Annotated in this window: 54 protein-coding genes, 2 tRNA genes and 3 rRNA genes (2 of these 59 running past the window's edge); 30 read left to right on the top strand and 29 right to left on the bottom strand. The window is 54.9% G+C overall.

What is annotated here, in order from left to right; genetic code table 11:
- On the top strand, nucleotides 1-496 hold the end of the coding sequence (locus tag MBOO_RS11490) for a sensor histidine kinase (protein ID WP_157677700.1). 551 nt of this gene lie to the left of the window's left edge; 496 of the gene's 1,047 nt are visible here — the last part of the coding sequence; its start codon lies off the left edge, out of view; its stop codon occupies nucleotides 494-496.
- 12 nt (nucleotides 497-508) lie between these two features.
- On the opposite strand, the gene MBOO_RS11485 is transcribed toward MBOO_RS11490, so the two are convergent.
- On the bottom strand, nucleotides 509-988 hold the full coding sequence (locus MBOO_RS11485) for a GyrI-like domain-containing protein (RefSeq protein ID WP_012107773.1): 480 nt from the start codon (nucleotides 986-988) through the stop codon (nucleotides 509-511).
- A 105-nt stretch (nucleotides 989-1,093) separates the two neighbouring features.
- Between MBOO_RS11485 and cofC the strand changes: the two genes are divergently transcribed.
- From cofC to MBOO_RS11465, 4 genes are all read left to right on the top strand, one after another.
- The gene (gene cofC / locus MBOO_RS11480; protein WP_012107772.1) at nucleotides 1,094-1,738 is read left to right on the top strand and encodes a 2-phospho-L-lactate guanylyltransferase; all 645 of its coding nucleotides are present in this window, start codon (nucleotides 1,094-1,096) and stop codon (nucleotides 1,736-1,738) included.
- Nucleotides 1,739-1,898: 160 nt separating this feature from the next.
- Complete coding sequence (locus MBOO_RS11475) at nucleotides 1,899-3,689, top strand: MFS transporter (protein ID WP_012107771.1); 1,791 nt, start codon at nucleotides 1,899-1,901, stop codon at nucleotides 3,687-3,689.
- Nucleotides 3,690-3,716: 27 nt separating this feature from the next.
- Entirely contained in the window at nucleotides 3,717-4,148 is a 432-nt protein-coding gene (locus tag MBOO_RS11470; protein WP_012107770.1) for a universal stress protein, read from the top strand.
- Between the two features lie 62 nt (nucleotides 4,149-4,210).
- On the top strand, nucleotides 4,211-4,471 hold the full coding sequence (locus tag MBOO_RS11465) for a hypothetical protein (RefSeq protein WP_012107769.1): 261 nt from the start codon (nucleotides 4,211-4,213) through the stop codon (nucleotides 4,469-4,471).
- A 48-nt stretch (nucleotides 4,472-4,519) separates the two neighbouring features.
- Here the strand turns inward: MBOO_RS11465 and MBOO_RS11460 are convergent, their stop codons facing one another.
- The gene (locus tag MBOO_RS11460; RefSeq protein WP_012107768.1) at nucleotides 4,520-5,173 is read right to left on the bottom strand and encodes a DUF5591 domain-containing protein; all 654 of its coding nucleotides are present in this window, start codon (nucleotides 5,171-5,173) and stop codon (nucleotides 4,520-4,522) included.
- Between the two features lie 335 nt (nucleotides 5,174-5,508).
- On the opposite strand from MBOO_RS11460, the gene MBOO_RS11450 reads away from it, so the two are divergent.
- From MBOO_RS11450 to MBOO_RS11440, 3 genes are all read left to right on the top strand, one after another.
- A complete protein-coding gene (locus tag MBOO_RS11450; RefSeq protein ID WP_095206360.1) occupies nucleotides 5,509-5,907 on the top strand; it encodes a hypothetical protein in 399 nt (132 codons plus the stop codon).
- Entirely contained in the window at nucleotides 5,904-6,743 is an 840-nt protein-coding gene (locus tag MBOO_RS11445) for a class I SAM-dependent methyltransferase (RefSeq protein WP_012107766.1), read from the top strand. Before MBOO_RS11450 ends, MBOO_RS11445 begins: the two co-directional genes overlap by 4 nt.
- Before the next feature lie 97 nt (nucleotides 6,744-6,840).
- Nucleotides 6,841-7,224, top strand: coding sequence for a hypothetical protein (locus MBOO_RS11440; protein WP_012107765.1), 384 nt, complete (start codon nucleotides 6,841-6,843; stop codon nucleotides 7,222-7,224).
- A gap of 50 nt (nucleotides 7,225-7,274) precedes the next feature.
- Here MBOO_RS11440 and cofE read toward each other — a convergent pair whose 3' ends face one another.
- The 4 genes from cofE to glyA are packed head-to-tail and all read right to left on the bottom strand — an operon-like array spanning nucleotide 7,275 to nucleotide 10,975.
- Entirely contained in the window at nucleotides 7,275-8,045 is a 771-nt protein-coding gene (gene cofE / locus MBOO_RS11435; protein ID WP_012107764.1) for a coenzyme F420-0:L-glutamate ligase, read from the bottom strand.
- On the bottom strand, nucleotides 8,042-8,854 hold the full coding sequence (folP, locus tag MBOO_RS11430; RefSeq protein ID WP_012107763.1) for a dihydropteroate synthase: 813 nt from the start codon (nucleotides 8,852-8,854) through the stop codon (nucleotides 8,042-8,044). Before folP ends, cofE begins: the two co-directional genes overlap by 4 nt.
- Nucleotides 8,851-9,687: a bifunctional methylenetetrahydrofolate dehydrogenase/methenyltetrahydrofolate cyclohydrolase FolD gene (gene folD, locus MBOO_RS11425; protein WP_012107762.1), complete on the bottom strand. Its 837-nt coding sequence runs from the start codon at nucleotides 9,685-9,687 to the stop codon at nucleotides 8,851-8,853. The genes folP and folD overlap by 4 nt, the downstream gene beginning before the upstream one ends.
- Nucleotides 9,688-9,733: 46 nt before the next feature.
- Entirely contained in the window at nucleotides 9,734-10,975 is a 1,242-nt protein-coding gene (gene glyA / locus MBOO_RS11420) for a serine hydroxymethyltransferase (protein WP_048068466.1), read from the bottom strand.
- Between the two features lie 282 nt (nucleotides 10,976-11,257).
- Between glyA and MBOO_RS11415 the strand changes: the two genes are divergently transcribed.
- The 3 genes from MBOO_RS11415 to MBOO_RS11405 are packed head-to-tail and all read left to right on the top strand — an operon-like array spanning nucleotide 11,258 to nucleotide 16,193.
- Nucleotides 11,258-11,818, top strand: a complete 561-nt coding sequence (locus MBOO_RS11415) for a tol-pal system YbgF family protein (RefSeq protein WP_012107760.1) — start codon at nucleotides 11,258-11,260, stop codon at nucleotides 11,816-11,818.
- Between the two features lie 21 nt (nucleotides 11,819-11,839).
- On the top strand, nucleotides 11,840-15,280 hold the full coding sequence (gene smc, locus MBOO_RS11410; RefSeq protein WP_012107759.1) for a chromosome segregation protein SMC: 3,441 nt from the start codon (nucleotides 11,840-11,842) through the stop codon (nucleotides 15,278-15,280).
- Entirely contained in the window at nucleotides 15,273-16,193 is a 921-nt protein-coding gene (locus tag MBOO_RS11405; protein WP_083756209.1) for a segregation/condensation protein A, read from the top strand. Before smc ends, MBOO_RS11405 begins: the two co-directional genes overlap by 8 nt.
- Before the next feature lie 40 nt (nucleotides 16,194-16,233).
- Here the strand turns inward: MBOO_RS11405 and MBOO_RS11400 are convergent, their stop codons facing one another.
- The 4 genes from MBOO_RS11400 to MBOO_RS11385 form a co-directional block, all read right to left on the bottom strand.
- Nucleotides 16,234-16,824 (bottom strand): DUF3159 domain-containing protein, encoded by a 591-nt coding sequence (locus MBOO_RS11400; RefSeq protein WP_012107757.1) that lies wholly within the window; start codon nucleotides 16,822-16,824, stop codon nucleotides 16,234-16,236.
- Nucleotide 16,825: 1 nt separating this feature from the next.
- Nucleotides 16,826-18,196 (bottom strand): NAD(P)H-dependent oxidoreductase, encoded by a 1,371-nt coding sequence (locus MBOO_RS11395; RefSeq protein WP_012107756.1) that lies wholly within the window; start codon nucleotides 18,194-18,196, stop codon nucleotides 16,826-16,828.
- A gap of 17 nt (nucleotides 18,197-18,213) precedes the next feature.
- Nucleotides 18,214-18,492 carry an AbrB/MazE/SpoVT family DNA-binding domain-containing protein gene (locus tag MBOO_RS11390; protein ID WP_012107755.1) on the bottom strand — a complete coding sequence of 93 codons (279 nt, stop codon included), beginning with the start codon at nucleotides 18,490-18,492 and terminating at the stop codon, nucleotides 18,214-18,216.
- A 76-nt stretch (nucleotides 18,493-18,568) separates the two neighbouring features.
- Complete coding sequence (locus MBOO_RS11385) at nucleotides 18,569-19,582, bottom strand: glycosyl hydrolase family 18 protein (RefSeq protein WP_012107753.1); 1,014 nt, start codon at nucleotides 19,580-19,582, stop codon at nucleotides 18,569-18,571.
- Between the two features lie 276 nt (nucleotides 19,583-19,858).
- Between MBOO_RS11385 and MBOO_RS11375 the strand changes: the two genes are divergently transcribed.
- Nucleotides 19,859-20,830 carry a PEGA domain-containing protein gene (locus MBOO_RS11375; protein WP_012107751.1) on the top strand — a complete coding sequence of 324 codons (972 nt, stop codon included), beginning with the start codon at nucleotides 19,859-19,861 and terminating at the stop codon, nucleotides 20,828-20,830.
- A 23-nt stretch (nucleotides 20,831-20,853) separates the two neighbouring features.
- On the opposite strand, the gene MBOO_RS11370 is transcribed toward MBOO_RS11375, so the two are convergent.
- The gene (locus MBOO_RS11370; protein ID WP_012107750.1) at nucleotides 20,854-21,381 is read right to left on the bottom strand and encodes a hypothetical protein; all 528 of its coding nucleotides are present in this window, start codon (nucleotides 21,379-21,381) and stop codon (nucleotides 20,854-20,856) included.
- A 426-nt stretch (nucleotides 21,382-21,807) separates the two neighbouring features.
- Between MBOO_RS11370 and MBOO_RS11365 the strand changes: the two genes are divergently transcribed.
- The 5 genes from MBOO_RS11365 (at nucleotide 21,808) to rrf (ending at nucleotide 28,534) form a co-directional block, all read left to right on the top strand.
- Nucleotides 21,808-22,608: a DUF4013 domain-containing protein gene (locus tag MBOO_RS11365; protein WP_048068464.1), complete on the top strand. Its 801-nt coding sequence runs from the start codon at nucleotides 21,808-21,810 to the stop codon at nucleotides 22,606-22,608.
- A gap of 933 nt (nucleotides 22,609-23,541) precedes the next feature.
- Nucleotides 23,542-25,009: ribosomal RNA gene (locus MBOO_RS11360) — 16S ribosomal RNA — on the top strand.
- 232 nt (nucleotides 25,010-25,241) lie between these two features.
- A 23S ribosomal RNA gene (locus MBOO_RS11355) occupies nucleotides 25,242-28,165 on the top strand.
- Nucleotides 28,166-28,249: 84 nt separating this feature from the next.
- Nucleotides 28,250-28,321 (top strand) — tRNA-Cys (locus tag MBOO_RS11350).
- Nucleotides 28,322-28,412: 91 nt separating this feature from the next.
- A 5S ribosomal RNA gene (gene rrf / locus MBOO_RS11345) occupies nucleotides 28,413-28,534 on the top strand.
- Together the 16S, 23S and 5S rRNA genes with 1 tRNA gene alongside form the textbook arrangement of a ribosomal RNA operon.
- A 124-nt stretch (nucleotides 28,535-28,658) precedes the next feature.
- Here the strand turns inward: rrf and MBOO_RS11340 are convergent.
- Entirely contained in the window at nucleotides 28,659-29,297 is a 639-nt protein-coding gene (locus tag MBOO_RS11340) for a DUF2115 domain-containing protein (protein WP_012107748.1), read from the bottom strand.
- Nucleotides 29,298-29,405: 108 nt separating this feature from the next.
- Between MBOO_RS11340 and MBOO_RS11335 the strand changes: the two genes are divergently transcribed.
- Nucleotides 29,406-30,077 carry a hypothetical protein gene (locus MBOO_RS11335; RefSeq protein ID WP_012107747.1) on the top strand — a complete coding sequence of 224 codons (672 nt, stop codon included), beginning with the start codon at nucleotides 29,406-29,408 and terminating at the stop codon, nucleotides 30,075-30,077.
- Nucleotides 30,078-30,103: 26 nt separating this feature from the next.
- Here the strand turns inward: MBOO_RS11335 and MBOO_RS11330 are convergent, their stop codons facing one another.
- Complete coding sequence (locus tag MBOO_RS11330; protein WP_012107746.1) at nucleotides 30,104-31,405, bottom strand: MFS transporter; 1,302 nt, start codon at nucleotides 31,403-31,405, stop codon at nucleotides 30,104-30,106.
- A 143-nt stretch (nucleotides 31,406-31,548) separates the two neighbouring features.
- On the opposite strand from MBOO_RS11330, the gene MBOO_RS11325 reads away from it, so the two are divergent.
- The 3 genes from MBOO_RS11325 to MBOO_RS11315 all read left to right on the top strand — a co-directional run bounded on the left by MBOO_RS11325 (nucleotide 31,549) and on the right by MBOO_RS11315 (nucleotide 33,214).
- A complete protein-coding gene (locus tag MBOO_RS11325) occupies nucleotides 31,549-32,004 on the top strand; it encodes a hypothetical protein (RefSeq protein WP_012107745.1) in 456 nt (151 codons plus the stop codon).
- 54 nt (nucleotides 32,005-32,058) lie between these two features.
- Nucleotides 32,059-32,418 (top strand): hypothetical protein, encoded by a 360-nt coding sequence (locus tag MBOO_RS11320; RefSeq protein WP_012107744.1) that lies wholly within the window; start codon nucleotides 32,059-32,061, stop codon nucleotides 32,416-32,418.
- A gap of 154 nt (nucleotides 32,419-32,572) precedes the next feature.
- Nucleotides 32,573-33,214 carry a TylF/MycF/NovP-related O-methyltransferase gene (locus MBOO_RS11315; RefSeq protein WP_012107743.1) on the top strand — a complete coding sequence of 214 codons (642 nt, stop codon included), beginning with the start codon at nucleotides 32,573-32,575 and terminating at the stop codon, nucleotides 33,212-33,214.
- Nucleotides 33,215-33,293: 79 nt separating this feature from the next.
- Here the strand turns inward: MBOO_RS11315 and MBOO_RS11310 are convergent, their stop codons facing one another.
- The 6 genes from MBOO_RS11310 to ppsA all read right to left on the bottom strand — a co-directional run bounded on the left by MBOO_RS11310 (nucleotide 33,294) and on the right by ppsA (nucleotide 38,985).
- Complete coding sequence (locus tag MBOO_RS11310) at nucleotides 33,294-33,473, bottom strand: hypothetical protein (RefSeq protein ID WP_012107742.1); 180 nt, start codon at nucleotides 33,471-33,473, stop codon at nucleotides 33,294-33,296.
- A 62-nt stretch (nucleotides 33,474-33,535) separates the two neighbouring features.
- Entirely contained in the window at nucleotides 33,536-34,144 is a 609-nt protein-coding gene (locus MBOO_RS11305; RefSeq protein ID WP_012107741.1) for an METTL5 family protein, read from the bottom strand.
- Nucleotides 34,141-35,094: a diphthamide biosynthesis enzyme Dph2 gene (gene dph2, locus MBOO_RS11300; protein WP_012107740.1), complete on the bottom strand. Its 954-nt coding sequence runs from the start codon at nucleotides 35,092-35,094 to the stop codon at nucleotides 34,141-34,143. Before dph2 ends, MBOO_RS11305 begins: the two co-directional genes overlap by 4 nt.
- Complete coding sequence (hpt, locus tag MBOO_RS11295) at nucleotides 35,072-35,620, bottom strand: hypoxanthine/guanine phosphoribosyltransferase (protein ID WP_012107739.1); 549 nt, start codon at nucleotides 35,618-35,620, stop codon at nucleotides 35,072-35,074. The genes dph2 and hpt overlap by 23 nt, the downstream gene beginning before the upstream one ends.
- A complete protein-coding gene (gene mfnA / locus MBOO_RS11290; protein WP_012107738.1) occupies nucleotides 35,613-36,710 on the bottom strand; it encodes a tyrosine decarboxylase MfnA in 1,098 nt (365 codons plus the stop codon). The genes hpt and mfnA overlap by 8 nt, the downstream gene beginning before the upstream one ends.
- Nucleotides 36,700-38,985 carry a phosphoenolpyruvate synthase gene (gene ppsA, locus MBOO_RS11285; protein WP_012107737.1) on the bottom strand — a complete coding sequence of 762 codons (2,286 nt, stop codon included), beginning with the start codon at nucleotides 38,983-38,985 and terminating at the stop codon, nucleotides 36,700-36,702. Before ppsA ends, mfnA begins: the two co-directional genes overlap by 11 nt.
- A gap of 143 nt (nucleotides 38,986-39,128) precedes the next feature.
- Here ppsA and serA point away from each other — a divergent pair, with 143 nt between their 5' ends.
- Complete coding sequence (gene serA, locus MBOO_RS11280) at nucleotides 39,129-40,733, top strand: phosphoglycerate dehydrogenase (RefSeq protein ID WP_012107736.1); 1,605 nt, start codon at nucleotides 39,129-39,131, stop codon at nucleotides 40,731-40,733.
- Between the two features lie 81 nt (nucleotides 40,734-40,814).
- Here serA and MBOO_RS11275 read toward each other — a convergent pair whose 3' ends face one another.
- Nucleotides 40,815-41,147: a DUF4389 domain-containing protein gene (locus MBOO_RS11275; RefSeq protein ID WP_012107735.1), complete on the bottom strand. Its 333-nt coding sequence runs from the start codon at nucleotides 41,145-41,147 to the stop codon at nucleotides 40,815-40,817.
- A 171-nt stretch (nucleotides 41,148-41,318) separates the two neighbouring features.
- Between MBOO_RS11275 and MBOO_RS11270 the strand changes: the two genes are divergently transcribed.
- Nucleotides 41,319-41,392: transfer RNA gene (locus MBOO_RS11270), tRNA-Val, on the top strand.
- Nucleotides 41,393-41,511: 119 nt separating this feature from the next.
- Here MBOO_RS11270 and MBOO_RS11265 read toward each other — a convergent pair.
- The 3 genes from MBOO_RS11265 to msrA all read right to left on the bottom strand — a co-directional run bounded on the left by MBOO_RS11265 (nucleotide 41,512) and on the right by msrA (nucleotide 43,689).
- Entirely contained in the window at nucleotides 41,512-41,781 is a 270-nt protein-coding gene (locus MBOO_RS11265) for a hypothetical protein (protein ID WP_012107734.1), read from the bottom strand.
- Nucleotides 41,782-41,857: 76 nt separating this feature from the next.
- On the bottom strand, nucleotides 41,858-43,162 hold the full coding sequence (locus tag MBOO_RS11260; RefSeq protein ID WP_157677698.1) for a LamG domain-containing protein: 1,305 nt from the start codon (nucleotides 43,160-43,162) through the stop codon (nucleotides 41,858-41,860).
- Nucleotides 43,163-43,197: 35 nt separating this feature from the next.
- Entirely contained in the window at nucleotides 43,198-43,689 is a 492-nt protein-coding gene (gene msrA, locus MBOO_RS11255; protein ID WP_012107732.1) for a peptide-methionine (S)-S-oxide reductase MsrA, read from the bottom strand.
- A gap of 233 nt (nucleotides 43,690-43,922) precedes the next feature.
- On the opposite strand from msrA, the gene MBOO_RS11250 reads away from it, so the two are divergent.
- The 3 genes from MBOO_RS11250 (at nucleotide 43,923) to MBOO_RS11240 (ending at nucleotide 46,554) form a co-directional block, all read left to right on the top strand.
- On the top strand, nucleotides 43,923-45,056 hold the full coding sequence (locus tag MBOO_RS11250) for a glycosyltransferase family protein (RefSeq protein ID WP_012107731.1): 1,134 nt from the start codon (nucleotides 43,923-43,925) through the stop codon (nucleotides 45,054-45,056).
- A gap of 12 nt (nucleotides 45,057-45,068) precedes the next feature.
- A complete protein-coding gene (locus MBOO_RS11245) occupies nucleotides 45,069-45,338 on the top strand; it encodes a hypothetical protein (RefSeq protein ID WP_012107730.1) in 270 nt (89 codons plus the stop codon).
- A 73-nt stretch (nucleotides 45,339-45,411) separates the two neighbouring features.
- The gene (locus MBOO_RS11240; RefSeq protein WP_012107729.1) at nucleotides 45,412-46,554 is read left to right on the top strand and encodes an Nre family DNA repair protein; all 1,143 of its coding nucleotides are present in this window, start codon (nucleotides 45,412-45,414) and stop codon (nucleotides 46,552-46,554) included.
- Nucleotides 46,555-46,558: 4 nt separating this feature from the next.
- On the opposite strand, the gene MBOO_RS11235 is transcribed toward MBOO_RS11240, so the two are convergent.
- Nucleotides 46,559-48,211: an ATP-dependent DNA ligase gene (locus MBOO_RS11235; protein ID WP_012107728.1), complete on the bottom strand. Its 1,653-nt coding sequence runs from the start codon at nucleotides 48,209-48,211 to the stop codon at nucleotides 46,559-46,561.
- 168 nt (nucleotides 48,212-48,379) lie between these two features.
- Here MBOO_RS11235 and MBOO_RS11230 point away from each other — a divergent pair, with 168 nt between their 5' ends.
- Together MBOO_RS11230 and MBOO_RS13230 are read left to right on the top strand one after the other, a co-directional pair.
- Nucleotides 48,380-49,573, top strand: coding sequence for a hypothetical protein (locus MBOO_RS11230; RefSeq protein WP_012107727.1), 1,194 nt, complete (start codon nucleotides 48,380-48,382; stop codon nucleotides 49,571-49,573).
- Nucleotides 49,574-49,643: 70 nt separating this feature from the next.
- On the top strand, nucleotides 49,644-50,702 hold the full coding sequence (locus tag MBOO_RS13230; protein WP_157677696.1) for a response regulator: 1,059 nt from the start codon (nucleotides 49,644-49,646) through the stop codon (nucleotides 50,700-50,702).
- Here the strand turns inward: MBOO_RS13230 and MBOO_RS11220 are convergent, their stop codons facing one another.
- From MBOO_RS11220 to MBOO_RS11210, 3 genes are all read right to left on the bottom strand, one after another.
- Nucleotides 50,703-51,491 (bottom strand): MBL fold metallo-hydrolase, encoded by a 789-nt coding sequence (locus MBOO_RS11220; RefSeq protein ID WP_012107725.1) that lies wholly within the window; start codon nucleotides 51,489-51,491, stop codon nucleotides 50,703-50,705. It lies immediately after the preceding gene.
- A 79-nt stretch (nucleotides 51,492-51,570) separates the two neighbouring features.
- Entirely contained in the window at nucleotides 51,571-51,756 is a 186-nt protein-coding gene (locus MBOO_RS11215; RefSeq protein ID WP_012107724.1) for a hypothetical protein, read from the bottom strand.
- A gap of 16 nt (nucleotides 51,757-51,772) precedes the next feature.
- Nucleotides 51,773-51,961 carry a hypothetical protein gene (locus MBOO_RS11210; protein WP_012107723.1) on the bottom strand — a complete coding sequence of 63 codons (189 nt, stop codon included), beginning with the start codon at nucleotides 51,959-51,961 and terminating at the stop codon, nucleotides 51,773-51,775.
- 186 nt (nucleotides 51,962-52,147) lie between these two features.
- Between MBOO_RS11210 and MBOO_RS11205 the strand changes: the two genes are divergently transcribed.
- Complete coding sequence (locus MBOO_RS11205) at nucleotides 52,148-53,287, top strand: putative sulfate/molybdate transporter (RefSeq protein ID WP_012107722.1); 1,140 nt, start codon at nucleotides 52,148-52,150, stop codon at nucleotides 53,285-53,287.
- Between the two features lie 503 nt (nucleotides 53,288-53,790).
- Nucleotides 53,791-55,071: a histidinol dehydrogenase gene (gene hisD / locus MBOO_RS11200; RefSeq protein WP_012107721.1), complete on the top strand. Its 1,281-nt coding sequence runs from the start codon at nucleotides 53,791-53,793 to the stop codon at nucleotides 55,069-55,071.
- A 47-nt stretch (nucleotides 55,072-55,118) separates the two neighbouring features.
- Here hisD and MBOO_RS11195 read toward each other — a convergent pair whose 3' ends face one another.
- Together MBOO_RS11195 and brxD are read right to left on the bottom strand one after the other, a co-directional pair.
- Nucleotides 55,119-55,649, bottom strand: coding sequence for a hypothetical protein (locus MBOO_RS11195; RefSeq protein WP_012107720.1), 531 nt, complete (start codon nucleotides 55,647-55,649; stop codon nucleotides 55,119-55,121).
- Nucleotides 55,650-55,707: 58 nt separating this feature from the next.
- On the bottom strand, nucleotides 55,708-55,811 hold the final stretch of the coding sequence (gene brxD / locus MBOO_RS11190; protein ID WP_012107719.1) for a BREX system ATP-binding protein BrxD. Its footprint extends 1,204 nt past the window's final position; 104 of the gene's 1,308 nt are visible here — the last part of the coding sequence; the start codon falls outside the window, past its right edge — the gene reads right to left on this strand; the stop codon is at nucleotides 55,708-55,710.

Below are 55,811 nucleotides of genomic sequence, written 5' to 3'. Positions count from 1 at the left end.
TCGAAGGCAGTTCCAGTTTGCCAAGGATTACCAGATTCTTGGGACCGAGCAGCCGGTCTGGCAGCCTCTTTCCTCCGTGATCCGCCGTGCCGGTGATCTCGTGACGGTAAAGGGCATCACGGTTACCGATAACTGCGGGACTGCTGCAGTCCTGGCCGACATTGGCCTTGAAAAGGCCGTAGCCCAGATGCTGGACAATGTTGTCCGCCATGGGAAAACGGCCACGGAGCTTCGCATATCTGCCCGGGAGGAAGGCGAAGGCGGTCTCGTTATTTTCGAGGATAATGGCGCCGGTATCCCGGATGCAGACAAGGAGCGGATCTTCGAGCGCGGATTTGGCAAATATACCGGCTGGGGACTTTTTCTGGTGCATGAGATGCTCTCCCTCACCGGCATGACCATTGTTGAGACGGGAGTACCCGGCAAAGGTGCGCGATTTGAGATCCATGTCCCCCCGGAATCCTACCGAAAGGAAGGTAAACCGAAAGTCACCTGAAATCTCCCCTTGTTACGGGTCCCGGATTGCTACGTAGATATCCACCTGTGGGGTCTTTTTATCCGTAAACCGGCGGTCATACACTTCAAAATCGCAGGTATAGGTCCTGGGCAGGTCTGTTCCCCAGATCCCACCCCAGATGCCGACAACGGCGTCCGGCATCTGCCCGCATGCAGGAAAAAAGGCATAGGTCTGGGCCGGGATATGGCGGACAGAGAGGCCTTTAGGGAGTACCCCGGCTTTTGAGACACCACATCCGAGAAGATAGCTATACTCACCGGTCCAGTCGGATGCATAATCGGAATAGACTGCATACATCACCGGCGGGGTGACCCGGTGAGGGATGCGTGCTGCCGCATTTGTAGAGAGAAACTCTTTCCAGCAGGCCGGGATATCAGCGAGACTCCTGCAATCCGCATTGCAGGTCCGGCGCTCTATTCCAACAACCGTTCGTTCAGGGAGCCTGACCCTGGAATAGGGAGGTGGATCCATATTCTGTACTCTTGCCGGTGGAGGATGTTAAAATCTGTACAACGGCGAACCAGCCCGGGATATATCAGTATCTTTTTTTGGTCGTCCCGCATATGAGCGTATCACATGTGTCCCCATGCACTGATTCCCTTCAAACCGGCCGGTCCCAAGAGCCGGCTCTCCGGGATCCTCTCACCGGAGGAGCGGGAAGCCTTTGCCCGTGCAATGCTTGAAGATGTTATAGCTGCTGCAAGGGATGCAAACTGCAGCCCGGTGATTGTCGCAACCGAGCTCTTTGATTCCGAGGATGTCCAGATCACTATTGCTGATAAAGACCTGAGCGGGACGCTCAATGAGGTACTTTCCCAGGCTGCAGGACCGGTCCTGATCCTCATGGCCGATCTTCCACTCGCCACCGGTCCGGCAATAAAACGGGTGGCATCTACCACAAGCGACATAGGGATTGTGCCCGGGCGTGGCGGAGGAACCAATGCGATCTTTGTGCGGGAACCGGCAAAGTTCCATGTGGATTATTACGGCATGAGTTTCTTAAAGCACATCCGGATTGCACAGGAGGCCGGCCTCTCCTGCGAGGTTATTGACTCATTCCTGCTTCATACAGATATCGATGAGGAGGATGACCTGGTGGAGCTCTTAACCCACGGGAGTGGCAAAAGCCGGAAGTACCTTGAAGATCTGGGTTTTGTCCTTTCCGCCGAAAACGGCAGAGTGGGCGTGAAACGCCCCGTGCAGCCTGCACCCGCTACGTGATTATCTCTAAAATCCGGTCCCGCACAAACTCCCTGACAACGGGGAGTTCCCGTTATAAAGCAGTATACCCGGTGATACTATCTGCACATGTGCATAGTGCACCTTATTCATGGTATGCCCGCCCAAATATTCAGGATATATGCCGGATCAGGTAAAATCTGTGGATACAGCAGCGCCCTCCCCGTCAGGATCGCCCCTTCCGGCCGGTGAACCGGGTGCAGTTGCCCGGGACCCGAATTACAAGTGGATTGCACTCTCGAATACAACGATCGCCATGTTCATGGCCGCGGTGAACGGGAGCATCATCCTGATCTCCCTGCCTGCTATTTTTAACGGAATCAATATCAACCCGCTCACTTCCTTCCAGTACCTGCTCTGGATCCTGATGGGCTACGGGATTGTCACCGCTACCCTCCTTCTCAGTTTCGGGCGGCTTTCGGATATGTACGGGAGGGTGAGACTCTACAATATCGGGTTTGCCATTTTTACGGTAGGTTCTATCCTACTCTTCCTGACCCCGGATACCGGCGATGCCGGGGCTATTGAACTCATCGTCTTCCGTGTCGTCCAGGCCGTGGGTGCGGCGTTTATCTTCTCCAACAGCGCGGCGATCCTCACGGATGCCTTCCCTCCCGATGAGCGGGGAAAGGCGCTGGGCCTCAACCAGGTGGCGGCACTCTCGGGGCAGTTTGTCGGACTTCTGATCGGCGGCATCCTTGCGGTTTTCCATTGGCGGTATGTCTTTTTGATCAGTGTGCCGTTCGGTGTCGTCGGCACGATCTGGGCATTCCTCAAGCTCAAGGAGCCGGCCTATGGGAAACGCTCCCAGAAGATCGATATCTGGGGGAATCTTTCCTTTATCGGAGGCCTGACGATCTTTTTGGTCGGTATCACCTATGCCCTTCTCCCGTATGGCAGCGATTCCATGGGCTGGAGAGATCCGTGGGTTGTCGCTGCACTCCTGTGCGGCGTCCTGCTGCTCTTTGCATTTCCCATCATCGAGACCCGGGTCGAAGACCCGATGTTCCGGATGGACCTTTTCCGGATCCGCAACTTTGCATTCGGGAATGCCGCCGGATTTATGTCAGCCCTTGCCCGCGGCGGGGTCATGATTATCCTCATCATCCTGCTCCAGGGGATCTGGCTGCCCCTGCACGGGTACAGTTTTGAGTCCACGCCGTTCTGGGCCGGGGTCTATATGCTGCCGCTCACTATCGGGTTTGTTATTATGGGCCCGCTCTCCGGCAGCCTCTCCGACAAATACGGGGCCCGGTGGCTCAGCACGCTGGGCATGGTACTGGTCGGGATCTCGTTTTTGATTCTTGCGATCCTGCCGTACAACTTCGATTACCTGCCCTTTGCCATCGCTCTCATGATTATGGGGATAGGAAACGGCATGTTTTCCTCGCCCAATGCCGCAGCGATTATGAATTCCGTACCCCCTGATGAGCGCGGGGTTACTTCCGGGATGATGTCAACGCTGATGAACTCGGGCTTTGTCCTCTCTATGGGGATGTTTTTTACCATCATTGTGGTGGGACTTACGGGTGCGTTCCCAACGGCACTCGCGGGAGCCCTCACTGCGGCCAATGCAAGCCCGCTCATCCCTTCAATGAGCGCCATTCCCCCGACCGGTGCACTATTTGCCGCATTCCTCGGGTACAACCCGGTCCAGATGATCCTTGGCGGCCTGTCTCCGGCCCTGATTGCGACAATTGCCCCGGCAACCCTTGCCACCCTTACCGGGGCAGTCTGGTTCCCGACAACGCTTGCCGGGGCTTTTATGCCCTCCCTGGCGCTTTCGTTCTATATCGGGGCTGGCATATCCTTTGTGGCAGCTCTGCTCTGCGCGATGAGGGGGGAAAAATATATTGACGAGTCGGATGGTGCAGTCCCGATCAATGCTTCTGATACCGATCCGCAAGAGGTATCAGGGGATAATGTACAGTAGGACATATCATATGATGGGGCACATCCGATGACAGAACACTTCCTCAGCAGTATCCTGATCGCAACCGACGGCTCGGAGAAGAATCGTGCGGCTCTTGAAGAAGGAATAAAAGTTGCCCGCCTCTGCGGGGCAACACTCTATGCGGTGTACGTGATTGATACCGGAACCTTCTCAACCATGTCCGGGGATATCCCGCTCGGGGACACCTACCGTGTTTTCCAGGCCGAGGCTGAGCAGGCTTTTGCCCGGATGCGCTCCCTGGCCGGCGATCTTAAGGTTGAGACCGCGATCCTTGAAGGCCGCCCTGCCCCCGAGGTTGTCAAGTTTGCGACCCGGAAAAAGATCGATCTGATCGTGATTGGCACTCAGGGGAAGCGGGGGCTGGAACGTCTCCTCCTGGGGAGCGTGGCCGAAGAGATCATCCGTTCCGCGCCCTGCAAAGTGCTTGTGGTGAAATAGGGAATCCTGTTTTTTTATCGGCCCGGTACACTCATTACCTGCCGGCACCCACCTGTACCTCAATGACCCTTCCTGCGTGGGTAACGCCGATCCTGATAGGTATCGATGTGCTGATATTCCTTTATGGGATCCGCATGGCCGTGATCGGGAAAAAGACCTACGGGTGGTTCCTTGCGCTGGCGTTTCTGCTATTCTGCCTCAAGGAAGCGCTTCCCTATAACGGGATGGCCCTGTCCACTACCGTAGCGCTGGTTCTTACCATTGCCGGCCTTGCCTCTGCACTGTTCGCATTTTACCTGATTGCAAAGTCTCTTCCCTCCTAAAAAAGGAAATGGCCCGGTACAAGGGAAAACGCTACGCGGCGTATCCGGTCATTCTTTTTTTGCCAGATCCGGGTGTGTATTCCGGAACCGGAGAAGTTCATCGCAGAACTCCCCGAGGTAATCGTCCATAGAGAGGCTCCCTTCCTGGAACCGGCACTCCTCTTCCTCGATTACCCGGTTGATGCGATCCCTTGTCGGAAGGATACGATCGATCTTCACCCCGGATTTCTCCGATCCCCAGAGAAGGGCTTCACGGAAGAGTCCGATACAATAGGCAATCCGGTATTTGTAGAGATGCCGGGTCTTTTCCAGGTATCCGGCTACCCGGTCGGCTTCTATCCTGAGAAAATCTGCCTTGATCTTCTCATCGCTTACCTTCCCGAGCATGTACTTGTAGTGCGCGTACGGGTACATGGTCTCGAGCTCGGCCGGTACGATCCCACAGGTGCCAAAGATGACGATATGGTACTGCGATTCATCGAAAACCTGAGAGATGATCATCCGGATAAGCTGATGACTCGGGCTCGTGCTGTAGGGTTTTCTCACCGCGCAGGGCATAAAAATGGCAATATCTCTGGGCCGGACCTCGTACTCATCGATAATATAACGATATGACTGTTCGAATTCCTCCAGATAAAAGGGAGGATCGGTAAGAACCGGTTTTTCCGTACCGTCCCGGGATCCGGCCGGAGGTGTTCCCATGGCTTGTCCTTACAGAATCGGCTCCGCAGGAGATGAAATAACCGCTTATATCAAGAAGGCTCTTTTCCCGGGGGAACGAATTATTATTGTTTGTTTAAATATGCTCACTTGTCTATGTATCGTAACCTGGATCCCGACCAGAAACGACATGCCCTGTATTTTCCGGGGGGTTTTGTTGCGGTCTCGGCCGGTTTTGCGGTACTGCTCGCAGGCTTTTTTGCTGGCAGTGAAGTAATACTGTACACGGGTGCGGGTTTCATGTGTTGTGCTGCAATAATGCAAAACCTTCTTTTACTCCCCCGGTACCGGACTGCCTAGGAAAAACGGATCTGCGTATGAGTTCGCCTGCCTCATCAAAGTCTTGGATCCAGTATGCCGATCGCCTGGTTTTCATCACAGGAGACCGTATCACACTTGCAGCGTACTCGTTTCCCTTTGCTGGGAGCCGGAAGATCCCCTTTGCGGATATCGAACAGATCCAGGTCCTGGAACCGTCTTTAGCAAACGGCCGGTGGCGGATCTGGGGGTCCGGTGACCTGCGGACATGGTTCCCCCTCGACATTCACCGGCCCTCGCGCGACCGGATCTTTGTTGCCCGCTTAAAGACCGGGCGTACCCGGATCGGGTTTACCGTTGAAGATTCCGCCCGTGTCATCACGGTTCTCGAAAACTTAAGAGTGCCGGTCACCATATCAGAAAGCTGCGCAGGCCGTTTCACCGGGGTATCGCCGTGACTGCGCCGCCGGGAAATCCCCTGTCTGCCCCGAAAAAAAGCAGTTTTTTTCGCGGGAAGGCCGGTTACTATGCCAGGTACCGCAAGGGGTATCCGGCCGCAGTTTTTGATGCACTTGTCTCCCGTTTTTCACTTTCACCGGCATCCGGAATTCTCGATCTCGGCTGCGGTACCGGCAATGTTGCGATTCCTCTTGCAAAGCGGGGTTTTCACGTTTATGCTGTTGATCCTGATCCGGAGATGCGCAATGAAGGATGCCGGAGGGCAGCATCGGGTCATATCACTGGTATCTCATGGCTTGACGGGGCAGATTCAACACTCGGTGTACTGGGACTGCCTCCGCTCCGGCTCTGCATCATGGGGCTCTCGTTCCACTGGATGGATCGCCCCCGGGTCCTTTTGACCCTTGATACCCTGATTGAACCCGAAGGGGGGATCGCCTGCATCAGCCGGAACGACAGTTTCTTCTCACATCTCAAGAGGGGCTGGGGTGGAGCGGTAAAAGAGGTACTCCAGGAGATGCTCGGTGATGCCTGGGACTATTCAGGGCGCCTGAAGAAAAAAGCGGACAACCATGACGATCGGCACGAAGAGGTATTTTTGCAGTCCCCGTTCTCTCAGCTTGAAACGGTTACGTTTCCGGTACGGGAAATCCTTACTATTGATGAGATCATCGGCTATCAGCTCAGCACGTCCTATATCGATCCCGTGATCATCGGGGAACGGAATGCCGAGTTCCGCGCCCGGCTCACTAACAGCCTGCTTGCCATGGAGCCATCGGCGCGATTCCCCGATGAGTCAACGATCGAGCTGATCATCGCACGCCGGCCGCAATAACCACCAAACCCGGTGCGTGGTGCGATCCAGCCGCTTGCTTTTTGGGGAAGGAATGTAAAATGGATTATACATCATCCGGTGACAACAGAGGTCAAAAATGATAAAAAACCGGTACTGGATCCTGATCGTGGTTGCGGCATTCCTTCTTGCTGCAGGCTGCACATCCTCCCGTATCACCAATACGGCGATCACGGTTATGAGTGGCGATCTGGATTCATTTACTCCGGTAAACACCGGTTCGGTGGATTTCTACTCTGCGGATTTCCAGGTGGAGAACCCCACCAATACTACTTTCGAAAACGTCGAAGTCCAGATCAGCATGATGCCGATCACCGCGTACTGCCATTCGCAATCATCGACCTTTGATATTCCCTCCCTGCTCCCTCACCAGAAACTCAAGGAGACGTTCTCATTCTCGGAATTTGCGGATCTGGACTGCGCTTATAATTACACCTCTTATGTGTCATCAGACCAGCCTTAGGATTGTCGGAACGAAACACCTTACGGATCCAAAAAGAAGGGCGCCGGCGGTTATCTTTGGTTGTTGCGGAAGACGCCCATGAACAGGCATTCATCCGCATCAATGGTGTCGACCCCGGTCTGATCCCCGACGGGCATCCCGAGGCCCCGGACGAGTGCAGCCGGTGTGCATTCGTCTGCTTCGCCCATCACCAGTTCGGCGGCTGAGGCAATATTATCCGCGACCGCCCTCTTGGTCACTTCCAGTTTCCTGCCGAACAGATCGCTTCTGCCCCGGTCATCGATAACCGAAGTGATCCCGGCACAACCGATGGCAACCCCGGAGCATCCGAGGCGCATGGCATGTGTGCGGCTGTCGGCGACAATGACTCCGACTCGCGTATGGCACCGGTGGGCAATCTCCTCTTTTATCCGGACGGCGCTTTGATTGGGATCTTTTGGGAGGGGTACAAGACACCCCGGTGGGGCATTTGAGGCATCCACACCGGCATTGGGGAGGAGGGTGCCCTGCTTCATGCAGAGCAAAAAGCCCGGGATACCTCCGACAATCGAATCGCTCTCTGACAGGACCACCTCAACAGTACGGGGGTCCATGTGATAGCGTTTGGCCAGCTCGTGAGCACGTGGGGTGGGTGTGACGGTATCCAGCCGGATCACATTTCCTTCCGCGGTCGCTACCGCAGTCTCGGCAAGAACGAGAATGTCGCCGTCAGCAAATCCCCCGCAGGCTGATATGGCCGCCGTTATAATCCGGTCAGTGAACGGATCGCCGGGCCGGATGATGCCGGTTGAAAGACCGGTGATGGAGAACGAGGGGTTCATGCCCTCTTCACCATCTGTTCGTACACCCGGATTATATCCCGTGTGGCTGCCACATCGTGGGTCCTGACAATTGACGCTCCTTTTTCGAGCAGTGTCATGGTGACTGCAAGGGTGCCCGGTAGCCGGTCTTCCGGTTCGCGATTCAGGAGCATCCCAATGAAGGTCTTGCGTGATACTGCTGCCAGCAAAGGATGGTCAAAACGCTGGAAGGTCTCGAACTGCCGGCAGAGTTCCCAGTCATCCGCAACCGAGCGGTGCGGTGTCCAGATGCCGATACCCGGATCGAGCACGTACTCCTTTACGCCCGATGCCTCGCACCGCTTTATCACTCCTTCGAGAGAGGCAAGGGTAGCATCTACTCCGATCGGATCGCCCGGGTTCTGGTTTGCCGCCATAACAAACGTCGGCAGGCCGGCATCTGCAACCTTCTTTGCATATGCCGGTGAGACAAAACCGCTGATATCGTTTGCCGCGTGGATCTCGTGCTTGAGACAGATGTCGAGCACGCCCGGGTGCATCGTATCCACAGACAGAGTGATCCCGCTCCCGTCCAGTTCCTTAAGGGCTGCGTCAACCCGTTCTGCCTCTTCCCTCCCGCTGATAGGCTGGGTGTTGGGGGCCGTGCTCCGGGCACCGATATCGATCATATCCGCACCCTGCTCGACCATGGCTACCGCAGTTTCGTGGACCTTGTCGATGGGGATGTACGATGCCTGGTAGAATGATTCACCGCTGCAGTTGATGACTCCCATAATGCGGGGCGGGGCATCCCCACCAATATCGAGTTTGTTGACCCGGCATGATTTCATGGCATCCTCATCGCGGCAGCGGCAAAGGTATTCTCCATGAGCGTGGCAATCGTCATCGGGCCCACGCCACCGGGAACCGGGGTGATAGCCGAAGCGACCTCTTTTACCGCTTCGAAGTCCACATCCCCCACGAGTTTCCCGTTGAGCTGATTGATACCGACATCGATGACTACCGCACCGGGTTTAACCATCTCCGGGGTGATGAAATGTGCCTTTCCCACCGCTGACACAAGGATATCCGCCTGCCTGAGCTCTGCGGGAAGGTCACGTGTCCTGCTGTGGCAGATGGTCACGGTTGCATCAGCGTTGGTGAGAAGTGCCGCCATGGGTCTCCCGACATCGATACTCCGCCCGGCAACGACCGCTCGTGCTCCGGCAACGGTGATGTGGTATTCTGCCAGAAGGTTCATGATCCCCTTGGGGGTGCAGGGGGCAAAGCGGGGTCTCCCGCTCATGAGGAGCCCAAGGCTTGTAGGATGGAATCCGTCCACATCCTTTTCCGTGTTTACTGCGGCGATCACCCGCTCCGTGTCAACCCTTTTCGGGAGCGGGAGCTGGATGAGAATACCATTGATGTCCGTATCCCGGTTCAGGCGTGTAACGGATTCGAGTACGTTCTGTGTGGTGGCATCACCGGGGATCTCTATACCCACAGAGCCGATGCCCACCCGTTCGCATGCCCGGTGCTTCATGCGCACGTACATCTGTGAAGCCGGGTCGCTCCCTACGATCACGGTGGCAAGCCGCGGGTACAGCCCGGATTCGCTGATCGTTTCCTTGAGAAGTTCGAGCCGTTTTTCCGATACCGCTTTTCCATCCAGGATGGTGACCATTGCCAAAATCCCCCTTTGTAAATAGTAAAAATGAGAAAAGGAGTTATTATACTGTCGGGTAGATCGGGAACTTCTGCGCCATTGCAGTGACTTCCCGGTTGACCTGTGCAATCAGTGTCTCGTTCTTGATATCCTTGACAACTGACGCAATCCAGTGCCCAATCTGGCGCATCTCTGCCTCTTTCATCCCCCGTGAAGTGACTGCCGGGGTGCCGACGCGAAGACCGCTTGTCACAAACGGGCTCTTGGTCTCGTTCGGGATCGTATTCTTGTTGACCGTGATGCCTGCCTTACCTAGTGCAACCTCCGCCTCAAGACCGGTCAGGTGCTGGTTGGTCAGGTCAATGAGCATGAGGTGGTTGTCGGTACCTCCAGAGACAAGCCGGATGCCGCTGTTTATCAGCGTCTCGGCAAGCACTTTAGCATTCTTCACGATCTGCTTGTTGTATTCCGTAAACGAGGGCCTGAGTGCCTCCTCGAAACAGACCGCCTTTGCACTGATAACGTTCATCAGGGGGCCACCCTGCATGCCCGGGAAGACTGCCTTGTCGATCGCCTGAGCGTATTCCTCGTTGCACATGATGGCACCGCCACGGGGGCCGCGAAGAGTCTTATGGGTTGTAGTGGTGGTGAAGTTCACGACACCGACTGATGTCGGGTGCTGTTTTGTTGCAACAAGGCCTGCGATGTGGGCGATATCTGCCATGCAGTAAGCACCGACATCATCGGCAATCTCCTGGAACGCCTTGAAGTCAATGATTCTCGGATAAGCAGAGGCGCCACAAACGATGATCTGGGGCTTTTCCTTCTTTGCCATCTCGCCGACCGCACCGTAATCAAGGGTCTCGGTCTTGGGGTCTACCCCGTACTGGGCAACCTGGTAAAACTTTCCGGTGAAACTTACCGGGGCGCCGTGAGAAAGGTGGCCGCCCTGATTGAGTTTCATGCTTAAGATCTTCTCTCCCAGTTTCATGTACGCAAAATAGACCGCCATGTTTGCCTGGGTGCCCGAGTGGGGCTGGACATTTGCATGCTGTGCGCCAAAGAGTTTTTTCAACCGGTCGCGGGCAAGGTTCTCGGCCTGATCGTGGAATTCGCAGCCGCCGTAGTATCGCTTCCCCGGGTAGCCTTCGGCGTACTTGTTGGTCATGATCGAGCCCATGGCCTCGAGCACTGCACAGCTGACAATATTCTCGGAGGCGATCAGCTCCAGCCCGTTTGTCTGGCGGAGCCGCTCCTTTTCTATGATATCTGCTATTTCTGGATCGGTTTGGGACAGATACGACATATGGTTACACATTTGTTTGGATCAGGTAATACCTTTTCTTAAGGAGTGGAGCGCGAGAAAGAGCGTGATATTTGATGTGCCGTCGTATTTCGCTGATTTTTCTCTAGGAATCTCCCGGCCCAAAAAGGCGCGTCGGGCCCGGATCTGGCGGTTATCTGGGTGGCTGCCCCTCTTTTTGGGGGAAAAAGAAGCACAAACCTTTTTTTCTCATCAGCAGATCACTACTATTATTAATAAGGAGTGCGCCGCACCAGTATATGTCAGAACATATACAGGTATCGCATGGTGCAATCCGATGCAAAGATCAGGTATCTTGAGTTCGAACTTGATGAAAAGGAGCAAATGATCAAAATGATGGAAAGTTCAGGAAGCGGTGCAGGTGAGGACCGCGTTGCCGCGCTCGAAAAGAAGGTCAACGAGATGGAAGCACTGGTCAAGGGGCTTACCCAGGAACTCCTCGACCTCAAGTCCATCGCTATGAAGATGTCCAAGCAGACCGAGGAACGCAGCCGCCAGGAACTCAAACGCGTGCAGCCCATCGTCCAGGGTGCACCGGCTGCCTCTCCCACCGGTGGCGTAGGGGCGCCTCAGGCAGCCGGCAGCACGGTAGTCTTCCGCAAGGGAGCTCGCCAGGATGCCGAGCCGGCAGCCCCGGCAGAACCTGCAATGGACATGATCATGCAGCCGGACGGTACCATGAAACTTGAGCCCCGGCGCGGTGACAAGAACTATATTGTCGCCTCTGCAGGATACGGGCGGAACAAGAAGGGGGTTTCCGCCAAGCCCAAGCAGAGCGACCTTATCTATGCTGTCGAAGAAGACAAGGATGCAGCAAAGAAGTAAGGACGACCGGGAGCCGGATCTTTGCACATCACAGAGCTCGAGATAGATAATTTCAAGTCTTTTTCAAAAAAGACAAAAATTCCCTTTTTAGAGGGTTTCACCGTCATATCCGGTCCGAACGGCTCGGGTAAGAGCAATATCATAGACTCTATCCTCTTTGTGCTTGCCCTGTCGAGTTCCCGCAACCTGCGCGCCGAGAAGCTCACCGATCTGATCAACCTCAATTCTGGGAAAAATATTGCCGAGGTAGCCATTGCTTTCTCGGATGGGACGAAGATCCGGCGCCGGATAAAAAGGACCGGGAACGGCTACTATAGCTACAACTACCTCAACGACCGGCTCTGCAAGCAGAGCGATATCGTTGACCACCTCTCAAAGTTCGGGATCATCCCGCACGGGTACAATGTCGTGATGCAGGGTGATGTGACCCGGATTATGGAGATGAGCGACTTCGAGCGGCGGAAGATTATCGACGAGATTGCCGGGGTCTCCGAATTCGATACCAAGAAACAGCAGGCCCTCTCCGAGCTCGATGTGGTCAGAGAGCGTATCGAGCGCGAGGAGCTCCTGCTCATCGAGCTCACGAAAAGGGCACACGAGCTCAAAAAAGAGCGGGAGCACGCCCTTGAGTACCAGAAGTGGCAAAAAGAGCTTGCCTTTTTCCAGGGGTGCCGGTCTGCCGCCCAGATCCATGACAAGGAGAAGGAGCGGGCAACTCTCTTATCCTCTGCCGAAGAGCAGAAGATCAGGATTTCCCGGCTTGAGGCCGACCGGAGCATTGAGGAGAACGAGCTCGCCTACCTTAAGGCTGATCTCGCAGACGTGGACGAGCTTATCAACCAGAAAAGCGGGCCAGACTACCTGAAACTGATCGCGGATCTTGAAGAAGCCAAGAGCGGGATCAAGCTTGCGGAGCAAACGATTGGCCGGCTCAAAAAGGATAAGGAGGCCAATCTCGAAGGGATCAACCGGGTCTTTGCGGATACGAAAAGGGCCGAGGCCCGGGTTGCCGAGCTTTCCGACCAGATACGGACTCTCTCCATCGACCGGACCAATATCGCCATGGAAGTGGCGACCTCAAAAGCGCAGGTCGAAAAGATCGAGACCGAGATCCGCCAGTACTCCTCGGATACGGAGGAGGCACGGCAGCAGCTCTTTGCCCTGATGGAGGAGGCGGAGGCAAAGAAAGGGGACCGTTCCGCCATCCTCCGCCAGCAGGATATCCTTATCGAAAAGAGCCGGATGCGGACGAGCGAACTCGAACGCCTGACTGTGCTCCAGAAGCAGCTTGACGAGGAGTATGCGGATAAGCAGGCGCAGCTTGCAGAGAATGAGAGGACTGTTGCCGATCTTACTGGCCGGAAAAAAGAGCTTGACCGGAATCTTTCCGAGATTGAGAGTACCCTTTTTGCCCAGCGTTCGTCCCTTGAACGGCTCCGCGGCGAGATCCGGGATGCCGAGCAGGATGCATTCCGGCTGGAGGCTGCCCAGCAGGCCCGGGGTGAGTCTGGCGGGAAGGCGATTGAAGCGGTAAAGGCCATTGAGGGTGTCCACGGCACCATCATGGAGCTGGGTCGGGCTCCCCCGGAGTACGCGACCGCCCTCAACGTTGCTGCAGGAAACAAGATTCAGTTCGTTGTCTGCGATACTGACCAGATTGCAACCGATGCGATACGGTACTTAAAAGACGAGCGGCTCGGGCGGGTTACGTTTCTCCCCTTAAACAAGCTCAAACCCCCGCAGCTGCCTCCTATAAAAGAGCCGGGTATTATTGACTATGCGGTCAACCTGCTCGACTACGATCCCGTGTACGACAAGGCCTTTGCCATTGCGCTCGGATCGACCGTGGTGGTTGATACCCTTGACCGGGCAAGGAAACTGATCGGTAAGTACCGGATGGTCACCCTTGAAGGGGAACTGCTGGAGAAGAGCGGGGCGATGACCGGCGGTTCGGCAAAGAAGCCGGCCAGGGGTTTTGGTGCTGCCGTTGACGATGAGATCATCCGGATCCGCTCGCACCTTGCCGAACTTTCCGGTGAGGCGACAACGCTTGAGGCGGCAATAAAGAGGATGACCGAGGAGGTAGACGGCAAACGGGCAACCCGGGGCGGGATCGACCAGGATTTGGCCCGGGCCGGTGCGGTCACCGAGGAATATACCCGGCGGTTTGAGGCGATCACGATCGAGAAGCAGACAATAGAGGCGGCGGTCGCCAGACAGCGGGAAGAAACCAGCACCAGCGCTGCCGAACTGTCTGTACTTGAGGGAGATCTCTTCAAGGTCACTGAAGGGATCAATGCGATAACGGCGAAAATTGACGGCATAAAGAAGAAACTTGACGATACCAACATCCCTGCCCTTACCGACCAGATGGAGAAGAAGAAAAAGGAGATCGAAGAGGCGGAACGGCGCCTCAGGAACAAGGAGGCGGACATGAACGACGCCTCCCGCGAACGCCAGCACTTCACTGCCCGTATCGGCGAACTCACCGAGGAAAGGGCACGGTTTGACGAGCGCAACAAACAGATCGATGCGGAAGTAGCTGCATCCAATGACCAGATCACCTCTCTCAAATCTGTGATTGTCGGGCTTGAAGAGAAACAGAAGCAGTTCTCCGGGGAACTTGATGAGCTGCGCAAGAAACGGGCCGGGATCTCCGACAGCATCCATGCCTCGGAAACAAAACTGATCAAGTTTGATTCCGACAAGGAGCGCTTCACTATCCAGCTATCAGCCCTTGAGGAGCGGGCAACAGCGCTCGCAAATGAGATCGCCTCCCTCAAGGCCATTGTGGGAGAAGTAAGCACCGATCTCACCCTTACCGAGATCGAGGGAAAGATTGCCGATGCCGAGCTTGCGCTCCATAAGATTGGCGCCGTCAACATGCTCGCCATCGAGGAGTACGAGAAGATAGAACGGCAGGTGCAGGAAAGAACGGAGCGCAAGGACACCCTCTCCAAGGAGCGGGAGACCTTAATCGAGCGGATCGAGAAGTACGAGCAGATGAAGTTCGAGGCGTTCATGACCGCATTCAAAGCCATTGACACGAACTTCCGTGAGATCTTTGCCCGTCTTACAAGCGGGAGCGGGAACCTGGTGCTGGAGAACGAAGAGGATCCCTTCACCGGTGGACTCACATTTGCGGTCAAGCCCCGGGACAAGAAAGTTCACCTCCTCTCGTCCCTCTCGGGAGGGGAGAAGTCGCTGACCACATTGGCGTTTATCTTCTCCATCCAGCACCACATTCCGGCCCCCTTCTACGCTTTTGACGAGGTGGATATGTCGCTTGACGGCGCGAACGTGGAACGGATTGCGGCCATGATCCAGGAACTTGCCCCCTCGTCCCAGTTTGTCATTGTCTCCCTGCGTAAGCCCATGATCGAGGCAGCACAGCGGATCATGGGCGTTACGATCCGGCCGGACAAGAGCACGCTCGTTACCGGGGTAAAGGTGAATGGCTGAGCACAAGAAGAGCTCGCGGCGGCCAAACCCGGCCCCTGATGCAGGGGGCACGGGCCGGTTGCCTGAGGCTGTTTTTCCGGAAGGGGCGCGGTCCGTGACCGTTTCCGGGGAACCCACATTATCTCCCTCCCCTGCAGAACCCCCGGTGCCGGTTGATACTCCTGCTCCCGGTGATGTCCCGGTAGCAACGGAGCCCCCTAATCTCGAAGACCCGGTCGAGATCCTTGTCGGGCTTGCCGAACGGGGCGAGATCGACCCATGGAACATCGATATCATCGAGGTTACCGATCGGTTCCTCTCTGAACTGGAGAAATGCCGGCAGCTTAATCTCCAGATCTCGGGACGCACCCTCTTTTACGCCGCAACGCTCCTGCGGATGAAATCCGAACAACTGGACATTGCCCCGGACGAGGAAGATGGCACAGGAGACGAGGGCGAGGATTTCGAGGCTGGCGAAAGCGATGATTTCGAGGATGAAGGCCGGTTTGGTCCCATCGAGCGTTTGGAACGGGAGATCCAGCGTCGGCTCGATCGAAAGAGCCTGCGGAAAAGCCCTGTCACCCTCTTTGAGCTGATCATCGAGCTCAAGAACCTGGAAAAAGAGGAGCGGAGGCGCCGTCGCATGCCCCCGGCAGATGACGACTACCTTATCGAGGCCGATGACGTGGTGAGTATCGCCCATGAAGAAGGCTACCAGGACTCGGCCCGTCAGGTGATTGAGGAGTGCCTGGCAAACGCCGACCCGGCAACCGAGATCACGCTTGCCGAGCTCTGCAGGGACCTCGGGTGGGGAATTCCCGAGGTGTACCTCCCTCTGCTTTTTTTAGCCCTTGACGGGCAGTGCGCCCTGCGGCAGGAGGAGTTCTTCGGGGATATCTATATCCACGTGGTAAAGGCGGATGAGGAGTCCTGACCAGATCCTGCGACTAAAAAAAAGCCGGCGGCAAGCCGGCTTATTGACTGCCCGGCGAAGTTCTGGCGTATTTCTTCTGAATATGAGCCGGATACCAAAAGGTGAACACGATCCCGGCGGCAAGGGTACCATAGGTAATCAGGGAGGCGGCCTGCCCTGTTGGACCCGGGAAAACCAGAGCAAGGCAATCCAGCAGGGCGTTGACCCCAAAGATACCGCTCCATACCCCGGTCATCAGGATGTTGACCTTGAGAAAGACCGGGTGTTCGTGGCGGGACGGATCTACCATCTCCCGGGCATACTGCAGGGTAAACGGGACGCCGGCCAGGATCGAGCCAAGCGCTACGGCCGCAAGCACCGCGTAGATCAGGACCCCGCTCCAGATGAGGATCCCGGTCAGGGAAAACCCGACCGTGGCGATCAGGAGTCCTCCGAACAGGACAAGGCTTATCCAGCTCAGGATCCTGCCTTTTTTAAGATCCCCAAAGCCAACCACTACCGTTACCAACGTTGACGCACTCAGTGCCAGGATCTTACTTTGGATGGAAGACCCCGCAAGGATCCCATAGACAATCAGGGGGACAAACCCGAACAGGATTCCCACCCTGCTGCCCGCTCCCGGAGAGCCCATATTAATCGTCCCTGAGCACTGGTGCAAACGGCGCAATCATATGGTGCCTGCTATCGCCGTACACTTTTTCCCGGACCGTTTTGCTCTTTGTTAAGAGCATCATGACCGCATTCGTGAGCCGGGTCTTAAGATCTGACTGTGGGAAATCGAACATCTTATGTTCGCGGTAGTACCGGTAATCTGCCTGGAAGACAAACCTCATACCCCCGTAAATATTATCCCGGAAGATCTTGTGGCCGCCGACTGCATAGAAAAGGTGTGGCGGGGTATATCCCACTTCTGCGCCCTGTACCAGCCTTCCGGCCATTGCATCGAGCAGCGCATCGAGTTCCCCGGAGGTGGCAGCCTCATCGGTCACGAACCGGGCAGTGCACCTGCCGCTGTCCGCCCACATGACAAGTGCCTCTTTTAAGCAGGGGATCTGGTTCAGGGAGCCGGCGATTGCAAAGCCGATCTGTTTCCCGCCAAGGCCGGGGGTGTGACCCTTGAAGAAACTCCGGTCAAAGAACTGTTTCCACTTCGATGAGAGGTACCGGTCGCGGACCGCGCCGGCAAAGATGAGGATATCAGCAGTGGCAAGCCGGTCCCTGTAGAAATCCACGTACCCGTCGGTATAGACACAGGTGTTGTCATAGGCGCACCGGCAGCACCCGAGGCAGGGGCCTTTGATATCGATATCGTGGAGGTTGATGACCTCGGCCTTGGCCGAGAATGCTGCGGTGAGCCGTGCAACCATTGCCGTGAGGTTGTTGGAGCTGCCGTCATCGTCCGTGAGGATGACAACCTTCTTTTTCCCGGGCTGGACTGCTGCCTGCCCGTTTCCCGGGACATAAGCAAGGGACGGCGGGACGAGCGGGGAAGTCTCGCGCTGGACCGGGATCATCTTTTCCACACCCGCGAAGGTAAGGGCTGCGAATGTTACCAGCCGCTCCCGTTCGCCGGCATCAAGGAGGTCATGCATTTCCGCGGAGTACGCACCCAGGTACTTCATCCCGAGATCGTCGCTTACTGCGTGGATGTAGTCGTGGGCGATCATATCGGCATAATGGATCGAGGTGGAGAGCGATGCAGCGTATTTCCCGGCAAAGGCATCCTGTGCCCCTCGTTCGAAAACGAGCTCGATAAACCGCTTGTACTGAGCGCAGACAAGCAGGTAGTAGAGCGGGAATGCCCAGAGGACGAGATCTGCGGACCGGATCCTGTCAAGAATGGCTGCAAAACACACGGAGTCTTTCTCAATCTTCTCTATTTCGTGCGCCACATTTACCGTTTCAAAGGAGTGCTCCGGGAATTTCTTTTTGAGGTACGCCACGTACTGCATCGTGACGCTGATATCGCCTTTGGGGCTGCCGTTGAGGACAACGATCTTCATTAAGGTCACCTCACGGATCATTCGTCGGAAGGATGGCTGGATGTCTCCAGGATCTTGCGTGCAAACTCCTGCAGGGTATCGGCCTTCACAAGGGCTATACCCCGCTCCACATCGCCAAGCACAAGAAGGATGTCCCCGGGCACGATTCCGAAGATTTCGCGGGCCTCTTTGGGGATCACGACCTGCCCCCGCTCTCCTACCTTCACGCTGCCGAAGAGGTGCTTTGTCTTCTCCTTCCTTGGAGCCACCATCTCGTCGACCAGATTCTCCTGCTGTTTTCTTTTCATATTTTTCATACTTTTCTAATTTGTTCGATTGATCATATAATTCTTTGGTCGCAGCAGGTCCCGGTGCACAAGAAGAAAAGAGAGGTTATTGTGACAGGCAGTCCGACATCCAGCCTGTCACCTGGTACGTGGGAGCCCCGTTGTCGGGCCGCATGTCGTTGTCCATCCGCCACTCAAAGAGGCCGGCAAGGTTGTGCTCTTTGACATAGGCGCACTTGGCGGCAACCGACTCCTGCGTATCCGGTCCGCCGTTCTCGGAATACCCGGCTTCGCTTTCCATGCCCCCGATCATCTTCCCATACGGAACCCCGGCTGCCGCATAGGAGTCTGCATAGGACGCAAGATCATACCCCTCGCCCGGGCCGTACGTCATAAGGTTGATCTGGTCTACGCTGTCCTGGGTGGAGGCAACGGTCTGGGCCGATTCGACTCCCGGCCAGACCGTGTACGTAAGAGTATACGGATGGCCGTGTGGATTGTTCCCTGCCGCAGCGAACGTGGCATGGCAGGTGGAAAGGAGCGTGGTGAGCTGCGGGGCGTAATCATCGATCTGGTGGCTCTCCCAATCCATATCGTAACCGTCGAGATCGTACTCTTTGAGGTAGGCAAGGACACTGTCGGCAAATTTCTGTGGATCCTGTGCGGCCAGCAGGTACTGGGGGTCCAGTTCCTTCTCGTCGAAATTGGAGGTGATGAAGATCTCTGCATCAGGGTTGTTTTCATGGCAGAGTGCCACGATGGTGTGGATTTTCTGTGCAGTTGTCTCTCTCTGTGCCAGATCATCCGCGGTACTGCCGGCAGGCAGGTCAGTCAGCATACCATCTTTGAGCGTTGCAAATGCGATGTAAATCCGGTTGACTTTCTTCCACGGGATCTGGTCCGGTGAGGCAAGTGCCGCTGTGGATGCATCATCAAAGATGTAGAAGTACGCGGCGATCACTCTGCCGCCGGTTACGGGCGCCGGTGTCGGAGTACTTGCCGCCGTCATGGTACCTTCCGCCGGGGCGGAAGGTACCTGGCTGCAGCCCATAGTGAGCAGGAATGCACAAATGAGGATCACTGCAATGGCAGATTTCCCGAGGAGGAATACTGATTTCACAAGGAGATGTATAGTCCGCCACTGCTCTTTAAACCGGCGCTGCGGAACCGGGGCCCGCAGCCGGGGGTGTTCGAGCCCTTACTTCTCAAAGAATTCAGCTACATCCCCGAGCGGTATCGGGATGGGGAGATCCTGCGATAACTTCCCCTCGCATTCCCCGCATTGCGTAAAGGGAGAGGTGCCCTCTAGGTGATCCGCATTGGATTTTTTGGAGAAAAAGTATAGATCCTTTTTCATACTAAAAGGAAAAGAATAGTTGCTAGGGAGGAACCTTCCATGACGACAAATAAGGTAAAAATTCTGATTCTCTGCGCTGTTATCCTGGCGATGCTTGTCCCGGCCGCCCTGGCCGATAACACGATTGGCGGTGCCGAAGGCTGGTACCAGGTAAACTGCAATGTTGATGGTGCGACAGTGTATTTCGACAACCAGTACATGGGCACCATAACCGGCGGTTCGCTGACCGTCCCGGTCTATTCGACCGGCACACCTTACCAGACCTTCTCGGTGAGCGCAAGCGGGTATACGACCTATACCGGCCAGATCACCGCGTATCCTTCGAAAGGGGGAACGGTAAATCTTTATGCGACCTTAACTGCGGTTGTCCCGACCACGACTGCCTCCGTCATTGGCGGGGCCCAGGGCTGGTACCAGGTGTACTGCAATGTCAACGGTGCTTCCGTGTATTTTAACGGCCAGTACATGGGCGTCATAAGCGGTGGCTCGCTCACGGTCCCGGTCTACGCGACCGGTACACCCTATACCACCTATTCAGTGAGCGAAAGCGGGTATACCACTTATACCGGGCAGATCACAGGTTATCCCTCAAAAGGGGAGACCGTTGACCTCTATGCGACCTTAAACGCCGCTGTCCCGACAACGACGGCGGCACCTATTGGCGGCGGACAGGGCTGGTACAAGGTTAACTGCAATGTGGACGGTGCGCAGGTTACGTTTGACAACCAGATCATGGGTACTATCAGCCAGGGCTCGCTCACGGTCCCGGTGTACGTCACCGGCACACCTTACCAGACCTACTCGGTATCTGCCCCGGGTTATGTCACGTACACCTCGACCCTTACGCAGTTCCCTACCGTCGGCCAGACCGTGGCCCTCTATGCCACCTTAAACCCCCAGGCCACTACGGTTCCGACCACAACCTATGCACCGCTGACGCCCGGGCTTGCAGGTGCTGCGATCCTGATTGCGGGCCTTGGGTTTGTATTCTCCCGCAGAAAGGACAATTAAATCCTTTTTTCCATCGGCAGGCTCTACGGGGCCGGTTCGGGTCTTTGCTCTTCGGTTCCCAGTGTCACATCTGCCCAGGCAGCAACCTTCTTCCGGATCGCTTCATCCCTATAGGAAGATACTGTGATGCGGTTCCGGGCAAGGCTGACAAAATAGATCCCGTCGTTTGGGTCATTGCATTTCAGGATTGCCGAATAGAGGTCCACATCCTTCCGGTGCCGGATCTTTCCCCGGTGGGCGGAGATGTTTGCCACATTCGAGATCATGGCAGCGACCCCGGTCTCATACCCTTCCACGGAGTCGTAGACCTCAGAGCTGGTCCCGATACGTTTTCCCGCAGGGTTCGTGTACGCAAACTTCGCAGTGTACATCTCACGGACAACCGTAACCGGAGGATAATTCTTCCTTATGGAGAAGTAAGGGGTGCAACCGAGCGGGTTTGACCGGACAAGCTTCCTGACAAGAGAATCAAAGGTGGCAATATCGGGGATAGGGTGTTTTAAGGTCCGGCTGGCGCTCTTGGATCCGGGTCGGGGGATAAAGACCGGCATATACCGCGGTACTTTTTTTGGGATACTAAAAAGCCTTGGTGGTCGTGTGGGGGGTCACATGGTGCAAAACTGTTTTTGGCCGGCCTGTAGCTCGCTGCCGCCCTGCCTCTTAAAAACGCAGGATTAAGGACGTGAAAAAGGGAACTATTTGTACGTTCTCCTGAGTTTTTGAGAAACAGACCCGAGCTCAAAAACAAAAATGGATCGTGTGATCCCCTACACAGGAATCGCATTTTGTCCAGGTAAGGAGGACAAAATATCCCTTTTTTCAGAAGAAAATTCCGATACCCCTCAGTCAGAAACTGCACCGTTTCCCTTATAGGGGGTCACGCATACCAAAAGTGTTTTCTGGGTGATCCGGGGCAAGTGTCAGCCAGCCCGGGCCCTCCCGCTATTATTATCATCTGTCGCCCGGCATCGTATACTATGGATTACGGAGCTATTGTCTCAGAGGCGGTCGGATACACAAAAACCGCCCTGGTAAAAAACCCGGTCACGTGGCTTATCTTCATCATCTGCAGCCTGCCGTTTGCCTTGGTCAGGTTTGTGTGCGATCCGAAAACCCTCGTTACCGGGACGCATGTCCACTGGGAACTTATCCCGTGGCCCCAGATCATCCTGCTCTGCCTTGCCGGGCTGGTTCTCGGGATCCTCCTTACGGGGTACATCGTCCGGATCTACCGGGGGATAACACCTCCCCCCTCATTTAATGCGTGGGGCACGCTCTTCCTTGACGGGCTTAAACTGGTGATCGTTGAGATCCTTTGGTTTGTCCCGGCCATCGTAGTTGTTACCGCAGCCCTGGCCCTGCTCATTATGGGGTCAGTCTCTGGCACTATCCATGGGAATCCAATGATAAGTGCCGCCATGATCCTCCTTCTTATCGGGATTATTATCCTGGTGATCACCATCCTGTATGCGATCCTTGGCAGCGTGCGTTTTGCCCGTACCGGGAGCATCAGGGAGGGGATCCGGTTCTCCGCGATCACCACCACCATCCAGGCAATCGGCTGGGGCACGTACATCCTCGCGCTCATTATCGTGCTGGTCCTTGTCATCCTTTTCAGCCTGGTAATCTCCCTGTTCGGCCTCATCCCGCTTGTCGGGTGGGTGATCGTGCTTGTCCTCAATCCGCTCGTCCAGGTATTCATGGCGCGGTACATCAGCCGGGTCTATGACCACAGCGTCCCGGAGGCCGAAGCACCAGCGCCGGCTCCGGAATCGTAAATCCTTTTTTTCCGGGTACCGTGTCTGGTACAGGCCCGTCCTTTCATATATTCGGCTATGTGACGAGATGGGGAAGACGCCCGGATCCGGGGATAAGGGCCGGCGGGCACCGTTCGCGCTCCCCAGGTTATTTCTCTGGTAACCGGCAATACGGGTTTTTGTTGCTCTTACAGCGCGGGGGAGGCCTGAGTACGGGAATTATCCGCGCGATGGTTCCCTGCCCGGGGGTCAGAACATACCGGCCCTGAGGGAAATATGTAAAATACAGGGATTATTTCGGAAAAAACCCCTTTTTTGAGGAGTTCTTGGGAAACGTCACGCAGGCATTCTGGCTCCTATGCGTGGGTATTGGTCGGAATCATCAGGATCAGGCCCGGAATCCGGTTCCTGCGGACCGGGAGCAGTATTTGACCCGTCCACTCATGCCAGGGGACCGGGCCGGGAAGGGAAAAACAGGATGTTCATGGGGTAATGTTTAAATGGTAATCTGTGGAATAATGTGATCCACAATTCTGATGAAGACCCGAAGAAAACCCCGGAAAACGGGGTGTCGGTTCTGAAGATCGGCAAGGAATGCAGGTAACAAGGTATATATACCGAAAAAACCTACATTATGAGCCCGTGTTTAAACTAAAAACACGACGAAAAACGTGTGGTGAAGAGCCAACAACGACCGGTAAATCCGGGGCTTGGTTCCGAACACAAAACAATGCAGGCAACAAGGTATAAATACCGAGAAAACCTACATTATGAGCCCGTGTTCAAGTGACAATCACGACGAACACACGCAAACTTTGATGGAGATCCAACAATACCCGGCATGACCGGAGTTGGTTCTGACGTTGATACTGGCAATGCGGATATTTGTTTAGTAACCGCTAATTCCTCGAATTAAGGTTCAGATATTAGTGTGCGTACGTATGTACAATTTGAATTCTGGTTGATCCTGCCAGAGGCCACTGCTATCGGAGTTCGATTAAGCCATGCGAGTCGAGAGGTGTAAGACCTCGGCATACTGCTCAGTAACACGTGGACAACCTACCCTGAAGAGGGGGATAACCCCGGGAAACTGGGGATAATACCCCATAGGCTATGGATGCTGGAATGCTCTGTAGTTGAAAGGTCCGCCGCTTCAGGATGGGTCTGCGGCCGATTAGGTTGTTGTTGGGGTAACGGCCCAACAAGCCTGTAATCGGTACGGGTTGTGGGAGCAAGAGCCCGGAGATGGATTCTGAGACACGAATCCAGGCCCTACGGGGCGCAGCAGGCGCGAAAACTTTGCAATGCGAGAAATCGTGACAAGGGAACTCCGAGTGCCTGTAAAATCAGGCTGTCCGTCAGTGTAAATAACTGGCGAAGAAAGGGCCGGGCAAGACCGGTGCCAGCCGCCGCGGTAATACCGGCGGCTCGAGTGGTGGCCACTATTACTGGGCTTAAAGCGTTCGTAGCTGGCTTGTTAAGTCTCTGGGGAAATCTTCCGGCTTAACCGGAAGGCGTCTCAGGGATACTGGCAGGCTAGGGACCGGAAGAGGTGAGAGGTACTCCAGGGGTAGGAGTGAAATCCTGTAATCCTTGGGGGACCACCTGTGGCGAAGGCGTCTCACCAGGACGGCTCCGACAGTGAGGAACGAAAGCTGGGGGAGCAAACCGGATTAGATACCCGGGTAGTCCCAGCTGTAAACGATGCGCGTTAGGTGTATCGGTGACCACGAGTCACCGAGGTGCCGAAGAGAAATCGTGAAACGCGCCGCCTGGGAAGTACGGTCGCAAGGCTGAAACTTAAAGGAATTGGCGGGGGAGCACCACAACGGGTGGAGCCTGCGGTTTAATCGGACTCAACGCCGGGAAACTCACCGGACAAGACAGCTGAATGATAGTCGGGCTGAAGACTCTACTTGACTAGCTGAGAGGAGGTGCATGGCCGTCGTCAGTTCGTACTGTGAAGCATCCTGTTAAGTCAGGCAACGAGCGAGACCCACGCCAACAGTTGCTAGCTCGTCCTCCGGGATGGAGAGGACACTGTTGGGACCGCCTCTGCTAAAGAGGAGGAAGGAATGGGCAACGGTAGGTCAGCATGCCCCGAATTGTCCGGGCTACACGCGGGCTACAATGGGTGGGACAATGGGTATCGACACCGAAAGGTGAAGGCAATCTCCTAAACCCATCCTTAGTTCGGATTGTGGGCTGCAACTCGCCCACATGAAGCTGGAATCCGTAGTAATCGTGTTTCAAAATAGCACGGTGAATATGTCCCTGCTCCTTGCACACACCGCCCGTCAAACCACCCGAGTGAGGTCTTGATGAGGTTGTCGTTTTCTGCGGCGATCGAATCTAGGTTTTGCAAGGGGGGTTAAGTCGTAACAAGGTAGCCGTAGGGGAATCTGCGGCTGGATCACCTCCTAACGAATTTTATTCGGGTTAAAGCGGTTGCTAGACAAACTGTAAAATTGCCGGTGTCGACAAGAGAAGGCTCACGTGTCTGACATGGGGACACACGAGGCTGGGTTCGAATCCCAGGGAGCTGTTTAGATGCACCTCGAGATGTGAATCACGAGGGAAGGGCTGAGAGTCAAACCAATGACTTTGCGAGGCCGTGTAAAGGTTTGCACTCAGGACGTTAAATGGGTTTAGCGGAGCATTAGTCTAAACCTACCAGTGGATGGCTCGGTTCAAGTGCCGAAGAAGGGCGTGCCAAGCTGCGATAAGCTCCGGGTAGACGCAAGGAATCTATGATCCGGAGATGCCCTAATAGGACATCCTGACGCTTTATGCGTCTTTCCGTAAGGAAAGGGAACGCCCCGAATTGAAACATCTCAGTAGGGGCAGGAGAAGAAATCAACCGAGATGTCGTTAGTAGAGGCGATCGAACACGACAGAGCTCAAACCGAATCCCGCAAGGGAGATGTGGTGTTATAAGCCCACCGTACGATGCCGGATGTGAAGCGGAAGTTGCCTGGAAGGGCACACTACAGAGGGTGAAAGTCCCGTACGCAGAAGCAGACGGTGTTAGGTGGTGTCTTGAGTACCGCGGGTTGGAATTCTCGCGGGAATTCAGGGGTCATCAACCCCTAAAGCTAAATACACCTTGAAACCGATAGCGAATTAGTAGCGTGAGCGAAAGCTGAAAAGTAACCCTGAAAAGGTGGTTAAAAGTGCCTGAAATTGGTAGGTGATCGCGGGTTGCGGCATGAAAGGATCTTCCTTATGAAGGAACCCGTCGCGAGGCGGTAGTACGGGTAAGGTTGCCAGTGTCGCAACGTACGTTTTGAAGAACGGGCCAGAGAGTTTATTCTGTTGGCGAAGGTTAACCCACAAGGGGAGCCATAGGGAAACCAACAAGTCCGTAGCAGCAATGCGTGGGACGGCGTATTAAAAGTGCGTGGAGTCAGCAGGATAAGACCCGAAGCCGAGTGATCTATGCGTTGGCAGGTTGAAGCGTGACGAAAGTTGCGTGGAGGACCGCAAGCCGTATTGATATGCAAATCATTGGTGTGACCTACGTATAGGAGTGAAAGATTAATCGAACCCGGCATCAGCTGGTTCCTCCCTAAACATGTCGCAGCATGACCTAACCGGAGATAGTCGGTGAGGTAGAGCACTGATTGGGGGAGCTGGGCGGGAAACTGCTCACCCCCCTGTCAAACTCCAAACTCCCCGACATCCTAGATGGTTGGAAGTCCGCATTACGGGGTAAGCTTGTAATGCGTAAGGGAAACAACCCAGACCGTGGTTAATGTCCCTCAATGTAGGCTCAGTGTCAACACTGAAATTGGTCCTAGGTCAAAGACAACTGGAAGGTGAGCTCAGAAGCAGCTATCCTTTAAAAAGTGCGTAACAGCTTACCAGTCAAGATTTAGGGCGGTGAAAATGGACGGGGCTAAAGCCTACTACAGAGACCACGGAGCACCGAAAGGTGATCTGGTAGGGAGGCGCTCTGCGTGGGTAGAAGCTGGGGCGTGAGTTCCAGTGGACCGCGTAGTGATGAGAATTCTGGCAGTAGTAGAAGCATAGTTGGGTGAGAATCCCAACCGCCGCAGGGGCTAGGTTTCCTCGGCAACGTTCGTCAGCCGAGGGTTAGTCGGTCCTAAGGTGCGTCGTAACTCGAACGTACCGAATGGGAAACAGGTTAATATTCCTGTACCATGTGGTTTTAAGTCGCAAGACCCTGACGCTTTGGGATATGCTCAGCGGGACTGTCATCCCGTCCAAGCACATAAACTGGTGGAGTACCGTAATGGTGAGAATCCGGTGAAAGTGTGATGGGGTAACTAAGCAAATTCCTTGAGCCCATGAAAAGGGAATCACATGTCCGTACCGAGAACCGACACAGGTGCCCCTCGCTGAAGAGGTGTAGGCGTGTCGGATTTAATCGTAGTTAAGGGAACTCGGCAAATTGGCCCCGTAACTTTGGGATAAGGGGTGCCTGCCTGGAGATCAGGCAGGTCGCAGTGACCGGGGCGCACTAACTGTCTAATAACAACATAGGTGACTGCAACTCCGAAAGGACTAGTATAGTCACTGATTCCTGCCCAGTGCGAGTATCTGAATACCGGGTTCAACCGGACGAAGGACTCGTAAACGGCGGGGGTAACTATGACCCTCTTAAGGTAGCGTAGTACCTTGTCGCTTAATTGGCGACTTGCATGAATGGATTAATGAGTGCGCTACTGTCCCTAACACGAATCCGTTGAACCTTTTGTTCTAGTGCAGAGACTAGAGACTCCTGATGGGAAGTGAAGACCCCGTTGAGCTTTACTGCAGCCTGTCGTTGAATTACGATAATTCTTGCGCAGTGTAGATGGGAGGCGTTATATCCATTGCTTTCGGGTAATGGGGAGCCAATGATGAGACACCATCCTAGTTTTGTTGTAGTTCTCACTCTAACGAGGACACCGGTAGGTGGGCAGTTTGGGTGGGGCGCCACACCCTCGAAAAAATATCAAGGGTGCCCCAAGGTCAACTCATGTGAGTCAGAAACTCACAGAAGAGTGTCAAGAGCATAAGTTGGCCTGACGCGATCACGCATAGCAAGTGATCGCGAGAGGAAACTCGGGTCTAACGAACCAATATAGCCTTTTGGTGAGGCTTATTGACTACAGAAAAGCTACCACGGGGATAACAGAGTCGTCGCCGGCAAGAGCACATATCGACCCGGCGGCTTGCTACCTCGATGTCGGTTCTTTCCATCCTGGCTGTGCAGCAGCAGCCAAGGGTGAGGTTGTTCGCCTATTAAAGGGGATCGTGAGCTGGGTTTAGACCGTCGTGAGACAGGTCGGTTACTATCTATCAGGAGTGTTAGAAGTCTGAAGGTAAGAATGAAATAGTACGAGAGGAACTTTCATTCGGCGCCTCTAGTCGATCGGTTGTCTGACAAGGCAGTGCCGAGCAGCCACGCGCCAAGGGATAAAAGCTGAAAGCATCTAAGCTTGAAACCCGGCCTAAAAAGAGACTTCGTTACAGGACATGGGTAAAAGACCCGTTTGATAGGCTTCGGATGTACGCACGAAGGCAACGACGTGTTCAGTCCGGAAGTACTAACGTCCAAACACTAGTGCTCACCACGCTAAACCCAGACGAAATTCTGAGTGCAAACCTTATATCGTATCCTGACCTACAGGATAGGGTATCATTCTACACGGTCGCCAAGGTGGCGGAGCGGCCACGCGGTTGACTGCAGATCAACTACACTCCGGTTCAAATCCGGACCTTGGCTTGGACCGGTTTCCAGTGATGGATTACCGGTCTGACGAAGAATGAGCATCTAACATTCTTCGGCTGCAAACAAAAAAAGCAAATCATGTGGTGATAGCGGCCATAGCTGTCGGGAAACACCTGGTCTCATTCCGAACCCAGCAGTTAAGCTGACACACGTAGTATGCTGTACTTGGGTACGCGAGTCCCTGGGAACCATACCAAGCTGCTATCACCTTTCCTTCTTACACGGTAATACTGTTCTTGTAACGTTTCACTAAAGAGCGTATGCTCTTGTTATGTCATCATCTTGATTCGTGAGGTTCGCGACCTCCTATGACATTTACTAACTTGTGGTATTATTTCGTGTTTTTCCCTGAATATCTGGGGTATTCCCCCTCGTTCTGCTTTGCCGGGCAAAAGTTGCAGATGGAAAAAAACACCTCTTTCTCGCGGTCCCGGATCAGGCAGTAACAGTTGCCATTTCTCTCCTCTACGGTAAATCCTCCCGGGAAGGGCATACCTACGGGATGGCCGGGCCGATCAAGGACAAACATCGTAAACGCGGCCATGAGATAATAGAAGAGCCGGTGACGGGGAGAATAACGGAACGGTGTTCTCTCTGCCTGTTCGTCCCAGGTAAAACAGCCGTCAGGGATCATCGCACAGAATTTATCGAAAGTTTCGCGGTCCCGGATTGGATCCTGATCCTGCCGGAACACACCAGACCGGTACATCAGGAGGAGCCGGTGGTGGGCGCCGAAGATCTGCTCGTGGAAATACGGCCTTACCCGGCTCCGGTACGGTTCGGGCAGGGCATCCACTTCCGCAAAGAGCCTGCCGCCAATCACCTGGAGATCGGCAAGGGTATATTCCCCGGCTGCGCGGGCAAGGTGCACTCCCAGATCCTGTTTTGTACCTGCCGCTGCGAGATCGCGGGCGACCTGTGCAATGTACGCCTTTTCTTCCGGTGACGTATCCTGATGCAGTGTGGTCATTCCGGGCTCCGTATCCTTTATCGTTGTATCCCCGGGCGGGTTTAAGAGTATCCTGCCGCGCACTGGATCGAAATGTTGACGATCTCCAGTATCCTACGATGACATGCTATGATCACCTTGGAATCTCCCCGCATTCTACGGTATATCCTCCTGCTGGTGGCTGTTGGCGTACTCTGTCTGGGTGCAGCGCCCCCGGTCACTGCTACCTTCATTGTCTCGGGGCAATCCTTCCGTCCGGCCCCCCCGGTTACGCCCGGCACATTGGAAAATGCGACCATCACCTATGCGATGATTCCCACAGGTGCGACCACGTTTTCGCGAACCCACTCGCTCCAGATGCAGACCTCCCTTTGGGAGGCGCACTGGATAATCCAGGTTTTTGTCAACGGCATCCCACAGGCTAACCAGACTGCAACAGGGCCCGCTGCATTTATGAGCGGATATCTCCTTTCGTACCCGACCACCGATGATGTGTCATTCAATGTTTTCCTGACAGGGACCATCCCCCTTGGCGAGGGAACGAATGTGACCCTTCTCCAGGTAAACGAGATCGACACCACCGGGGGAACAGCCCCCCTGGGCAGCAGCACGGTGAGCCTGCCCCTTGTTGTGACGTCAACGGCTGGCTCCTCCACACCCCTGCCAGAGACTGCAACAGCATCCCCCGAAGCGCCAGCATCGCCATCACCCACCCAGGCCGGCAGTGATTTTGTATTTATCGGTGTGACAGCTTCGCTTGTTGCGATGGTTGCGTTCGGATATTCCCGTTCCCGGAGATAAGTTTCCCGTCGATTATTTTTTAGATTTCAGGTATGCCTGTCCGGTTTTTGTCCGCTCACGAACACAGCCCCGGCTCCGCCCAGAACAAGGCCGGCACCGATTACGATAAGCCCGGCATTGGTGCTGCCGGTCACTTGTGTCAGGTATCCCATGAGGGTCGGCCCGACAAATCCTCCCAGGTTCCCGATGGAGTTTATGACTGCGATCCCCGCTGCAGCGGTAATCTCTGCAAGGAAAAGCGCGGGAAGCGCCCAGAACGGCCCAAACGCACAGAATATGCCCATTGTGGCAATAATGAGGAGCAAAAATGCCACAGGGGGAGAGACCGCAATTCCCGAGCCGGCAAGGGCAATTCCCCCAATCAGTGGCGGAAGTGCGGTATGCCAGCGCCGCTCCCCGGTCAGGTCCGAATGCCGGGACCAGAGGATCATAGTCACACCTGCGCATGCATACGGAACTGTCATGATCAGGCCAATGGACGTATTGGACAGCCCCGCATGCATCGAACGGATGATCTGTGGCATCCAGAACCCCAGGCCGTACAGGGCGACAACAAGCATACAGTAGATCAGGGCGAGATGCCAGACCCGCAGATCGGTAATAACGGAAACAAGGCCGCTGTGCCCTCCCTGCTTCTGCCGCTGCCTGCTCTCTTTTTTGATCTCCCCGGCAAGCCAGTCCCGCTCCTCCGGATCAAGCCAGGCCGCGTCCTCTGGTCTGTCGGTAAGATACCAGTACGTGACAACACCAAGGATAATTGCCGGCAGTCCTTCCAGGACAAAAAGCCAGCGCCAGCCGGCCATCCCTAACCAGTGGATGGAATCGAGGATCCATGTTGATACCGGTGCCCCGACAATCGTGGAAATGGCAAGTGCCGACATCAGGAGCCCCACGGCTTTTGCCTGTTCGCGTTCGCGGAACCAGTAGGTAAGATAGAGGAGGATGCCCGGGAAGAATCCGGCCTCCATGACCCCGAGAACGAACCGGAGTACGGCCAGCTGTACCGCATCGGTGGCAAAGGCAGTTACGATTACCACAATTCCCCAGCTGATGAGGATACGGGTAATCCAGATCCTGGCCCCAATCTTCTGGAGGATCAGGTTGCTGGGCAATTCGAAAAGCAGGTACCCTATAAAGAAGATCCCGGACAAAAAGCCGAAAATCTCGCTAGAGAGCCCCAGCGCACTGTTCATTTCGAGCGCAGCAAAACCGAAGTTCACCCGGTCCAGGTAGGCGATCACATAGAGAAGGATGAGAAACGGCAGCAGCCTGATGCTCACTTTCCTGATAGTCCGCGGCCCGATTCCCTCGTTTTTGGGGGCACTCACGTACTACCCGTATATCGTTCTCCCCATTATGCCTGCTGAAAAAGTTTCCGTCCCTTTTCCGATCTCATCGGATCATCCCGTGAAGGGTTCTCCTTTGAGTTCCCAAGATCAGCTATACAAATTCTCCCACCCCACATGTTAGTATGGATGATACCCAGGCCGCCCGGGACGCCCTTTGCGGAGCAACGCTCTCTGAAAAACTGGCATCGATCGGCATAGATCGCGGCCGGATGGTTGAGATCCGGCACCTTGATGCCATTGGCCGAGATTACGGGATTGCCGTGTATCTCTTTTTCGAAAAGGATCTGGCTACAGACAGGACGCTTGTCCAAGTGGAAGCGGAATTTTGTGGAGTTCCCGAGTACGAGCGTCCGTATGTCCGGGTTGATCGGTTCCTCTCCTTCACGCTGGAAAACGATCCTTCGTTTAACCGCACGCTGGACGAATTCCCTATGATGATCGAGATCGTTTCCTTGGGGGAAGAGCCTGATCCCTCCTCAGGCCGGCCAGTACCAGTCATCACCGGCCTTATGCCGTTCCTGGACGAATTTGACGTGGAAGAAGATCCGGTCCGGCGATCGGGGCAGAAACTCCGGTGATCTCCAGAGATGTGGTGCGGTGGTCCGAATTATCGCCCGTTATGGTGAAGTGGTATGGCAAAAAAAGTCCATCGGTTCATCTGGCAGTTCGTAATCGGGTTTGGCTTCCTCTCCGGTCTTTGGACCGCTATTGGCATTTCCCCGGAAAACCTTCTCATCAATGCACTTGGCTCTGCGGTCACCGCACAGTACTCGGATCCTGCTCTCCGGACGTTCTTTCTTCTCCTGCCCATGATCATCCTTATTGTCTCAGTGATCGGGGCGTACATAAACGGCCGTATCCCGGGCCTGATCTCGGTCCTGCTTGCGTACGTTGCAGGGCTGGTGATTCTTTCTCGCCTTGTAGCCGGCATTATCCTTCTCTGCGCTGCGGTTGCGGTCGCGTTTTATTCAGTGCGATTCCGGAAGAGATGAGACACCTGCCATATCATCACTATAAATCCCGGCACGACCAATACCACCGGCTATGAGTTTGTTCCCCAAAAAACGCCTTATCTGGTGTTTCGATACCATAATGCCCAGCAAATACCTGCTGAAATTCAGGAAACTGGCGGTTTTGGAGCCATTTATGGGATATGATATCGCGCACCGGGGACGACTCTCGCACTATGGCAGCGCGGAACGTAAGCGCTTTACCTCGTCCCTCAAGAAGATCCGGTCCGATACGGATCTCCTGCTGGAAGACATCGAGGCATACCATATTTACATGGCTGCAAAGATCACCGAGAAAGTGCCAGGGGATATTGCGGAGGTTGGTGTATACAAAGGGGGATCGGCCAAGATTATCTGTTCGGCCAAGGGGAATCGTGCCCTCCACCTTTTCGACACCTTTGCCGGCCTGCCCCGGGTGGATGACGTGGATGCGGTCTGGCCGTTCTATGAGGGGAAATTTGCCGCCTCCTACGATGAGGTGAAAGCGTACCTGGCGTCCGAGAAGAATGTTCACCTGTACAAAGGTCTCTTTCCCGATACATCAGCCCCGGTTACGGACAAGAAATTCTCCTTTGTCAATCTCGATGTGGATACCTACGACAGTACCAAAAAATGCCTTGAATTTTTTTACCCCCGGATGAGCCCCGGTGGGGTGATTGTTTCCCATGATTATCTTACCGCACCGGGGGTGCGAAAGGCCGTGGATGAGTACTTTGCCAACAAGCCCGAACCTGTGGTGGAGACCGCGGCCTCCCAATGTATCGTGGTGAAAGTATAACGGTGTGAAAACATCCCTTTTTTTGCCCGGATCAAACCCGGGCCTATCCTCTTTTAGAAAAAAAGCTGGAATAAATCGTCTATTCCTTAATGATCAGAACCCCGAAGAGGATCAGCATCAGGCCGGCGAGGAGAACCACGATCCCGATCAGGCCTTTTACCGCAACGATCACATCGGGCAGGAATGCCCAGATTGCAAGGCCCCCAAGAATCAGCAGTACAATTCCGACAACCAGTGCCGCAATACCTGTCTTGTCCATATGAGCAAATCTCCGGTATAATCTCTCAGGACCGGCGCATATAAGTGTGTTGCCGGGAGTGGTCAGGCTCGTACTATCCTGAGGATCTCTACGGGGATCTCCTGGAGGTCCCTGGTGTGAAAGGTAAACGAGCGCTTCAGGGAAAAGGTGCCGGCAACCCTGCCGGTAATATTGCCTCTCCCGGCAATGTACGCCTCCACAAAGGCAGTCGAACCGGCATTGAATATCCCGTATGTCACCGGTGCGATGGCAAGGGCACAATCGATGAACGGCCGGTCGGCGTGTATGTTCTGTTTCTGGGCGCCAAAAGGAGGGTTCATGACCACGGTATCGCAGGGATCAATTTTTTCCGTACTGCCCACATCGGCTGCAATAAAGGTCACGTCCGCCCCGAGCAGTGCCGCATTCTTTTCTGCGGTGCGGAGGGCCTCCGGATCAATATCCGTGCCCCGGACCTCCCGGGCACCGAGCAGTGCTGCCCCGATGGCAAGGATGCCGGTGCCACAACCGAGATCCATAACGGTTTTTTCGGCAATGTCGCCGCTGACAAACGCATCGTAGAGGAGCCGGGCTGCAAGGGTGGCCGGGGTCTGGTACTGTTCGCGTGAAGCCCGGGGCCGCTCAAAACCGGCGCATCGCTGCAGGGCTATCTCCAGCTGCCTGAGTTTCATACTATCTCGTCGATTGCGTAGTCTTCCCATGCCCGTACGCCACAGAGGATCTCGAACTCCTGGGGGGAGAGGACGGGCCGGGCAAATCTCACCTGATCGTCGTAAGCAATGCGCGGGCAGGCAGTGTTTACATAGCAGTCAAATCCGAGGTTGAGGAGTTGGTCCGGCGTCACCTCACGCAGGGTGACAATAACCGCCCCGGGGGCAAGCCCGGCCAGCCGTTCGGCAAGCTCCCGGCGTTTCTGGCCGCTCTTGGTACTGAGGATGATCCCAACCGAACGGGCCTCCCGTGCTTTCCCGATGACCGCGGAGCGCCGGCGCAGGAGAGAGTCAGCACTTACTTCCTGTGCCGTACCAGAGATAGGATCGAATGCGATCACCCGGGCCCGGGTGGCAAGAGCGATGCCGGTCGGGTGGAATACCCCGGTACCCACAAAGAGGATCTCGCGGGCCCCGGTGGCTTTTGCCGCGGCAAAACTGCACCCGAGCACCTGTCCCCGGAGTGGTGTTCGAGGGGTGCCTTTGGCTACCCGTGTCTCAAAACCGTGGGATGCAAGGAATGATTCCATAGTCGGGACGAGGTGGGCATGCTGGACGGTCGTGACAAGACCAATGTCCCTCCCCCGGAGCAGGGGCAGGGCATGTTCAAGCACCGACACATCGAATTCAACCTGCCAGGGCTCGAAAATTACTTCCGGGCGGCCGTCCACCGGGGCGTGCCCGAAATGCACGAGCACGTTTGCCTGCCCCTCGGAAATGGTATCGAGTGCAAGGTCACAGGCACCGTAGCAGGGATCACCGCTGACGATCACGCCAAACCCTGCGGCCTTGAGATCCGAAGCGAGATCGGCAGCCTGACGTTTCAATCCCTCGGGAAACTGGAGGGCTACTCTGCTCACCCCCCGATTTTTGAGTTTTGTGATCAGGTCAGATGAACCGCTCAACCACATGCACCCGGTCATCAACCTCGATTTTAACTAGCGATTTATAGGGCCGGCCTATGTCAGGATTGCCGCGCTGGATCACGATGCAGACATCCTTGATCTCAGCGCCAGCGATTTCGAGGGCTGAAAGGAGCGCCTTCATCGTGCCGCCGGTGCTCACTACATCATCGATAATGATCACCCTGTCACCTTTGTACACGCCGTTAAGATACAATTCTCCCTTGGAATATCCGGTCTTCTGGTGAACGGGTATCTCGTGCGGGAGCTTGTATTCCCGCTTGCGCATCACAACCATGGGGATATCGGTCATCACCGAGAGGACTGCCCCGATGTGGATACCCATGGCCTCAACTACTACGATCTTGTCGATATTGTTGAGATCAAGGACTTTCACCATTGCGCTGCATACATCGCGGAGCAGGGCAGGCTCCACCAGCGGTACGCCATCGGTGATCGGGTGGATGAAATAATTGTACTCTCCCCTCTTTACCATCGGGCAGGTTTCCAGGGATTCTACCAGTCTGTCAAGCATACATATCACCAAAATCTGAAAGGAACGCTTCGATACGGTCTGCAGTTACATGCGGCATGCAGACAATCCTGAGGTGGCCGGCCCGAGTCCATGAGACTTTCCACGGTTCTGGTACCCGGTCGCAGACAAAGGTTGCAACATTTACATCGGGACTGGCGGCCGGCTGTATTCCCCGTGTCTCCATACCGGCGATTAAGCGCTCTGTATTCTTCATGCAGCCGGCAACCACAGCCTTCATTCCAGAAATGCCAAGGTAATCAAGGACTGCAAGAGCCCCGGCCATCGGGGCGCCCGGGCGGGTACCGCCAAGCGTATATCCTTTTTTTACCGTGAGGTACGGGGTGTCGATATTGAGCGCATCAAGCATGTCCGGCTCCCGGGTGAGGAGAACCCCCGCCGGGATCGTGCTCATACCCATCTTGTGCGGGTCCACTGCAAGAGTAGTAACCCCGGGAAGAGCAAAATCAAAGGGAACTGGCTTGGGAAGAAATGGGATCACCATCCCGCCAAACGCCGCATCCACGTGCAGGAAGATGTCCTGCTGGGCAGCGATCTTTGCAAGATCTGCGATCGGATCCACCATGCCGTACTCTGTGGTGCCGGCAACACCCACGAGACAGATAGTGTTTTTGTCAATCAGTTCGGCAGCCTTATCTGCCATGATCCTCCTGTCTGTGCCGAGCGGTACGCTGCGCATTTCCAGACTGAGGAGATCGCAGGCCTTCTTAAAGGAGAAATGGACAGATTCGGGAAGAACCACGTTCGGACTGGAACCGGGACGGAGTGCCTTTGCAAGCCTGAGCGCCTGGATATTGGACTCGGTACCTCCCGAAGTTGCATAGCCGCCGGCGTTCTTGTGATGGAAGAGGGTGCCCAGACGCTCGACAAGCAGACGTTCCAGTGCCGCAGTGCCGGGGAAAAGTCCGGGGTCTCCAAGATTGGTCTCCATGAACATGCAGTGCGCCCGGACCGCGACCGGATGCGGGAGCGTACACATGGAGCTTAAGATGTACCGGTGGTCGAGGTCTTCCTTCTTGTGTAAGGATAAAAAAGAGAAGAGATCGTCTTCTGATATCCCGTTACTGAGCATCGCGGTTTCTCGCAGCTTCGAGGATGATGCGTTTCTCGGTCTTTGCGACCGCTTCCCGGATCTTTGCAATGGCATCGATATTTGCAGAGATGCTGGTGATCCCGTGTTCCACAAGCCAGACCGCCATCTTGGGATCGGATCCGGCCTGACCGCAGATCGAGCATTCGACATTGTATTCGCGGCACTTCTGGATTGCAGCGTGGATCAGGGCAAGGACCGCCGGGTGCTGGGGGTTGTACATATCCGCCACGTTCTCGTTGTTTCGGTCAATGGCGATGGTGTACTGGATAAGATCGTTCGTGCCAAAGGAGGCAAACTTGATGCCGGCCTGGAGGAAATCCTCGATCATAATGGCACTTGCCGGGATCTCGATCATGATACCAAGGGTGACGTTCTCCACGTCCACGCCCCAGCCGGCCATCATCTCCTTTGCCCTGATGAACTGATCGGGGTGGGAGACCATCGGGAACATGACACCAAGGTTCTCGTAACCGGCCTTCCAGAGCCTTTTAAATGCCTCTACCTGGAGCCGGAACTGGTCGAAGCTCTGGAGGTCACGACGGATTCCGCGCCAGCCGAGCATCGGGTTGTGTTCGTGGGGTTCGCTCTCGCCGCCCTGCATGTTCCGGAATTCGTCGGTCGGGGCATCGAGTGTCCTCACCCAGACCGTCTTTCCCGGGAAGGCATCGAGCACGATCTTGATGCCGTCATAGAGTTCCTTGACGAAATCCTCTTCCTTATGGTTGGCGATAAACCATCCCGGTGTCTTGTTGAGCCCGAGGATCAGGTGTTCGATCCGGAGCAGGCCGACACCGTCAGCGCCGGTTGCTGCCGCCCGGGCCGCTGCCTCGGGGATCGAGACATTCACCTTCACGCTGGTGGCAGTGATGATCGGTGCGCTTCCGAGTGCGGCTGCCGGTGCTGCGCCCGCCTTTGCCGGTGCTGCGCTGCTGATGGCACCTTCGTACACCAAGCCCATCTCACCATCAACGGTGACTACCTGCCCGTTTTTGAGCTGTTGCGTACCGGTTTTGGTCCCGACTACCGCAGGGGTGCCCAGTTCCCTGGATACAATGGCTGCATGGCAGGTCATGCCTCCTTCATCTGTCACGATGGCGGCGACCTTTCTCATTGCCGGCACCATGTCCGGGTTGGTCATGCGGGTGACAAGGATATCGCCATCTTTGACCGCACCCGTGTCCTTTACATCTCGGATGATGACCACTTTCCCGCTCGCGGTACCTGGTGCCGCTCCCTGTCCTTTCAGGAGAATCTTTGCCTCTTTGCCCTGTCCTGACATGCCCTTTGCCTCTTTCTTCCCGATTGTCGTGATCGGCCGGGACTGGAGGATATAGATTGTCCCGGCAATAATGCCCCATTCAACGTCCTGCGGTACGCCGTAATGGTTCTCGGCGATCTTGCCGTACATCGCGAGCTTGGAGAGCTCTTCGTCCGGGAGAACCCGTGCGTCCTGCCGTGCCGGATCAACCGGAACGAGTTTTGTGCCATGGGACCCGTCTGGGATGATCTCGACTTTCTTGTTAGCGAGGTTGACCTCCACGATTGATTCAGTCCGCTGGTCAAAAACATAGTGATCCGGAGAAACCGACCCGGAGACAACTGCCTCGCCAAGGCCCCATGAACCCTCGATGATGGTGAGGGGCTCCCCGCTGATCGGGTGGGAAGTGAACATGACGCCGGCCTTCTCCGAGTGGACCAGCTGCTGGACCACGACTGCGATATTGACCGTGTGTTCCTCGAATCCCTGCTTGGCCCGGTAGTAGATTGCCCGTGCCCCGTAGAGCGAGGCCCAGCAGTTCTGGACTGCGGCAAGAAGCGCAGTCTCGCCCTTGATATTGAGGTAGGTCTCCTGCTGGCCGGCAAAACTTGCATCGGGAAGATCTTCTGCCGTGGCGCTCGACCGGACCGCAACGATCAGGTCTTTTTGGGCCATCTTCTTATACGAGGCCCTGATGTCCTCTTTTATCGCTGCCGGCATTTTTGCCTTGACAACCAAGGCCTTTATGGTATCGGCGGCCTTTTCAAGGACCGCATTATTCTCCACGTCTATATTTTCCGAGACCTTGAAGATCTTCTGGTCAAGGCCGGTCTCGACCAGAAACCGCCGGAACGCCTGGGCCGTGACCACAAAGGCCGGGGGAACCGGAAGACCAATCGAAGCCATCTCTCCAAGGGACGCGCCCTTGCCGCCCACAGAGGCAATATCCTCCTTCCTGATCTCTTCGAGCCATAGAATATTGGGCACATCGTTCATGCTCGCACCACTTATGATCTCACCTCCCCCCTGTTTAAGTATTATCATCTGCCGGCATCCGTTCCGGTGGCACCTGCGGGGATCGCCCCGGGAGACCAAGAATAACCCTGATTAGGTAGTGCGCAGATATTGTATGGGATTTTATGGCAAACGCTAGAATACTCGTCAGCGATCCGTTGGCGGAAGAAGGGCTGGTTATCCTGAAAGAGGCCTTTACGGTTGACGTCAAGACCGATCTCAAGGAAGATGAGCTCTGCGGGGTCATCGGTGAGTACGATGCCCTGATTGTGCGGAGCGGTACTGAGGTCACCGCAAAGGTGATCACCGCCGGGAAAAAGCTCAGGTTTATCGGGCGGGCCGGTGTCGGCGTGGATAATGTTGACGTGGACGCGGCAACCCGGCAGGGTGTAATTGTGGCAAACGCTCCTGAGGGAAATACCCTTGCAGCAACCGAGCACACGATGGCGATGATGCTCTCACTCGCCCGGAACATCCCCCAGGCAAACGCGAGCCTCAAAAAGAAGGAATGGAAGCGCAGCAAGTTCATGGGCGTGGAGCTCAACGAGAAGACACTGGGGATCGTCGGCTTCGGGCGGATCGGCCGCGAAGTGGCAAAGCGGGCAAATGCAATGGACATGAAATGCGTTGCCTATGACCCGTTTATCTCCAAAGAGCGGGCTGCCCAGCTCGGCGTCAGGGTGATGTCCCTTGCCGAGCTCTTCACGGTTGCCGATGTGATCACCGTGCACACTCCGCTGATCAAGGAGACAAAACACGTGATCAATGCAAAGAGCATTGCCACGATGAAGGATGGCGTGCGGATCATTAACTGCGCCCGTGGCGGGATCATTGATGAGGCGGCACTGGTGGATGCGATCAAGAGCGGCAAGGTAGCCGGAGCAGCGCTTGATGTCTTTGAAACCGAACCCCCGCTCGAATCCCCGCTTCTTTCGCTCGACAACGTGATCGTAACTCCTCACTTGGGTGCAAGCACGGTTGAGGCACAGAAAAACGTGGCAATTCAGGTTGCAAAGCAGTGTGTCGAGGTCCTCAACGGCGGCTCAGCGAAGTACGTGGTGAACGCACCGATCGTCCCGACCGAGCATGCCGAAGTACTCGAACCGTTTGCAGAGCTTGCCGAGAAGATGGGACGCTTTGCGATCCAGACGGTCGAGGGCCGGCTTGCCTCTGTGGAGTGCATCTATGGCGGCGAGCTTGCAGCCTATGCCGGAAGCATGAAGTTTGTAACCCGCCTCGTTCTCAAAGGCCTTCTCGATCCTATCCTCCAGACCCCGGTCAATATTGTTAACGCCGAGTTTGTAGCAAAGGAACGCGGGATTGCGATGAGCGAAACGGTAACCGAAGAGGCACACGGGTTTAAAAACCTCATCACGATCCGGGTAAAAACCGATAAGACTGAAGAGACCGTATGCGGGACTGTGTTTGTAAAAGGCCGCAGCCGGATCGTATCCGTTGACAAGTACACGATGGATCTGATCCCGGAGGGCTATGTCATTGTCTCCCGGCACCTGGACAAGCCGGGCGTGATCGGACGGGCGTCCACCATCCTCGGGAAATGCAATATCAACATCGCCGGCATGCAGGTTGGCCGGATCAACGCCGGTGAAGAGGCGCTCATGGTCTTAAACGTGGACAGTGAGGTGCCAGAGGACGTGATGAAGGAGATCCGTTCAATGCCGGGTATCTTCTCTGCAACGTTTGCCAAGATCTCATCAAAGAAGATTTAACTCTTTTTTGATACTTTTTTGCGTTATTCACACTCAGACCGGCGCTGTGCTAAAAAAGAAAATCGGATTTTGCCGGGGTGTTTATGCCCTTTCCTCGAAAACTCTGGTTGTTACCGGCAGGATGTCGGGGCGCTTGTCGTTTATGATGTAGACGTAATTCATCACATGGACAAGATACTCCAGGTAGCCTTTGGCAAAGTTGGAGAGACCTTCGTGCCGCCTGCCAAAAATCAGGATGTGGAACCACTGGATGAACAGGCATATGAATGTTATGATCCCGTAGACCCAGACAACGATTCCAATCAGGATCCAGTAGGCGATACGGACAAGCAGTTCCAGACGGCTCGCATCGTGCACGTAGGTGAAGAGCTGGGTTCGGGCGGGGTTTGTTCCATCGGTCATTGTATATCTCATGCTTTTTTGGGGGCAGGAATGATAAAACAAGCGTTGAATGAAATTGTTTTTGCAGTGCTTTTGCTCTGCTCAACCCCGATCTCTGCACTGCGAGGGGACGGGGATCACACTGCGTGTACACTATTTTTTAATAATAGGATGACAGATGTTATAGAGCATCAGACCTTATGCGGGCTCGTGGTCTAGTTGGCTATGACGTCGCCTTGACATGGCGGAGGTCCTGAGTTCGAATCTCAGCGGGCCCATCTCTGTATTCTGTTATTTTTTCTGGAATCGCGCCTGATGCAGATTATTTGGTGGCATCCCGGATTATCAGGATATCTCTGGCACCTTCCTTACGTCATTGGTTTGCGGCAGCCATGTACTACTTGCTCTTTTTCCTGGTTTCTTCATAGATCTGCCAGATCGCATAAAGCATCGAAACACATGCTGCAAGAAGGATAACCCCATTCAGGCGGGGGAGCCCGGAGGGATACCAGAGGCGAATACCGTTAAAAAATGCAAAGAGGGCAAACGTGATCGCGATAAGCCAGCCGTACGCCCTTCTGTTCCGTGTTGCGATCAGGACTGCGAGAACGAAAATTGCACATTCAATAAGGATGCTAAAAAGGGTAAGCCCTTCGAAGAGGTCCATACTTGAGGATGGGTGTTGTGGGGAATATCTGGTTTATGGTCGGGGGTCTTCCCCCCACAAAAATCAGAAAAAATAATTATGCTGTATAACTCGCGTAATTGTTTTGGATCTGTGTTTGGGACAGTGCCTGTCCGTAAATCGCAGTTGAACCGATAGACCCGGTATAATAGAAATCATTGCCTGCGGTTGCTGCATTCTGTTCGCCTACATTTACCGGATAATTATTGTTGTTCGCAAGTTGTACCCCTCCGGTTGGGGGATTCGGGAGTGAGGAGAGACTAGTGACGGGAGTCGCTCCTGATACCGTATAAGGTACATTTCCCTCATCGTAGACAAGCGGCTGTGCTACTCCATTATTATATATCGTCACTTGTCCGTTCTGGACCGTGACCGCAACGTAGTTCCACGCATTTGCCTGGACCGAGGTTGTTGTGGTGATGGCCTGATAATGGATTCCCGTGTTTGCGTCATTCCATTCAAAGAGCAACTGGTTCCCTAACTGGAAGAGCTGGTAGTTGTCGTTTTCATTGGTGGAACTGCTTCCGGCAGTGTTTGTTAGCCCTTTTCCGATCAACTGCTGCCAGGCACCGCTGTTGCTTGCAGAACCGGCGGTGGTGGGATTAAACCACATGGAAATTGTCATAGATCCGTTGAACCCAAGTCCTGCAGAATTGGGGATTTGAATGGACGAATCTCCGTTGAAATAGGTGGCTGTCATATTGCCCGGTGCAATTGTCGAGGTGGTCACCTGCCCATTGATCGTCTCCGTGACCGGGTTGCAATTCACATCGTAGAACTGGCCGGTACCGCTACCCAAAAAGCCACCGGCTACCGGTAATGCAGTTGCGCCGTTCTTTACCTGCTGGGAATAGGATCCTGCAATCACATTCACGGTATTGTCGATCATCTGGATATTCCAGGTACCCTGCGTCATAGGCCGAATTGTTCCCGTCGGGGAATTGGAGGAGATCACATAGTTACATTGCGTTGCTGCGGCCGAACTGTTTGGATAAATGAACAGTGTCTTTCCATACAGGCTGCCGCTTAGGGAACTTGCATCCGGAGATAACACCAGCCCCGTTGGACTGATTGCCTTAAGGGTAACCTGAGTTCCGGTTGTCCCGGATTTCTGTCCGGTAAGGTAGAAGGGATCGCCTGCTTTTGGCAGGAAAGTAAGCACATCTGCGGAACTACCTCCCGATTGCGGGATGGTATCTATCCCGGCACTGCCTGCAACATAAACGCTTTTTTTGGTGAAGAGGGGATTCAATGCGCCGCTAAACGCTGCATAAGCGATGGCGGCAATCACAAGAACGAGGATGATAATCAGGATCTCTGCGGCAATCTCAGAGATACCCTGGGTTGTCTTCGGATCTCTCATGGTCATCTCAGGGAATAGGTATTGCATCTCATGCATTATTTCTCTATTCCTACAAGCCTGCAGCCGGCCCTCCCGTGTTTCTCATGGTACTGCTGGTGGTACTCTTCGGCCCGCCAGAATACTGTGGCAGGTATAATCTCGGTTACTACCGGTCTTTTAAATCGGCCCGATCGTTCGAGTTCTTCCTTTGACTGTATGGCCGATTCTTTCTGCTCCCTGTCGTGATAGAATATCACCGAGCGGTAATTTGTCCCGACGTCAGGGCCCTGCCGGTTCTTTTGCGTGGGATCGTGGATCGACCAGAACGTATCGAGCAGATTCTGGTAGGTGACTACATCTGGATCGTACAGGATCCGGACCGCCTTGGCATGTCCGGTCCCGCCGGTGCAGACATCCACATATCGCGGATTGCTGGTGGGTCCCCCTGCATATCCGACTTCCGTTGCCACTACGCCGGGGATCTTACGGAATGCGTCTTCGACACCCCAGAAACAGCCGGCGGCAAATGATGAGGTCCTAAAGTTCATGTGTTTTCAATCATCCAGCGTTATCCTGTCCCTTGTACCTGTTAAGATTTTCGGCTAATCCGCCTCTCTCTTCCACGGGGGCAACCCTCTTAATCGATAACAACGCACCATATTCTGTGAACGGGATGTGACGCCAGGGGTTGGCAGCTTCCGATATCGTCCTGTTGCAGGTCTTGCGTTTTGATTTATCTTACCGCAGCATCACGATGCATGTACACGAGGGATTGAAAAGGATGCGGATTTTGTTTGTTGTATGCGGGGAGGGTCTGGGCCACACATCCCGGTGTATCCATCTCGGCCATTACCTGGAGCAGCAGGGTCATTCGGTCAGTTTCCTGGCATACGGGAAATCCTACGACTTTTTCCGGGACCATGGATGTACCCGGGTTTACCGTGGGGAACGCGAGGTCTGCCTCGAAGGTGAGAATGGCTTTTTCTCCTTAAAAAAGACCCTTTGGTGCTCGCGCTGGATCGTCATAAACATGGTCCGGTCCGGGCTGCGCGTCAGACGTTTGATCCGGGAACAGCAGATCGACTGCGTTGTTTGTGACACGATGTACGCAGGTGTCCTTGCTGCACGGTTTTGCCGGGTACCGGTGATCTTTATTACCAACCAGAACCGGTTCAGCGGCCCGGGAGGGGCGAAGAACCCGGTCTGGAGCGTGCTCAACTTCCTGATCCGACGCTACCTTAAACTCGCCGATGCCGTTATCATTCCCGACTACCCTCCACCGGATTCCGTGAGCGAGTACAATCTCCTCATTCCGGAGAAAGAGAAACCGCACTATCATTTCACCGGCCCGTTTCTGGAGATCGATCTCAACCGGTACCAATTCTCGCAGGAGACGATCTTTACCAGTTTCGGGGGAGAGCCCTACAAACTCCCCCTGTACCGGTTGCTGCGGACGATCGCGGACAAACGAAAAGACCTGATGTTCGATGTTTTCTATACAGGTGCAACCCTCCCGGGATCCTCGGATAATTTCCTTTCCCATGGGTATGTGCCTAATATCTATGAACATCTCGCCGAGGCCCGGATTGCCATCGTGCATGGCGGATTGACCACCCTCCACGAAGCGTTGCTCTTCAATAAGCCCGTCCTCATCATCATGGACCCGGGCCATCCTGAACAGCAGAACAACGCACAAAAAATCGTTGACCTGGGAGCAGGGACGGTAGTGGATGGCAGGACAGTCACTCTTGAAATTCTCGAACAAAAGATTGCAGAGACTCTCTCCCTTCCCCTCCGGTCTGGCGGTCGCGATCTGGCTGCGGTAAATGGCAGAAAAAATGCCGCAGCAGTTATTGAGGCGTCTTTCGGTGCTGCTGCAAACAGGAACATTAAGGTTTCATCCTCCAAACCCTAAAATAGTGGAATCATGGGAGTTTCTGCAGAGATCACATCCATAAAACCGGGAGATGACCTGCATATCTGCCCGGCCTGCGGGTACGAGTACGGATTTCATACATCTTTTATCCGGCTGAATGCTCCAAAGGACGGGAAGACAAGCGCGGTGAAATCCACCCGGGACCTTTACCGCGTGATCCTGATCTGCCCGGAATGCGGGGCCCGGTTCGATGCAGGCTGGCGGGTCTCATTCTCCGATGAGGAGAGCCACGTTGTCCTTGCTGCTACGTTCCTGCACTGAAAATCTGATGGAGGGTATCGTGCAGGGAAAGGATAGTGGACGGGATTAGCGGGAGTATGCGGAGGGAAACCTGGTGCAGTGCATCTCATGCAAGGGAAAGGGATTGTGCGGCCTGCCTCGGTGCCCGATTACGAGCCGGTTTCTCGCCCAGACAGACGTGAAAATATCCGCAAGTTACCAGGGAAGCGCGCCCTCGGTCTTTGTCGGGAGCTTCGGGTACCCGGATATCCGGAGAGGCCCCCTCCTTATTGACGACAGCGATCATCCTCCGGACTGGTTAACCCGGGGTCTTGGGATTGAAGATATCGTGAGCCTCCGTGCCCGGACGATCTGCGGGCGATCTCCGGCCCGTCATGTTGAAGGAGGACTGCAGGAGATCGCCCGTTCGTCACTCCCGCTGGAAGTGGATGTTGCCTTCTCCCGCCCGGTCTCTTTTGCAATGACCTTTGACGGGACTGTGGCCCCGATGGGTTTTTCCGGGGAGATCCGGCGGCTGGATGTAGTTGGAAGTGCAAAGGTGGAACGGATTGTGGACCGGATCACCGGGGATACCGATCTCGGGGCTGGTGAAGCCTGCATGGCTCTCTCGCGGGGAGGAAGCGATGTGTACGGTATTACCAAGCTCATGACCGCAGGTCTTCCCGGGAAACGCCGATGCTTTGTCCCTACCCGCTGGGCAATAACGGCAGTTGATGATACGATTTCTACAGCGCTCAAAAAAGAGATAGCACGGTATCCTCCTCTTGATGAGTACCTGGTCTTTTCCGGAGAGGTATTTTCCAACCGGATAGTCTGTATCCTCGCCCCGGGAGACTGGCGGTACGAGATGATCGAGATCTGGGGAAAACAGACCCTCTGGGCCGGGGATGCAGAGGTGATCGTCCAGGATCGTGAAGGGATGACCAAACAGGGGTACTCCCCTATTTCAGGTGCCTATTACTCAGCTCGTCTGGCTGCGTGTGAGTACCTGGCCCGGGTACGGCATTCTGCCCGGGTCATTGTGCTGCGTCATATATCCAGCGACTACTGGGCGCCGCTGGGAACCTGGGTGATCCGGGAAGCGACAAGAAAAGCAATGGCGTCCCCTCCTGTCTCCTGTGAATCCTTGGAAGCAGCCGTTGCCACCGCATCTGCCCGGATCGGGTTTTCGCACTGGCAGCAGCACAGCACGCTCATCCCCGAGATGCGTACCCAGAGATCCCTTTTCTCGTTCTGACAGGCTATTTTGTGTATGCCTGTGCCGATTTTGCTTGCCGCTGGTACCGGCCCCTGATGCTCTCCAGGGTCTCGATCTCGGTGGTATCCTTGTCATCGCGGATCCGGATAAACCGGGGGAACCTGAGGGCAAATCCGGCATCATAGGTCGGGCTGACCTGGAGTTCGGCATATCCTACCTCAAAAACCAGCTCCGGTTCAAAGCGTACCTCTTTTCCAGTGCGCGAGATCACTGCATCCTTGAGGAGATCGTATACCTCGGTCAGCTGCTCGTCTGAAAACCCGGTGGCCACCCGGGAGAGCGGGATCAGCTTACCCTGGTCCTGGCAGGCAACAAGAAACGACCCAAAGACATGGGCCCGTTTCCCTTCGCCCCACTCGGCCCCGATAACGGCGAGGTCGAGTGTGTCCACTTCTGGCTTGATCTTGATCCAGTTCTTTCCCCGCTGGCCCGGGGTGTAGGGGGACGCCGGTACCTTAAGCATAATTCCCTCATGCCCCGCGGCGAGTGCGTCGTGGTATGTCTGCTCTATTGTCTGCGGATCTGTGCTTACCACTTGTGGTGCCACGAACTTCCCGACCACGGTTTCCAGTTTCTTACGCCGTTCAAAGAATGGCAGATCGATGAGGGTTTCGCCATCGAGGTAGAGGATATCGAAGACGTTTGGCACCATGCGTATTGCCTCTTGTGCCTCGGCGATATCATGCCGGCGCCGGAACCTGCGGAGTACCGACTGGAACGGCATGGGCCGGTCGTCCTTGATCGCGATCACCTCACCATCAAGGATCACATCATGGGAGGTTGCTTTGGAAAGAAGGTCAATCACATCGGGGAGCGCCTCGCTGACATCTTCGAGCCGGCGCGAGTACATCCTCGCTTTTGCCCCCTCCTTGTGGAACTGGAAACGGGACCCGTCGTACTTGTACTCTGCTGCAATCTCGCCGTGATCTTCGATCATGCCGGCAATCGTTCCCTGCTGGGCAAGCATCATCTTCACCGGATGGAAGGGCGTTATATGTACATCCGAAAGGGCAGTGGGCCCTTTCTTTGCAAGCCGTGCCACTTCCCCGAGATCGTTGATGGCCTGCATCGCATGCTCGACCAGTGCAGAGTCAACCATAAACGCTTTTGCGATTGCTTCACGGACGGTTCCCTCACCCACCCCTATCCGGAGCTCTTCAAGCATGATCCGGGCGAGGTACCGTCCTTCAAGTGGTGAGGCATCACCTAAGAGGAGCATGGCAATACGGATCTTCTCTTTCTGGGATGTAACTCCTCCACGGGAGGATATTCCCGTTAGTTTGTTGTAGACATAGACCAGTTCGAGATCCTGGTGTGACCAGGAAACCTGGGTTTTTTTTGCCAGGATATCCTCAACGGCTCTTCCAACGTCCCCCTGCTGATTAATCCGGGTGATGACTGTCTCCAGTTTTACCCCGGCGGCCTGGCGGACTGCCTCATAGAGGAGATTCGGCCCTATTCCCAGTTTTTGGGCACTCCAGTCGGGGAAGATCCTGCCCATGACAAACCGGACAAAGACCGGGAGCTCATCCGGTGCGAGATCCGGCAGCGCCCGGCTGATCACCTCGATCATATCCAGACGGCCGGAGAGATGTTCCAGTTCTTCGCAAACCTGAGCGAACTCAGAGAACAGCATGGGTTTTCTGTTGTGTGGGTTGGAGACGGAAGCATTAACATTTTGCTGTGTCGCAGGTGAATTTTCCGTGCCTTCCGAAACCAGGGGTTTTCGCCCGTTTGATAAAGGTAAAAGTATTTTTAATGCCCTGCCGATAGTTCATGCACTAGAAGATCGTGGAATTGTCCTATGGGTGACGAGTGGCAGCCCGAAGCCGTAGTGAGGCTCAGACTGGAACGTCTTAAAAAGGAGTTTTCTGATTATATTAGCGTCAACAGCGAGAAAATTGACGCGAATATCCCGGTTTTTTTTGGCCATGTTATAGCATCCCTCGATAAGACGCTTCCCGGCCTCAGCGACGAGTTCTTCGACCAGTTTATCGATGCGATGGCATTTGCGGTTCTGGAAACCTCAAAAAGATCCGAAGAGATCCCGTTCGTCGAGAAACTTTTCGATTACGCCATGCGTAACAAGAGAGGGAGCCGGAACCGCGCCGTTTACGATATCCTTCTTGGTATGAAGATGATCAATACCGGGAAGTACGCAGAGGGTGCCGAGCAGCTCAAGAAATACCGGTCCGCGGATATCATCATCTGCCCGGCGATTGCGTACTGCTATTTTGTCCTCTCCACCCAGCAGAACCCCATTGAGCGAAGCGGGGAGTACCAGCGGCTCAAGGACATGGCGCTTGCCGCCCGCGAGCAGATGATCGAGCTGATCCGGCTTAATCCTCCGATAAACCGGCTCAAGGATCTCGAAATCGCGGAAGATCCCCGGATCAACAAGATCTTCTGGTTCATGATCAAGCAGGCGATCGACTGGTTCCCCAGCGAGCGCGAGTTCCTCCGCATCGGGATCGAAAAGGCGTCTAAAGACGGGAGACGTGATCTCAAGGAGGAGCTTCTCAATATCGCGATCGAGCGGTTCTACAACGACATGTTCTTCCTGCGCGAGCTGTACAAACTCAAGCTCGAGAACCGCGACGCCGGGGGAGTTGCCGGTGTTGTCAAGCAGATGACCCAGCAGTATCCCGATGAGATTGAGCCAATTTACTATGGTCTCAAGCTTTCCATTATCACCAGTCGCATGGATACGTATTACCGGTTCCGGAAGCTGGCCACGGGTAAGAACACACCTCTTCAGGCTCTCCTCCTGCTGGATTACTCCTTTGAGGTGATGAGTGGCAAGCAGGCCGATGCAGCGGCGTGCATGGACGAGATCAGAAAGCGCTTCGGTCCCCAGCATTTTTTTGTTACACTTCTGGAGTACGTTGCGCATGATTTTCACTCAGAGGATCCAAAAAAGCTCAAGCGGTCGAAGAAAGCGATCTTCGATTCCATTGATCAGTACTGCATGAAACTGCTCAAGATTGAGGGTTTATGATGGCAGGATCTGCGATATCTGATAGGAAAGCAGGAAAATCTGCATGTCCGTTGCGGAACGGTGGTCTGTGATGGCAAAGGTAACAATGCTTATTGCTGTCGGGAATGCTGCAGAGGCAGAAGAACTTGAATCTTTGGCGAATAAAGAAGGGTTCGGGGTACTGGAGCGGGTGACGACCGGAGACAAGGCAGTTGCCCTGGCGGAATCCCGTCGCCCGGATGTTGTCCTTCTGGGCGCACCTTCCTTTGGAAATATGAGCCTGAATGAAATCCTTGAAAGGATCCAATCCGGTCTGGGCATACCGGTGATTCTGGTAGCGGATTCTGATGAGGATCTTCCCGATCTTGACAACCCTGCTGGTCATCCCTGCAGGTATCTGGTCCGGCCCTTCGGCCCCCGCACGTTCAGGAATGTGGTGGAAGCTGCCTATTCCCGCACCACCCGCACCGTTAGAAAAAAAGCATATCCTGCCTCTCTGGTGCGAAAAGCAGCTCACGACATAAATAACTCCCTATCCTCAGCACTTGCCAATATCCAGCTTGCACGCCGGTCCTGTACGCATGAGGAGGATGAATGCCGGCATCTGGATGATGCAGAAAAGAGTATCCTGCGGGCACGTGACCATTCCATCCAGCTGCTTGAGCCATCATTAAAGGAACTGGAGGAAACAGAAGGTGCGGTAAAGATAGCACCGGCACCCCCTGCACACCCGCGCCGGTCACATGAGAAGAAAAAAGGTGCCGCTGCCGGTTACCGGATCCTCCTGATGGACGATGAGGAAGCAATTCTCTCGGCAACAAGCGATATGCTCTCATTCCTGGGACACACGGTCACCGTCGCAAAGAGCGGGGAGGATTCCATCGAAATGTACAGGCAGGCATATGCCGGAGACTCACGATTCGATGTCGTAATCCTTGACATTACGGTGCCATGCGGGATCGGTGCCGAAGAAACACTTCCCCGTCTCCGGGAGATCGATCCGAATGTACGGGCAATCATCTCCAGCGGGTACGCTACCCATCCTCTTCTGGTCAACTATGCCGCCAGCGGATTTGTTGCCGCCCTTATCAAGCCGTACGGGTTCAAGGAACTTGAGGAATCCCTGGCACAGATCTCCCTCCGGAAATAATTACAACAGGATTTCCTGCGGGGAATCCGGGCTTGAACCCTCTTGGGATGCGACAATCAGGGTTTTTTCCTCAAAAAAAAGTCCCATCCCGTCGCGTGCGCTTGCACGGGCGCGTTCCGGGGTGTTATTGATCTCGCTTAAGTGCGAGAGCACGACCTGAGTTACATCCTTGCCAAGTGTCTGAAGCACACGTGCCGCGGCCGGGTTTGAAAGATGCCCCCGGTTTGAACGGATTCGTCTTTTGAGGGACTCGGGGTACGGCCCGTTTGCAAGCATCTCCGGGCAGTGGTTGCTTTCCAACACCACTCCGTCACAATGCCGGAGCAGATCGAGCATATGGGAGGTTACAATGCCGGTATCGGTGCAGTACCCGATTTTTGAGCCGTTCTCCTGCAGGACAAACCCGCAGGGTTCTGCAGCGTCGTGTGAGGTGGCAAAAGGCAGGACCCTGAACTCTCCTGCAGAAAAGGCAGTATCGTACTGGCAGGCCTGTATCTGCAATGGCCTATCGGACGTACGCCGGTGAGAGAGGAACTCTGCAAGGGTCCCCTGGGTTCCATAGACCGGGCAGGATAATTTACGGGCAAGCACATCCAGACCCCTGATATGGTCCCCGTGCTCATGGGTGACAAGGATCGCAGCAACGCGATCCGGATCGCAACCGGTCTTGGTCATGCGCACAAAGGTCTCCTTTGCACTCAGACCGGCATCGATGAGAAGGGAACCGTTACTGCCCGCCACATAGGTGCAGTTGCCTTTGCTCCCGCTTGCAAGTATTGTGCACCGCATCCTTACTATACTGGTTTTTGTTTGTATTAACCCGCTTTCCTTGTGCAGTACTCTAAAAAAATCAAAAAGGGATTTTTCGTTATTTTTTTGTTTTCAGTACTTCGTATTCTGCAAGAACCGGGGCAATGGTCTTAGTGGATACGGAACGCCGGACAAGGATCGCGAGCCGCCGGCAGTACCGGATGTGCGCTATCTGGAAACTGACGATCAGGCCAAAACAGAGGCAGGTAATCCCGATCAGTGAATAACTTACTATGTCAACCATATCTTTCCCCCCTTTTTTATGTCTCCCGGGCCAGTTCATCCACCAGCGGGACAACGGAATCTGAATCGGAGCACTCTTTTGCAAGCACCATAAACCGTTTCGTGTAGTGCCCTGTCAGAACCTGGTCCCCGATAACCCAACCAATAACAAAAGTGATGATCCCAAAACCGATGTAGATAAGCAGATCCGTCAGCATGTCCGCCATGGCAAATCACATTGACTGTTACGGCAGGATGGTGATAAATTTATTGAATCCTGATCTCGTGGCAATTTTCCGTGCGGGTGTTTATGCCCATTCAGGTATTCCCATAGAAAAGATCATTAGCGGCAAAAACGTTTGTACCGGTGTGAGGGGAGAGGTCATGGAACATCATCCGGGTGAGGGCTGCACATGACCGGGGAAGATATTGTTCCTTTGCGGTTTACCCTCTCGGAATTTGCCGGGTCGCTTGGGGATTTCGGTACGATTATCCCCCTCATCCTTGCCATTGCGCTGGTATCCGATGTAAACCCACGCTACATCCTCCTTTTTTTCGGGATCTGGTTTATCCTGACCGGGCTTTATTACCGGCTGCCCATTCCCCTTGAACCAATGAAGGCAATCGCCGTGATTGTCATAGCCGGTGGAATAGGAAGTACCGAGATCGCGGCTGCCGGCCTCATCCTCGGTGTTCTTTTTCTTCTGCTTGGCTACGGGCGTTCTTTTGAGGTAATTGGGAAATGGGTGCCGGAGAGCGTTGTGCGGGGGATCCAGCTCGGCCTGGCCCTGCTCCTGTTCAAGGCATCTTTGGATTTTGTAATCAAGGACTCTTTCTTTTTTGTCCTGGGAATAGCGGTGATCGTAATCTTCGTCCTGCTGGTGCGGTACCGGAACGTCCCTGATCTCTCCTCGATCTGTGTTATCGCGGTGGGGGTGATAGGTGGGATTCTCCTGCATGGAATTCCCCCCATCAGCCTGATCCCTCCTCCCCAGCTGGTGATCCCGCCCCTTTCGGATTTCCCGTCGGCACTTTCCACCCTCGTCCTCCCGCAGATAGTCCTTACCATCGCCAATGCGATCCTTGCCACCTCACTTCTGACAAAAGATCTCTTTGGAAAAGATGTGCCCCCCAAGAAATTTTCGACGTCCATCGGCCTTATGAATATCGTCTCTGTGCCGTTTGGGGGTTTTCCCATGTGCCATGGGGCCGGAGGGCTTGCCGGTCAGTACCGGTACGGGGCAAGAACCGGTGGGGCAAGCATCATTGCGGGGGTGATCTTCATCGTACTCGCGCTTTTCTTTACCTCGCCCCAGGTACTCTCCATTGTAGCCGTGGGTGTTCTCGGGGCGCTCCTGATATTTGTCGGAATTGAAATGTGCCGGTACAGCCTGAAAACCGATTCCCTTCTTGTCACCTGCCTGATCGGGGTTCTTGCCCTGCTGCTTTCCATGACCGTTGCGTTTATCATCGGACTGGTTATTGCCTATATCCTGATCCAGCTAAAGAGGCAGCGGGAGAAGAAGGAACCTGCAAAACCTATTCCGGAATAATCCGGAACAGGGGCTCCAGGCACATTTTTCCAAAAAAGAACGTGATATGGGCTGAAGATCTGGAATATGATCGTCCCGGCCACCAAAAAACCGGTCACCCCCCTACCCCCCGCGTACCCCTCCTAAAAAAATCGGTCGGATCGATCGATTTCAAAATAAGCCAGGGTGACCTCGTTTATCCAGTATTACCACGTGTGTTTCCACTGGAGGTTCAGGTGAAGTGGGGAGATCGGTCCGATCGTTTCTGAAATTAGCCGGACCGATCAATTCCGGAATTGGTCGGGGCGACCGATCGTGAAGCGGGATCGAAGGTAGTCCCCCACCCCCCGCTTGCCGCTCCGCAAAAAAAATGATCGGACCGATCGATCTCAAAATTTGTCGGACTGACCCTGTGCTCATGCAGGACGGGGACCCGGTTCCGGAAAAAGGCCGGCTTACCCCCCTGATGAGAAAAACCCTCAGTGTCGAAACCTTAACAACCTATCCCGCCGATTTTTCCTGCTATGTGGAGCGCGGTAGATGTCGAGACGTGGGTTTCGCGGCGTACATCCCGGCTGGACGAGGTTCACGGCCCGGTCCAGGAAATCATCGGGAAGGTAAAATCGGGTGGAGATGCCGCACTCATCGAGCTTTCCGAAAAATTTGACAAAGTTCACCTGGATTCGGTTGCGGTTGACGAGGATGCCCGGGAGGCGGCCTACGATCAGGTCGATGCCAAAGTTACCGAATGCCTTGTGGAGGCTGAAGCCAGGATCAGCAGGTTTCACGAACTCCAGCTCCCCCGGGGCCTCTGGCTTTCCGAGGTAGAGCCCGGGATCACGCTCGGCGTGAAGACCACTCCCCTTTCACGGGTCGGTGCGTATGTGCCCGGGGGGCGTGCCGCGTATCCCTCAACGGCCCTTATGTGCACGATCCCGGCGCGAATCGCCGGAGTCCCGGAGATCTGTTGCTGCTCACCACCCCCGATTCAGCCGCTCACCCTTGTCGCGCTCGATATTGCCGGGGTCGAAGAGATATACCAGTGCGGCGGGGCCCAGGCAATTGCGGCCATGGCTCTAGGAACCGAGAGTATCGAGCCGGTGGAAAAGATCGTGGGACCGGGGAATGTGTATGTCACCGCGGCAAAGATGCTGCTGCGGGAATATGCCGAGATCGATTTCCCGGCCGGGCCAAGCGAAATTGCGGTCATTGCTGATGAAAATGCCGTGCCTTCCTATGTTGCGGCAGATATCCTTGCACAGGCCGAACACGATCCGCATGCTGCATGTGTGCTCATCACTACCTCTGCCGCATTTGCCGACGAGGTTGGCGCCGAGATCAAAAAACAGGCCGAAAACGCCCCGCGCAAGGAAATAATGGCACAGGCGCTTAAGAACTCGGGATATATCCTGGCCGGGGATCTTGATGAGGCCGTTGCGATCTCAAACGCGGTTGCCCCGGAACACCTCTCGATTCAGGTTGCCGACCCGCTCCCGGTGCTTGGCGGGATCCGGAATGCGGGCTCCATCTTTGTCGGTCCCTATACGCCGGTTGCATGCGGTGACTATGCATCAGGGACCAACCACGTCCTCCCGACTGCTGGATATGCACGTCAGTACTCGGGTCTCAATGTACATCATTTCTGTAAAACATCATCAGTCCAGATGCTGTCCCGGGAGGGGCTTGAAAGCATTGGGGATATTATCGAAACCCTTGCAACCGCTGAGGGGCTTGCCGCTCACGCACAGTCTGTGGATGTGCGGCTCAGGAGTGCCAAACCCGACTGTAAGGCACCCCTTACCTGATACTCGAATTGCGCACCGGCCCTCCCGGAAAACCACCCCATTCCCTTTTATTTGTTTTTCACCCGGCGAATGATGCAGGAGCTGGCAGTGACTGTAATCCCCAGTGCCAGGATCGCCATTCCCGGTGACAGGGGAACCGGTGTAGGTGCGTTTTCCGGGGGAAGGATCGTAACCGTTGCCGTTGCATATCCCTCGCTGCCCAACCTCTCCCGGTCAAAGGGTGCAGTTTCAACATAGAGGGTATAGTCCCCCGGAGGAAGATTGCCAAGAATAACCGATGTATCCCAAGTGTACTGCCAGGATCCGTCATTCACATTGACCGGTGCCGTGGTAAAGAGTCCGTGGCCGGCCGGGATATTGAGGTTCTCCAGGGTCACTCCCCGGGGATCCAGGCCGGGCCCGGTCAGGAAAAGGTAGACCGCTATGGTATGGATGCCGGAGACGGATCCGTTCAGGTTGATGGTATCGCCCGGATGGACCCCGGCAGGAGTAGCATTGATGGTGATCGTTTGCGCCATTGCCGGGAGCGAGCCCAGAACGAGAATAAAGAAAAATACACAAAAGACCCTCCCCCACATAGGCACACCTCTGTACCCATCTCTCCTGAACGATAAAACAGTATCACAAGCCGTGAGGTTAAAATTCCACTACCATGACGGCTTCTTCTTCTGCCCTGAGTTCTCCCTTGAGATGCCCTGCATCAAACTCATAGGCGTCTGCCGGGTTGTAATCCTCGTACA

Source organism: Methanoregula boonei 6A8, from assembly GCF_000017625.1.
Taxonomy (GTDB): Archaea; Halobacteriota; Methanomicrobia; order Methanomicrobiales; family Methanospirillaceae; genus Methanoregula; species Methanoregula boonei.
The sequence above is the reverse complement of the archived record's forward strand: the minus strand, read 5'-3'. Positions and strand labels throughout refer to the sequence as shown.

Excerpts from the sequence above, each read along its gene's own strand:
- MBOO_RS11485 (WP_012107773.1), bottom strand. The coding sequence starts at position 988 with ATGGATCCACCTCCCTATTCCAGGGTCAGGCTCCCTGAACGAACGGTT.
- MBOO_RS11260 (WP_157677698.1), bottom strand. The coding sequence starts at position 43,162 with ATGAGAGATCCGAAGACAACCCAGGGTATCTCTGAGATTGCCGCAGAG.
- MBOO_RS11195 (WP_012107720.1), bottom strand. The coding sequence starts at position 55,649 with ATGTGGGGGAGGGTCTTTTGTGTATTTTTCTTTATTCTCGTTCTGGGC.
- MBOO_RS11305 (WP_012107741.1), bottom strand. The coding sequence starts at position 34,144 with ATGAAACTCAGGCAGCTGGAGATAGCCCTGCAGCGATGCGCCGGTTTT.
- MBOO_RS11205 (WP_012107722.1), top strand. The coding sequence starts at position 52,148 with ATGACCGGGGAAGATATTGTTCCTTTGCGGTTTACCCTCTCGGAATTT.
- dph2 (WP_012107740.1), bottom strand. The coding sequence starts at position 35,094 with ATGTGGTTGAGCGGTTCATCTGACCTGATCACAAAACTCAAAAATCGG.
- MBOO_RS11390 (WP_012107755.1), bottom strand. The coding sequence starts at position 18,492 with ATGAAAAATATGAAAAGAAAACAGCAGGAGAATCTGGTCGACGAGATG.
- MBOO_RS11465 (WP_012107769.1), top strand. The coding sequence starts at position 4,211 with ATGACCCTTCCTGCGTGGGTAACGCCGATCCTGATAGGTATCGATGTG.
- MBOO_RS11440 (WP_012107765.1), top strand. The coding sequence starts at position 6,841 with ATGATAAAAAACCGGTACTGGATCCTGATCGTGGTTGCGGCATTCCTT.
- MBOO_RS11220 (WP_012107725.1), bottom strand. The coding sequence starts at position 51,491 with ATGCGGTGCACAATACTTGCAAGCGGGAGCAAAGGCAACTGCACCTAT.
- MBOO_RS11235 (WP_012107728.1), bottom strand. The coding sequence starts at position 48,211 with ATGCTGTTCTCTGAGTTCGCTCAGGTTTGCGAAGAACTGGAACATCTC.
- MBOO_RS11310 (WP_012107742.1), bottom strand. The coding sequence starts at position 33,473 with ATGGACAAGACAGGTATTGCGGCACTGGTTGTCGGAATTGTACTGCTG.
- MBOO_RS11245 (WP_012107730.1), top strand. The coding sequence starts at position 45,069 with ATGGGAGTTTCTGCAGAGATCACATCCATAAAACCGGGAGATGACCTG.
- MBOO_RS11370 (WP_012107750.1), bottom strand. The coding sequence starts at position 21,381 with ATGCCGGTCTTTATCCCCCGACCCGGATCCAAGAGCGCCAGCCGGACC.
- MBOO_RS11415 (WP_012107760.1), top strand. The coding sequence starts at position 11,258 with ATGGTGCAATCCGATGCAAAGATCAGGTATCTTGAGTTCGAACTTGAT.
- glyA (WP_048068466.1), bottom strand. The coding sequence starts at position 10,975 with ATGTCGTATCTGTCCCAAACCGATCCAGAAATAGCAGATATCATAGAA.
- mfnA (WP_012107738.1), bottom strand. The coding sequence starts at position 36,710 with ATGCTCAGTAACGGGATATCAGAAGACGATCTCTTCTCTTTTTTATCC.
- MBOO_RS11470 (WP_012107770.1), top strand. The coding sequence starts at position 3,717 with ATGACAGAACACTTCCTCAGCAGTATCCTGATCGCAACCGACGGCTCG.
- MBOO_RS11405 (WP_083756209.1), top strand. The coding sequence starts at position 15,273 with ATGGCTGAGCACAAGAAGAGCTCGCGGCGGCCAAACCCGGCCCCTGAT.
- MBOO_RS11210 (WP_012107723.1), bottom strand. The coding sequence starts at position 51,961 with ATGGCGGACATGCTGACGGATCTGCTTATCTACATCGGTTTTGGGATC.
- serA (WP_012107736.1), top strand. The coding sequence starts at position 39,129 with ATGGCAAACGCTAGAATACTCGTCAGCGATCCGTTGGCGGAAGAAGGG.
- ppsA (WP_012107737.1), bottom strand. The coding sequence starts at position 38,985 with ATGAACGATGTGCCCAATATTCTATGGCTCGAAGAGATCAGGAAGGAG.
- MBOO_RS11450 (WP_095206360.1), top strand. The coding sequence starts at position 5,509 with ATGAGTTCGCCTGCCTCATCAAAGTCTTGGATCCAGTATGCCGATCGC.
- msrA (WP_012107732.1), bottom strand. The coding sequence starts at position 43,689 with ATGAACTTTAGGACCTCATCATTTGCCGCCGGCTGTTTCTGGGGTGTC.
- MBOO_RS11325 (WP_012107745.1), top strand. The coding sequence starts at position 31,549 with ATGGATGATACCCAGGCCGCCCGGGACGCCCTTTGCGGAGCAACGCTC.
- MBOO_RS11395 (WP_012107756.1), bottom strand. The coding sequence starts at position 18,196 with ATGAAGATCGTTGTCCTCAACGGCAGCCCCAAAGGCGATATCAGCGTC.
- MBOO_RS11250 (WP_012107731.1), top strand. The coding sequence starts at position 43,923 with ATGCGGATTTTGTTTGTTGTATGCGGGGAGGGTCTGGGCCACACATCC.
- MBOO_RS11400 (WP_012107757.1), bottom strand. The coding sequence starts at position 16,824 with ATGGGCTCTCCGGGAGCGGGCAGCAGGGTGGGAATCCTGTTCGGGTTT.
- folP (WP_012107763.1), bottom strand. The coding sequence starts at position 8,854 with ATGAAATCATGCCGGGTCAACAAACTCGATATTGGTGGGGATGCCCCG.
- MBOO_RS11320 (WP_012107744.1), top strand. The coding sequence starts at position 32,059 with ATGGCAAAAAAAGTCCATCGGTTCATCTGGCAGTTCGTAATCGGGTTT.
- MBOO_RS11460 (WP_012107768.1), bottom strand. The coding sequence starts at position 5,173 with ATGGGAACACCTCCGGCCGGATCCCGGGACGGTACGGAAAAACCGGTT.
- MBOO_RS11230 (WP_012107727.1), top strand. The coding sequence starts at position 48,380 with ATGGGTGACGAGTGGCAGCCCGAAGCCGTAGTGAGGCTCAGACTGGAA.
- MBOO_RS11365 (WP_048068464.1), top strand. The coding sequence starts at position 21,808 with ATGGATTACGGAGCTATTGTCTCAGAGGCGGTCGGATACACAAAAACC.
- cofE (WP_012107764.1), bottom strand. The coding sequence starts at position 8,045 with ATGAACCCCTCGTTCTCCATCACCGGTCTTTCAACCGGCATCATCCGG.
- MBOO_RS11315 (WP_012107743.1), top strand. The coding sequence starts at position 32,573 with ATGGGATATGATATCGCGCACCGGGGACGACTCTCGCACTATGGCAGC.
- MBOO_RS11335 (WP_012107747.1), top strand. The coding sequence starts at position 29,406 with ATGATCACCTTGGAATCTCCCCGCATTCTACGGTATATCCTCCTGCTG.
- MBOO_RS13230 (WP_157677696.1), top strand. The coding sequence starts at position 49,644 with ATGGCAAAGGTAACAATGCTTATTGCTGTCGGGAATGCTGCAGAGGCA.
- MBOO_RS11215 (WP_012107724.1), bottom strand. The coding sequence starts at position 51,756 with ATGGTTGACATAGTAAGTTATTCACTGATCGGGATTACCTGCCTCTGT.
- cofC (WP_012107772.1), top strand. The coding sequence starts at position 1,094 with ATGTGTCCCCATGCACTGATTCCCTTCAAACCGGCCGGTCCCAAGAGC.
- hpt (WP_012107739.1), bottom strand. The coding sequence starts at position 35,620 with ATGCTTGACAGACTGGTAGAATCCCTGGAAACCTGCCCGATGGTAAAG.
- hisD (WP_012107721.1), top strand. The coding sequence starts at position 53,791 with ATGTGGAGCGCGGTAGATGTCGAGACGTGGGTTTCGCGGCGTACATCC.
- MBOO_RS11375 (WP_012107751.1), top strand. The coding sequence starts at position 19,859 with ATGACGACAAATAAGGTAAAAATTCTGATTCTCTGCGCTGTTATCCTG.
- MBOO_RS11265 (WP_012107734.1), bottom strand. The coding sequence starts at position 41,781 with ATGGACCTCTTCGAAGGGCTTACCCTTTTTAGCATCCTTATTGAATGT.
- MBOO_RS11275 (WP_012107735.1), bottom strand. The coding sequence starts at position 41,147 with ATGAGATATACAATGACCGATGGAACAAACCCCGCCCGAACCCAGCTC.
- MBOO_RS11340 (WP_012107748.1), bottom strand. The coding sequence starts at position 29,297 with ATGACCACACTGCATCAGGATACGTCACCGGAAGAAAAGGCGTACATT.
- folD (WP_012107762.1), bottom strand. The coding sequence starts at position 9,687 with ATGGTCACCATCCTGGATGGAAAAGCGGTATCGGAAAAACGGCTCGAA.